This window comes from Reticulibacter mediterranei (assembly GCF_016587455.1).
On the sequence record NZ_BNJK01000001.1, the window covers coordinates 6857075 to 6914745 of the forward strand.

Sequence of the window (57671 nt, forward strand, 5' to 3'; positions counted from 1 at the left end):
TGCGCATTCGCATGAACATTAAAATTCCCCCCGGTTGTGGATTGGGGAGCAGCGCTACTGCCGTTGTAGGTGGATTGGTAGCGGCGAATGAGTGGCTGCGGGCGCAGGGCAAATCTGTGCCGAAAGAGGAGCTGTTGGATCTGGCGGTTGAAGCGGAGGCTGGCAACCATCCCGATAACGTCGCTCCTGCTCTGCTGGGTGGTCTGGTGGCGACAACCAACGTTGGCGGACGCATTCATGCCGTCAAAAATCATTTCCCTGATGCGCTCAAGGCGGTTGTGTTTACTCCTTCCTTCCCGATGGATACGGTCGCAGGAAGAAAGTTGTTACCAGCCAGCTATACCAAAGCTGACGTGACCTTTAATACTGGACGTGTCGCTCTCTTACTCAGTGCGCTCCAGACCGGGCGCTATGAGTTGATTGGCGACGCAATGCAGGATCGCTTGCATCAGCCTTATCGTCAGGTGCTCTTTCCTGCTATGCCGGATATTATCGATGCTGCTGTTGCAGCGGGGGCGCACGGAGCTAGTCTTTCTGGTGGTGGATCATCTCTTATCGCGCTTGCCAGTTCCCGCTTTCACGATGTCCTCCAGGCCATGCAAGAGACAGCACGTTCGGCCGGGATCACGGGAACCGGGATGATTTTACGTGCGGACCAGAACGGTGCGCGGGTTCTTGATACTCCGCGTAGCCGCATACGAAAGGATGTCAGCGCTCGCTATGGCGATCAATTCTGCTGGTCTCCAGCCAGGCCAGGGAGCAGATGAGGAAAACAAGCAGTTGAATACTCTTCCATCCGACGTGGTAGACGTGTTGTCTTCGGTCTCATTACGTTGTGTCAATTGCTCAGCCGTCTATCCAGCATTAGAGGCCGGGCCGTCTTCGTCCTTTGCTCCACGCTATCGTTGTGAGTGTGGCGGTGTACTCGATGTGGAAATGGCGTTTCGTCTGCCCAAAGAGCAATATTCATCGGCTCGCACTCAAAAAGATGACCCTGTTTTTTTTGATTTTGATGCCGGGCCTGAGGATGCTCCTTCGGCTGGCGCCTCCTGGCGACAGTTGTTTGATGAGCGTGCTTCCGCCCCTCCGATATGGCCCATTAGCACCGATAAGCAACTGCTCGATGCCAGCGGAGTCTGGCGTTACCGCGAATTGATTTTGCCAGCTCCTGAGCAGTATGTGGTCACACGGCCAGAGGGCAATACCGGCCTCTATCCCGTAGGGATCGAGAATTGCGGCCCCGGTCGAGCAGGCCATCGCCAGATCGGGCTATATGCCGGGTTGGAGCGCTTCTTCCTCAAGCATGAGGGCGAAAATCCGACCGGCAGCTTTAAAGATCGTGGTATGACCGTCGGGGTAACAATGGCCTTGATGATGGGTGCAAAGGCGGTCGCCTGCGCCTCCACTGGCAATACCTCGGCCTCGCTTGCTTCCTATGCTGCCCAGGCAGGTCTGCGCGGGATCGTCTTCCTGCCAGCTGGCAATGTCGCAGGGGGCAAACTGGCGCAAAGCCTGGCTTATGGCGCAACCACTGTGCAAATTCGTGGCGATTTTGACGATGCCATGCGCCTGGTTGAGCAGGTCTGTAATGAACTTGGGATCTATCTGCTCAATTCGCTCAACCCCTTCCGTGTTGAGGGTCAGAAGGCGATTGGCTTTGAGGTGTTGCAGCAGCTTGATTGGCAGGCTCCCGATTGGCTGGTGCTGCCAGCTGGCAATCTCGGCAATACCTCTGCGATTGGCAAAGCGTTCCGTCAGGCATATCAGCTGGGCCTGATCAGCAATATGCCTCGCATCGCTTCGATTCAGGCTGCTGGGGCCAATCCGTTCTATCGCAGCTTTACGCAAAACTTTGCCTCATACGAGCCGGTGCAGGCAGATACGGTTGCTACTGCCATCAAGATCGGCAATCCAGTGAGCTACACACGCGCGCGTCGCTCGATAGAGGAGAGCGATGGTATCGTTGAGCAGGTGAGCGACGACGAGATTCTGGCGGCCAAAGCGATTATTGACCGGGCTGGTATCGGCTGCGAACCTGCTTCGGCGGCCACGCTAGCTGGTGCTCGTAAGCTGGTGGCGCGAGGCGTGATTAAGCGCGATGAGCGCGTCGTTGGCATTTTGACCGGCAACTTGCTGAAAGATAGCAAGACAGGTATTCCCCAGGAAGTTGGCGGCACCGTAGTTGATGCTACATTTGATGCTGTCAGGAAGGTGCTTGCTGAATGAAGCTTGTCTTGCCAAAGAGACCTGCGGCACAGACGGGAGATGATAAGCCACCAGTCAGTGGTGGCTTGCATCTCCCGTCATGGTTTTTCGCCTGGGAAATGTATCTCATTGTGCTGCTTGCGGCAGGCTTGCGCCTCTATCACATCGATTTCACCGAGTTTGATGGCGATCAGGCTAATATCTTTCGCATGGCCTATGGCGCTTTGCATGAAGGAATGCTGGTCGCAACTGCCAATGGTGCCTCGATCCGTATTTTAAACCCCCCTGCCGTTATTTATTTGCTGATGATCCCCGCCGCACTCAGTCGCAATCCCCTGGGGGCCGCTATTTTTCAAGCCCTACTCTCCGTTGTCGCCGTCCTGCTTACCTATTTGTTCACCCGCCACTATTATGGTCGCCTCGCAGGGACAATTGCGGCCCTCTCTTTCGCTGCCTCGGCACGCTCGATCTTCTATGCTCGCTTTATCTGGAACCAGAGCTTTATTCCTTTTTTTCTGCTGCTATTCTTATTCGCGCTCTTCGCGGGGACTGTTGAGAGGCGCAAGGGCTGGCTCTTTCCGGCGCTCTTCCTGGTTGGTCTGATGGTGCAACTGCATGCGACCGGAGCGATGTTAGCCGCGCCATTGCTGGTGGCCCTTGTGCTGGCACTGGGGACGGTGCGCTGGCGTGATCTGGTTCTGGGCGTAGTCTCGCTGCTGGTGATCTATGCCCCGTATCTGCTCTGGGAGTTCACGTCGCATTTCTCCGATCTGCAAATCCTGCTGAATGGCTCCAAACTGCCCGTCCAGTGGGACACACAGGCTTTGACCTATTATCAGTGGTCCTTGAGCCCTTACGCAACCTTGATGGACAATGGTGAGCCTTTTACCAATACTCATTCCGTCCTTTTCCCGATTTATCGTCGCCTGCTCTGGTTGCAACCACTTTTAACCTGTTTGTTGCTTGGCGGTGCTGTCACTGCCCTGGTGCGAGTGCTGCGACCCGGCCATCTCTCGTCTCAAGAGAAGGTAGCTGACAATGTTTTGTTGCGATGCTGGTATGCTCTCCGCAACTGGTGGGCCGATCTACGAGCAACTCCTGCCAGATGTGGTCTGTTGATCCTGCTGGTCTGGCAAATCATTCCTTTGCTGGCCCTCTTTCGTCACACGCTGCCCGTCTATCCACACTACCTGATTATTTTTATGCCTGGACAATATATCCTGATCGGCTTCTTTCTCGCCGAAGCCATCAAATGGTGCCGCTCGTGGAGTCGATGGAGGGGCGGGCTACGTATCGCTCTCTGCTGTCTGACGGTACTGGCCCTCTGCGCGCAATCGCTGGGTGCGGCGGGAATGGTGCTGGACACGATTCGCGGCAACTATCAGGATACGAAACTTTCCTCTCCATACTACAACGATCTCGCCTCGCTGCAAAACGCCCTGCATCGAGCCGATCTCCTTGCACAACAACACCAATTGCACAGAGTCTATATCGCGGCTGACAAGGCGAATATGATGGCGCTGACATTTCTTGCTGGACAGATGCGGACCGCTACCACGCTCTTTAACGGTACACATTGCGCGCTCCTGCCTTCTGCTGAAAGTGGCCCTGCGATATTACTGGTGAGTCCACGCAGCCAGTTTGTTGACGCGCTTATCGGCCAGGGCAATAATGGGAATCTTCATGCAACGCTGATAGAGCGGCCTCACCGTCCTGGTGGCCCGCCTTTTGCGCTCTACATCGTCAGCACCATGAGTGCGTCATCTGTTGCGCATGGCACCTTTCAAGGGCAGCTGGAGGCGCTCGATACTCAGGCGTTCAGCTATCGTAACGCGCCCTGGAGCGTCACACGCTGGCAACTATTGCATACTGCGCAACCGGCTTCCCGCGTCACCTATGGGTATACAATGACGGCATCTTCCGGCACTGGGGAGAACAATAATCAATGCACTTTTTCCTCGCTGAATGCTGGCGATCAATTGCTAATGGCTTTTCCACAAACCGGGACAGTTGCCGAGCCGTTGACGGTACGTGGGCAATTTTATACGCTCTCTCCCTATAATTTCTCGTATGGCTCGTTGACTTTTGAAACGGATACCTTTCTTCCACCGCAAGCAAGCGCTTTGCACACATCTGATGGACGCGATAGCCTTTCGTTTGCGTTACCATAAAAAGGCATAGATTATGAAATGATCCCTTTAAAAGTGGCAATATATTTCGTAGTTTCCCGATTTATCGGGAGGAGCGCCACCCTCCCGATAAATCGGGAAACTACGAAATATACTACAGCTCATCATGTATTCTCCTCTGGTATCGAGGGGAATACGCTGCTACAATAGAGAGTAGCTAATCAGCATAGTAAACAGGTAAGGAAAGGCTGATGTGGGTAAGCATTTACGCTTTGTGCGAGAACTTATACCGCCCTGGGAGATGCCATCTGATCCCGTGAAAGCTGTACTCTGGTTTCTCCACTGGTTTTTGAAGGTGCTGGTGCATTTTTTCTGGTTGCCTATATTGATAATGGTGATATATATCACCTATGCGAATTGGAGCCTGGGAGGTGCATGGAATGGCATCATTAGCGGTGTGATAACGCTATTTGTGGGGATCGGCCTCTGGTCACTGCTCTATGGAGTTTTGCTGTTGGTGAACATCGCTAGCAGCATTTCGCGTACCATAACTGAGGTGACGCGCCTGCAACACGATCTCTCCTCGCAGCGTTCCTCCTACTTTTTCAAAGAGCCAGAACAAGAAGGGCAGGTGGTTGAAGGAACGATCACCGATCTGGAACAGGAACGTCGTAAGCGCAGGCGGGAATGAGAGCGCCGTTATGGTTGGGCGCTCTCAGGATTCGCAGCCTTCCAGCGTTGCCAGGCTGTATCTTCGGGCGTTGGCACATAAGAGCGCAGTAAGACCCCGCTGCCCTCGATGCGATACTTGCCAAGCGCAGCTGGTAGCACCATCGTCTGGCCTCGTTTCAACGACTCGCTATACTCCAGGGCGGGACCATAATAAACCTGTGCCTCGGCCCCTAACGAGGAGAGAATGACACAACTACTCTCTGTCTGGTCATGAATAACGCCGCCTGCTTTGAGGTGTAGCTCGCTGGTCAGAAAGTATCGACAGGCAACCAGACACCGCTCTTCATACTCTGTTCCTTCGACCAGCGAGACCGGATGCATTTTGATCTGGCGCGAGGCCGTGTAATGGGAGACATCCAGCGAGCGCTCGATATGCAGTTCGCGTGGCTTGCCAGATGCGGTGAGGCGGCCATAGTCGTACATGCGATAGGTGACATCGGAATATTCTTGCAGTTCGTATAGCAAGACACCTTGCCCAATAGCATGGACGGTTCCGGCGGGAACAAAGATGACATCGCCAGCCTGGACGGTCTCTTCGTGCATCAAACGATCCAGCGTAACCTCTTGAATCGCCTGCTCGACCTCCTCGCGTGTGGTTGTAGCTTTAAAGCCATGTACGATGGTTGCGCCGGGTTCGGCGGCGAGGATATACCAGAACTCCGTTTTGCCCAGTTTACCACCTTCATGTTGTGCCGCATACTCGTCGTTGGGGTGAACCTGTACGGAGAGTTGCGCGTTGGCATCGATGAACTTTGCGAGTAAGGGGAAACGTTCTTTGAAGATAGCCACCGCTTGCAATCCTAGAAATGCGGACCCTTCTATGGCGACCACTTCTCCCAGCGTCTTGCCCGCATGCGCACCATTCTGTACGATGGTACTGACTTCCGTCTCCCATGCTTCCCCGATGGCGACCTCTTCTTGAGGCAACTGTTTCCACCGGTCTCGCTCCAAACGGCGTCCTCCCCAGATGGTCTCATGTAAGGATGCCTCTAACCGCAGAGGATAAAAATAATGTACAGTCATTTCCTACCACATTCAACTGTTGTGTTGTCATGGAATTATGCTGAAAAAGCAGTGCTAGTCTGCCAGCAGAACACCCTCAATCTGGCGACGCAGTTTGTCGCGCATCATAATGCCTTTGATGCGATGCAACTCTTTGCCGCCCTTCAAAAAGAGCAGCGTGGGAATGCCTTCAATATTCCATTGGCGGGTCAACTCCGACTGATTTTCTACATTGACCCTGGCGAAAAGCGCGCGCCCCTCGAATATCTTGCTGACGGCTGTGAACTCCGGTTCGAGAATCTGACACGAGCCGCTCTGGTCTGCTGAAAAATTCACAATGACAAGCTCGGAAACCTGCAAAACTTTTTCAGTAAAATCTTCGTTTGTTACTTCAATATAGCTATCTGCCATACCACCCTCTTAATGTAAAAAAGATGACTTCGTCGCTTTCCAAGTTATCACTCCGGTAAAGCAGATGTCAAGGCAGCAACCGGCTACACACCGTTTGTCCTGCAATGCAAAGCAATCTCTTGTGATTATTTGGACCTTTAACACTGGCTTTCAGTCTTGACGCTAGGCGTTTAAGATCGCTTCGGCGTCCTCAATGAGATAGCGATAGCCCTGCTCTGTGAGGAAGAGTTGACGGTTCGCTGAAAACTCCTGGTCGCGTGTATCTCTCGTCACTACGGTATAGAAGTAGGCCAGCCCTCCGTCGCTTTTGGGTCTGAGAATGCGCCCCAAACGCTGAGCCTCTTCCTGGCGCGAGCCAAAGGTGCCTGAGACCTGAATGGCAACGTTGGCATCGGGCAGGTCAATTGCGAAATTGGCGACTTTGCTCACCACCAGTCGCTTGATTTCGCCCCGTCTGAACTGCTCATAGAGTTTTTCGCGTTGCGTATTCGAGGTGCGTCCTGTGAGCAGGGGAGCATCTAATTCTTCGGCCAGCGTTTTCAGTTGATCGAGATACTGACCGATAATCAACACCTGATCGTCGCGATGATGGTCAACAAGGTGGCGGGTGATGCTCTGCTTGGCGGGATTTTCGGCGGCGATACGATATTTCTCGCGCGTCTCTGCCATCGCATAGTTTAATTGATCGTCTTCGCTGAGTCCAACACGGATTTCATGGCACTCAGCCGTCGCGATCCAGCCCTGACGTTCCAGTTCGCGCCAGGGTACATCATATTTCTTGGGTCCGATCAGGCTAAAGACATCGGCCTCTCGCCCATCCTCGCGCACCAGCGTTGCCGTCAGGCCCAGTCGTCGTCGTGCCTGGATCTCCGCCGTAATGCGGAAGACGGGAGCTGGGAGCAGGTGGACTTCATCGTAAATGATGAGGCCCCAATCGTAGCTGGTGAAGAGCGAGAAATGCGGGAAGTATTCTGCCTGCTCTTCGCCGTTTTGTCCCTCAGCCGAGCGGCGATACGTGAGAATTTGATAGGTGCTGACAGTGATGGGGGCGATATCCTTGCGCTCACCCGTATACTCGCCGATCATCTCAGGCGGGATATCGGTTTTATCGCGCAACTCCTGAATCCATTGGCGGACGGCGATAGTATTTGGTGTGAGAATAAGCGTTGCGCGTTGAATATCGGCCATCGTGACCAGCCCGACAATAGTTTTGCCCGCGCCACAGGGCAGCACGACGACGCCACTTCCACCGCTAGGAGCACCTCCCGCGTAGAAGGCGGCGGAGGCAGCATATTGATAGGCGCGTGGTTCAAAAGATTTCTCCTGCGTGGTTGTGGTTTGCAACTTCATCGGCAGCGGAGAGCCATCGGTATATCCTGCAAGATCTTCAGCCGGAAAGCCGATATGAATAAGCGCCTGCTTGATATGCCCGCGACGGGATGCATCGACTTGCAGCGTGTGGCGGTCGATCTGGCGCAGGAGATAGGGCTGCGTGCGCTTATGGCGGGTTACTTCGGTTATAAGCGCGGCATCGTCGGAGGTCAGTAGCAGATTGTCGCCGTCGCGTATGAGCTTGATGCGACCATAGCGGTTGATATATTCGCGAATATCGACAGTGATGTTGGGAGGGATTGAATATTTGCTGTATTGTTCCAATAGCTCCAGCACGGATTGCGCGCTCATGCCTCCTGCGGCGGCATTCCACAGAGAGAGCGGAGAGAGGCGGTAGGTGTGGATATGTTCTGGCGATTTTTCTAATTCAGCGAACTGGGCCAGAGCATCGCGTGCTTCGGCGTGCAGTGGGTGATCCACTTCGAGTAAGATGGTCCGATCACTCTGGACAATGATGGGATTGCTCGGGTTCATAGGTACATTTATACTCCAGGCATGCTAGCCCATTTCTTTACATAGCTGGTAATAGCGGCAACCGCAGGCTCTTCAAATCCGCGCATGAGGTGTCGCGCTCCCGTAATAACCTTAATGCCCTTTGGACCGGGCAACTGTTCAACAAAAGGCTCTAATTTGTAGAGAGGGCAGATTTCATCGAATTCGCCAGTAAGAAATAGCTTTGGGCGATCAAAAGGCCGGGGAAAGCCGCTTGCTGCTCGGAAGAGGGGCAGGCTGACCGCTACAACGGTACGGACGCGTGGATCAAAGGGAGCATATAAGAGCGCGATATACGCGCCGAATGCATGCCCAATGACACATAGTTTGCCCGGATTTGCTCCGGGTTGCGCCATCGCCACTTCGAGTGCTCCGGCGAGATCTAATGGTTCCAGCCGACCATCGGTTTGTTGTCCCTGGCTTTTGCCTACTCCGCGAAAGTTAAAGCGGAGTACAATCATACCAGATGCAGCCAGACTCCTTGCCAGGGTGACGGTGAGTCCATCGTTCATATCGCTACTGGCTGGTTGTGGATGACATAGGACAATGACTGGCGCTACTTCCGTTTTAGCAAGCTTAGAAAGTTCAGGTTCATGCACAACCCCTTCCAGGAGTTGTGCTGGTTTCCCTTTACTGTAAAATGTAACAGGTCGCTCTTTCAATGCTGATGAGGTCATCTGTTGCCCCTCCGTCCGCTACCCTAGAGATTGCAATACAGATTTTATCTTATCTTAGCTAAGATGTCACGTCAACTTTTCTGACGAAAAACCGGTGCAAGATCTACTATCTGCCTTTTTTGCCCCCAAAAAGTACTGCCTTGTGACCGATTTCAGAAGAAATTTGACGAACTCTGTAAATTTTGCGAAACAAAACCTTTGCATGTGAGCCGAAGAATGTTATACTGAGTATGACATATGTGTACTTATTTTTAATCATGTTGGTATCGTATGTCAAATAAAGAACAAGAGTTATTTCGTTTGGCGTTCTTTATTTTTGTTTAGCTAACTGGTGATAAACCACTAACGAGTGGCGACGAGAGATTGAACAATGCGATTGCTTATATTTTGCCTATCACCTTCTGTCTCTCGGCGTCTTCTGACTGGATCATTCTTCTGGGGGGAGTGATCCCAGCGGGTTCATGCTTATCGTCCGTCGTGACACCATGATGCAGTGAGCCGCATCATCTTATTTTTCGCTGCACAACGACATAACGTACAAAAAAATAGGTTGCGCATTTCATGTTTAAGAGCATGTATTATTATTATGCATGACTTGCGTGATACAAGTGTACGGTGTACTGTTATATGTATGCGAGTAAGAGAAGCAATGGTTGGGGTGATCTCACGCGATGCAAAATTGCGCTTCTTACCTCCGTGCCAGGGGGTAATGGGATGGGGCTGCGTGAGGTCGGCTCAGTGTACATAGTGAAGTGTAGAGGTAGGAGAACGCATGTCCAGCATTTTAGTCGTCGAGGGTGAGGGAACGATCAGTGGCTTGCTCAAAGAGGCTCTAGGAGCCAAAGAATATCAGACTGTCATGGTCCTCAATGGCGAAGATGCTGTGCAGTTTGCCTTACGGGAAATACCGCATCTCATTGTGATCGATTTCATGCTCCCCGGTTTGAATGGGTACGATTTGATTCGACGTTTGCGCGAGCATCCGAAAAGTATGCACATTCCGATCATCGTTGTCAGTTCTGGTTGTTCGCCTGCTGAGAAGGTTCGGGCCTTTGAATTAGGGGTAGATAGCTATCTTACTTTTCCATTTGACCCGCTTGAATTGCTTGCCCATGTGCGCCGTCAACTTCGTCGCGCCCAACAAACGTTTCTTTCCCCTCTCACGCAACTTCCTGGTGGCTTACAGCTTGAACGAGCCATTCACTATACGCTAAGTTCGCTCGAACCCTGGAGCATCTTGTACGTCGATCTCGATAATTTCAAAGCCTTTAATGATGTCTACGGCTTTCATGCTGGCAATAATATGATTCTTCTGGTCAGCCGTATCTGTCAGAATGTCGTGTATGAATATGGGAATGCGGAGGATTTTGTCGGGCATATTGGCGGCGATGATTTTCTCATCGTTACCACTCCTGACCGAGCTACCACGCTCTATCGCCATATCCTTGAGCGCTACAAACGCGAAAGTGTTCCCTTCTATCACCCGGATGATTTAGCTCGTGGTTCCATTAACGGGGTTGATCGTAAAGGGAAGCCGTATCAATTTCCTCTGGTCTCTCTTTCAATTGGCGTTGTGAGCGATCAGATGTGTGATCCTCGCAGCATTGAAGAGATCGGCACGTTGACTGCTGAAGCCAAGCGACACGCCAAGCTCTCCTCTAATAATGTCTTTCACATCTCCTCTCATCGGAACAGGCCAGTTCATAGTAGCATTCGCGACTCCTATTCCCTCGCTCCTTTTGGGCGATTGAGCCAGGTTGGTCGTAGCCTGTTTCCTATGGTTGAGAAGGATGCGATGGCTGAGTTTAAATAGATGCTGGTGCGTTGACTTCGGCTTTCAAGCTTTGAGCGGTGATGTGATCGGTAATGAGCACGTTGGCCAACCCCGCTTTAAGAGCCGCTCGAATGGCCGGGATGCGAGATTTACTGGCACCTGCTACAAGAATGACTTTGGTGTGCTGGTGCATGATCCGCTCGGGTAAACGTGGGATCTCCAATCCCGTGAGATAATAGGGGGGGGATGTAACATATTGTTGAGCGAGCGCCCTTCTGCATCAAAGACCCAGTGATTGATGTCCGCTACCGGATGATACCCCTGTAACGTCTGGACCTGCTGTTCAGAAAGCACCCCTCTTTTCACCATGTCATGGTCAAGATCGGGAGTCCATAACCCCATCATGATAATATTAGCCTGCTCAATCATTTTGAAGACATCGCGCACCAGCGGCAAGTTGCGCGCCTGTTCCTGCTGTTCCTGCGTTTCCACAAGCGCGGGAATGGGGAGCCAGGCATGACCACCGCCATACAATTTGGCGATATCATAGGCAACGAGATTGGCGTCGCCGATGCTGGTGTGCCGTTCCACAAATCCGATCGTAGGCACTACCTGCAAATCCGAGATGCTTTTGCTCGGTTTGAGATGACGAACAACGTTTCTCATAATGCTTCTCCCACCCGTGACCGCTAGAATATCGTGGTGCGTAATCACCTGGTCCAGATAGTGAGCCGCGGCTTCAGTAATTTCTCCCAGCACATCCTCGTTGAGATCTGAGTCTGGTTTCGTGTCGTCAAAGCAGCGGCCAGGGACGAGAATCAGCTCTTCTAGCTCCAGATGAAAACGCAGGTCGCGGGCCAGGTTGGATAAATATCCGGCTCGTTCCTCGGGGATCACGGAAATACGCACGATACCTCGATCTTCCGCTTTTTGCAGCGCTTTGCTAATGGTCTGCCGCGAGCAATACATGAGGCTGGCAATGCTTTCCTGGGTCTTGCCCTCGATGTGGTAGAAGGTGGCGACTTTGCGCAAGAAGCGATCATCGGCCAGCAGACTGCCCTCAGACTGGTTGCATTGGGGCGTATTTGTCAACACGCGGTCCGTCCTTTCAATTTAATGTTACATAAGATGTCACACAAGAAATACCAGACTGATCAGCTAAATAACTTTCTTATTTCAAAGTATATCCAATAGATTACACAAAATGACAACAATGTGCAAGCATGAGTGAGAATTTTATCATACAAATATTGATCTTTCGTGTACATGGTGATAAGCTTATGTTAGACGCAGTAACCATCCTTTATTGGATGGAGGGATATACATGGTCACGGATCCCGGCATGAATGCCGAGGCTGGCAGGCACCCGGCATCGGGAGTGTGCCTGCCCGAACATGACCAGACCCAACCACCAGCGGCTGATGCGTGCATCCAGGCTGATGGGGCTACGTTCTCAGGAAGCGTTTGAGTTCCTACCAGTGGATGCGAGGCCAGTCTGCTGCTCTAGAACTGCTCGGTGAAACGGAGGGTGGGTATAACTCAGTGCCGAGCAGAAAGTACCGCCTGAGAACTTCGTCGAGGCCACCCTTACCTGGGAAACCAGTGGGGTTTGAGCGTTCCCATTCAAAACGCTCCCCTGCGAGGGGAAGCTTTCTTTCCTCCCCCCGGAGAGGAAAGGAATTTGTGTGAAGCTGGTACGCTGTTCAACAAACCGCTTATACACATTGTCGAGGTGAGCTTTACCTGGGAAACCAGAGGCCCTCATGGGCACAAATGATAGGAGTGAGGACTTCTCCACTCCTATCCCGCTTGGAAGGAAATAGACGTTCCTTCCCCGTCTTTGAGGCGAGGCACCCATTAGGAGGATAGTTGTGTGGATATTCAGTTTAAAGTAGAGAAGGGACGCGTCCTCGTTCCAGTTGGGATACCCTGTCCCTTCGGTTGCAAGTATTGTTACACCCGTAATGGCGAGGTTGGACCGGCACGTGTCAAGCCGGCCGAGATTCTGAACCATTTACAGGAATTTGCAGCAGTACATTCTTTCAACACCATTCAATTTGGCTATGATAGCGACCCCTTTGCTTTTCCTGAGCGTGGGATCGCGATGCTAGAGCGCCTGATTGAATTGGAAAAACACATCAATTTTAGTACGAAAGCCTGTATTGAGGGGACAGTGCTTGATGCTCTTGCCGCAGTGCGGCGTCGTCTTGGAGGCCATCTCACGCTCAGCGCGCTGGTGTCCTTGAGTTGCTGGGAGTCGGCACCCACTGTTGAGCCACATACTCCGACGCCTGAAGAGAGGATGCGTACCGTGAGCAATTTAAAACGGATCGGGATTCCGGCGTTTATTGCGGTGCGTCCTCTCTTGCCGCATATTGCGGATGCAGAGTATGAACATGTGATTGATGAGGCCTTACGTGCCGGTTGTGATGGATTTATTTTAGGTCCGCTCTATGCCGACGAGAAAGAACGCTTTGTCAGGTTTGTGCCAAAGGACGTCTTGAGAAAGACACCAGGACGCAAAGTGGTGGTGCCCTGGTCTGCTCATGCTCCTGTATGGACGCGTTATGAAGATGGAGTGCGGATGCAGCGTATTATGATGTTGGTAGAGGCAAAAGGAGGAAAAGTTTTCTGGTCATCAGCGGATGCTGTAGAGAGCGTTATTCATGCGGTTCTCTAATCTCAATCTTAATCTTTAAGAGAAGAGGCATTCCAAACGATAGCGTAGAGAGGGAGGCAGCTTTTCCACTGTCTCCCTCTGTTTGCTTGCTATAGCTGAGATATTAATACGTTTCAGTACGTTCAAAGCCAGAAAGATTCACTCCTAATTCCGGTATTTCGTCATTTAATGCATCTTCCGACACATGTATCTTTTGTTCATCTTCATTAAGAATCTCGACGTTAATGCTCAGGCTTTGCAGTTCCTTGACCAGCAATTTGAAGGCTTCTGGCACCCCTGGCTCAGGAATATGATCGCCTTTGACAATCGCCTCATACGCTTTCACGCGCCCGCTGGTATCGTCAGATTTGATGGTGAGCATCTCCTGCAATGTATGTGCGGCTCCATACGCTTTTAATGCCCAGACCTCCATTTCTCCAAAGCGCTGTCCCCCAAATTGGGCGCGGCCTCCCAATGGTTGCTGCGTAATCATGCTATAGGGGCCGGTGGAGCGAGCATGAACTTTGTCCTCCACCATATGGGCCAGTTTGAGCATATAGACATCACCAACAGTAATTGGTTGATCGAAGGCCTCTCCGGTGCGTCCATCAAACAGTTGTATCTTTCCCGTTTCTGGCAGACCGGCGCGGCGCAGCATCTCCTCTATATCCTCTTCTGTGGCCCCGTCAAACACCGGCGTTGCGACCTTCATACCGAGCAGGTTTGCCGCCCAGCCAAGATGAGTCTCCATGATTTGCCCGATGTTCATGCGGTGAGGCACTCCTAGCGGTGTCAGGATAATGTCAACCGGGGTGCCATCGGGTAAGAAGGGCATATCCTCCACAGGCAAGACTCGCGAAATGACGCCTTTATTGCCGTGGCGCCCCGCCATCTTATCGCCAACTCCGATTTTATGTTTGCGCGCGATGCTGACACGTACGGCCTGATTCACGCCTGTTGGTAGCTCATCGCCCCAGTCGCGCGAGAAGATCTTTACATCAATCACTTTGCCATGTTCGCCGTGCGGCATGCGTAGCGAGGAGTCCTTGACCTCGCGCGCTTTCTCACCAAAGATGGCGCGCAACAGCTTTTCTTCAGCCGTCAGTTCGGTCTCCCCTTTGGGCGTGATTTTGCCGACCAGGATATCATGTGATCCAACTTCGGCCCCGATATAGATGATGCCGCGCTGGTCCAGGTTGCGCAAGGCCTCTTCGCCAACATTGGGCAGATCGCGTGTGATCTCCTCTGGCCCCAGCTTGGTGTCGCGTACCTGTAGCTCATAGTCTTCGATATGGATTGAGGTAAACACATCTTCGCGCACGAGCCGCTCACTGATCAGGATGGCGTCTTCAAAGTTGCCACCTTCCCAGAGCATAAAGGCCACCAGCACGTTCTGGCCCAGCGCCAGCTCTCCTTTATCAGTGGAAGAACTGTCGGCAATGATCTGCCCGGCGTGGACGCGTTCGCCTTTGCGCACTATAGGTCGCTGATTCAGGCAGGTGCCAGCGTTGGAGCGAACAAATTTGCGCAGCGCGTAGGTGTGCAACTCGCCTTCTTCGTCGATAATGACGATACGCCTTCCGGTAGTGGAAACGACCTCCCCGTTGACCTCGCTCAGCACGACATGCCCCGAATCGATGGCGACCTGTCGCTCCATGCCAGTTCCACAAATTGGCGATTGCGGCCGCAGCAAGGGAACTGCCTGGCGCTGCATATTGGCCCCACCCTGGGCACGGCTGACATCATCATGTTCTAAAAAAGGTATGAGCGATGTGGCGATGCTGACCGTCTGATGGGGCGAGATATCAGCGTAATCGATGGACTCGGCACGATCCTCGATAATATCCCCTTGGTAGCGGATAGCAATGCGCTCATCTGGAAACTCATTTTTTTCATCTAGCTGAATATTGGCCTGTGCGATCTTGAAGCGTTCTTCGGTATCGGCGGTGAAGTATTCGATTTCATCTGTGATGAATGGCCTGATCCGTATTTCCGCCTGTCCCAATTCTTGTGAGATTTGTTGAAACAGCGCTTCATCAATCCGCCGATACAGCATATCTTTGCCCAGTAGATTGGATGCGGCACCCTTGCCTGGCACCCGTCCAATGATGCCGCGAAATTCGCGACCGATCAAACGGCGATCGTTGGCAGGCAACTGCTTGCACACTTTGCGATAGGGTGTTTCAATGAATCCATATTCGTTGATTTGTCCATACGTTGCCAGGTAGCCGATCAAGCCGATATTTGCACCGTCTGGCGTTTCAATCGGGCAGATACGGCCATAGTGCGATTGATGCACGTCGCGCACCTCGATACCTGCGCGGTCTCGTGAGAGTCCACCCGGACCCAGAGCGGAGAGGCGGCGCTTGAGGCCGATTTCGGAGAGTGCGTTGGTCTGCTCCATGAACTGCGAAAGCTGGCTGCCTCCAAAGAACTCACGCATGGCCGCGACGACCGGACGAATGTTGACCAGAGCGTTCGGCGTGGCCTGTTCTGGCTCGATGACGCTCATGCGCTCTTTTACCACTCGTTCCATACGCAGCAGGCCAACGCGAAATTTGTCCTGGAGCAGTTCTCCCACACAGCGAACGCGCCGGTTGCCCAGATGATCGATATCGTCCGCACGTCCCTGCCCATTGTTGAGCGCGATCAGGCGACGAAGCAAGGCGACCAGATCATCCAGTGTGAGCGTGTGCTGATGCTGTGGAACGGGCAGATCAAACTTGCGGTTCAGCTTGTAGCGTCCCACTTTGCCCAGATCATAGCGGCGGCCGTTGAAGAACATGTTTTTCAGCAACGAGCGCGCATTCTCCAGGGTTGCTGGATCGCCGGGACGCAATTTCTTATAGACTTCAAGCACAGCCTCCTGCTCTTTTTTGATTGGATCGCGTTCGAGCGTGCTTTCGATATAGCGGATAGAAGGGTGAGTATCGACGCTGGCAAAAGCTGCGATCATCCCTTCGTCAGTCGAGAGATCCAGTGTTTCGCTATGGAACTCTTCCTGGGCTAGCCCGCTAATCGCGCGCAAGAGCGTAGTGACTGGCAGTTTGCGCTTGCGGTCGATTTTGACCGAAAGAACATTTTTGGTACTTGTTTCAAACTCTAGCCATGCGCCGCGATTGGGGATCAGACGGCCACCAGCCAGGCGTTTGCCAGTAATTGGATCTTCGTCCAATGTAAAGTAGGCTCCAGGGGAGCGGACGAGCTGGCTGACAACGACGCGTTCGGTTCCATTGATGATGAAGGTGCCTTCCTTGGTCATGATCGGGAAATCACCCATAAAAAGGTCCTTCTCAATAATTTCGCCCGTTTCTTTATGGATGAGGCGAGCCTTCACAGTCAATGGCGCGGCATAGGTGGTATCTCGTTCGCGGCAGTGATGCTCGCTCAGCCGGGGCGTGCCGAATGGTTCCGGGGGGACGACCAGCTCCAGGCTCAAATTCTTGCCGGTAAAATCTTCAATTGGCGAGATATCCGTGAATATTTCGCGTATTCCCTCATTTTGAAACCATTCAAACGACTCTATCTGTAGCTGGATGAGGCCGGGCATCGGCTTAATATCAGGAATGCGTGCGAACGAGACTCGTTCTGGAAGAGAAATCGTTTTGCTGCTTCCGTTCATAGGATTACTTTCACCTCGCTTCTGGTTAGAGTGACGCAAGAGACGACAAACAGCCCCTCATGATCTTATGAGGAGCCTCTTTCATACAGTGATGTTATACAGATAACTCTAGTTGAACAGACAAAAAAGAAACCCGTGTACCCTTGCAGTGTGCATTACATGAAGTGTTACCCTGGTTTCTGCTTCAGAGTGAATAGAATGAGAAGATGAATGAGTGATACAAACGCATACACGTTCCCCATAGAGTGAGAACTTTGATAGCATACCCCGAAAAGCGCTTAAATACACCGGTCATTTGGACGTTGTATTTTTGGGGAGGGTATAGTATACTATAATCGGGGGAAAGAACTCCCTCCCGGGCATCTTACTGCCTGTGATACCCCCTCTCTAGCAGGCTATTGCCATTATGTTATCACATACCCTGTACTCTTCTCCACAAACAGTTCGATCTCTTTCATTCCAGTCAATACCTGCTCTTGCTGTACTCAAGTGTTGTGATGAGATTGTGATGTGAGCCGTTGGGCCTGTGCTTTATTTGTGATCTATTCCATCCTATAATAGAACCAACACACCGTGACCTTATATGCAAGGCGTATGAGCAGTGGGGCCAGAATAACGAAAAGAAAGATTACAAATATGCAAGCAACCTGGAAAAATAAGCATACCCCATACGAGGTAATCTCGGCCCTGACCGATTTTGCTCGCCTTTCACAGCAGGCCAGTGCCTTGCTTTCTTCTTCTCTGGAGACGCCCGACACGCTTGCTCTTACGATGTTGACACGCCTGCTGTCGCTCTGTCATGCCAGCCAGGGAACTTTTTTGTTATCGTTTCAACCATATGGAATTGGCAGACGACCATTATCCGCAGTGCTGCTTGCCGATCAACACCTGTTTCCTCTGATGATACGTTATAAGATGAGCGAGGAAGCCGTTGCATCGGCGCTGGCCCTTTTCTCTCCTGATGGCCCTGATATTCAGATTCCACCAGCCATGCCTCATGTGATCATCTGGCGGCGCTTGCTTGATAGGCCAGCGGAAGAGGGGGAATGGAGATCTACAGCGCAACACGCGCCTATGACCTGTGCTTTTTTCGTGCTTGTCTGGCCAGAGAAACGGCATACTAACGGTGAGAAAGATCTCTTGCCGCTGATAGCCGATGCGGTTGATGCTGTGATCGTCAATATGTTACTCGCTCTACGTGTCCATGATCTGGAAGAGATCGCGCAGCGCAAAGCTGAACAGGCGAACGAGTTACTCAAGGCTGAATTACTGGCGACGGTTAGCCACGAATTGCGCAGTCCTTTGGCCTCCATTAAGGGATACACCACCACGCTCTTGCGACACGAGAAGCGCATTTCGCCGGAAGAGCGCCATGAATTTCTGGTGGCGATCAGCAGTGCGAGCGCGCGCCTGGAGATTATCGTCAATCGTTTGTTGGAAGTATCGCAATTGGAGACACAGACCGTCCATTTCGAGCCGATACAGGTGAACTTAATCCATTTGGTACAGGAAGCATTGACGGCTGTGAGACATTTTGTAGTGGATGAGGCGACGCTCCAGGCTGAGGCCAATTCGCATCCAATGACGTATACTCTCCATATAGAGCAGGAGTATAACGCAAGACCTGATGATGGCTTAGTTGTGCAGGGGGATCGCCGCTTGCTCAGAAATCTTCTCGATCATTTGTTAGAGAACGCCACACAACATTCTCCGGCACACAGCAAAATCGAAGTTGGCCTGCGCTCAATTCAGCAGCCCCAGGCTCTGGCGGCGCTTGAGCTGCAGCTTCAGCAAGAGAAACCAACCCTGGCCGTCTTGCCAGCGAGTCGTCAGAAACACGATGTTCCGCTGGTGGAGATATGGGTGAAAGATACCGGGAGCGGTATTCCGCCGGAGCATTTGCAACATATCTTTGACCGCTTTTATCGTGTGGATATGAGCCTGGTACGAGATGTTAATGGGTTGGGGCTGGGATTATCGATTTGTAAAAGCATTGTGGAACTGCACAGGGGAACGATCTGGGTAGAGAGTGAACCCGGTAAGGGAAGCGCCTTTCATGTGCTTCTTCCCCAGAATGGGCATATATCACAGGCAATTGAAGAGACTGTTTGAAGGAGTACAAGCACATGCCAGCCAGAAAAACAACTATTGTGACGGCTGATGATGATCCCCAGCTCTTGCGTCTGGTGGCGCGGAATCTGGAGTTTGAGGGCTATGAGGTGTTGACAGCTAGCGATGGTCAGCAAGCATTGGAGCAGGTTGAGCGCAATTCACCCGATCTGGTGCTGCTCGATGTGATGATGCCCAGGATGGATGGTTTTACCGTTTGCCAGAAAGTGCGCGAGTTTTCTACCGTTCCGATCATCATTGTCACTGCTCGTGGACAGGATCAGGACAAGGTGAAAGGACTGGATCTGGGGGCAGATGATTATCTGACCAAGCCCTTTAGCGTGGATGAGTTGCTGGCGCGGGTCCGGGCGGTGTTGCGTCGAGCGCAATTCACATCGCAGGAGAACACTCAAGGGCTGCAAAAAGTAGCGATGATCGGCGATTTGACCATTGATTATACGCAACATTTGGTGACGATGGACGGCAAAGAGCTGGCACTTTCGCCCACTGAATATCGCATTCTGTCTTACCTGGCTCGCAATGCCGGGCGTATTGTGACGCAGGATCTTTTGCTGGAACACGTTTGGGGTGCAGAATATGTTGGCGAGAGTCATATGCTCCAGGTCAATATCAATCGTCTGCGCCGCAAGATCGAGGAAGAGCCGACCCGTCCGCGCTACATCAAAACCAAAGTTGGCATCGGCTATGTGTTAACAACACCTAATGAGGCCGCTAGCAATCATCACAAAGGTGCATAATAGGTTCACTCCTGAAATGAGATGATGGGGGCGAATATGGCAGGGGCGAGGGCGAGGACAAGCCGTCGCCCCTGCCATATTCGCCCTACTTCTTCGTGATTCTGTCAGCTTCCAGGACCGTTTTCTACCTGTGCCATCTTACAAGCATTGTTTGTTTAAATCGGGGCCGCTGGTTGTGAGAAGCGATCACAACCAGCGGCCCCGCTTTGTCCTGCACTAATGATGCCTATTGAACGATAATCGTCAGATTCATTCCTGGATGAACGGTGCAGTAGAGTTTAAAGGTTCCAGCTGTATTGAACGGCCCAACCGTTTGTTTCTGATTCACCGTCGAAAATTGGAGAGCGTTGACAGCAGGCGCGCCGCTTTCGGCTTCAGATTTTGCGGCTCCATTATCCCATGTGCCGTTCTGAATTATGTGGACCATTGCCGTGCCGTTAATCAGATTGATGCTGCCGCCCTTTGCAATAGTGACGGAGGCCGGAGAAAATGTGGTACTATCCAGTGATACGTCAGCGCTGTTGCCCGTTGTACTGGCACTATTCGTTGTGGTATTGGCTGCGTTGTTCGCGGTAGTGGTTGGGGCACCTGATCGACTACAGGCGGCAACCAGCACAAGTAGAAAACTTAAAATGATAAAAATGCCGATCTTTTTTTGCATGTTGTTTAGCTCCTCATATGTGTGATCTTGTTTATCTCTTGGCTTGTGATACTTGCTCTCTGGAAACAACCAGCAGAACAATCATTGTCAGTAAGATAGCAAACGATCTTCACAGATCGGTCACAACGCCGCGCTAATTACTCACAAACTCCTCACACCGCAGTGCATCTTTCTCGGCCTTCTTCAAGAAAAGTCTTGAGTGTATATATATGGCTTCACAAGATTTTGGGACTGTGATCTCCTCGTGACGGGAAAAAACTCTTCTGAGACGCTAGTGTGAGATCAGCCGGTTACTCTTAGTCACAACAAAGCAATTGTTGCAGTGCTAATCAAGCACGTAAATATCTGCGCAATCACACACAAGTAACAGGAGAACAATACCGATGGCGATTGATGAGCAGGAGAAGGCGACAATAGAATCGCCTGAGCTAACAGCCACCAACCAGCAAAAAGTGAGAGTTGTTGTTGGTCCATATAAAGTTGCGGCTGGCCCCTGGTGGCGGGGCATCCGTTCACCGTTAATTATTACAATCATTTCGGTGGTAGTCATGGTTGCTCTGGTCAGCTTCAGCATCGGTTCGACCGTGACCAGCTCGTCCGGCGGCAGTTCCAGTACGACCGCAAGCAGTGCCGGCAGTTCATCTACAGATTCGAGCAGCAGCGGTTCAATGTCGATGGGGAGCAGTAGTAGCGGTTCAATGTCAATGGGCAGTAGTTCTTCTACGCAAACCACTGCCAACGTTCCCAATGCAACACAGAACTTTGGCAATCAGCCTGCAAAATATGTTGTAGATAAAGATGGTGCCAAACATTTTACGCTCACTGCTCAGCAGGTCATGTGGGAGCCGGTGAAGGGAAAAAAGATGCTGGCCTGGACGCTTGATGGGACGGTGCCCGGTCCCGTGATTCGAGTGACGGCTGGCGACCACGTACGCATTACATTGGTCAACCATTTGCCACAGGATACGACGATGCACTGGCATGGCCTGGAAATTCCTGATGGTATGGACGGCGTGCCGGGCGTTGGTCAGAAGCCAGTCGCCCCAGGAAAGAGCTTTACCTACGATTTCACATTGCACGATGAGGATGCCGGTACGCACTGGTATCACAGCCATGACAACGACATTACTCAGGTGATGGGTGGCTTCTACGGTGCCTTTATCGTCGATCCTCGTCCTGGTAGCGCTCAGGCAAAGGTTGAGCCAAAGGCAGATGTTGAGTATATCGAGATGATTAGCGAACTGGGTGCCTACTATGTCATCAACGGCAAGAGCTATCCCGATACGCAGCCGATCAAGCTCAAACATGGTCAGACCGTGCGCCTGCGTATCATTGGTGCGAGCGAGATGATGCACCCGATGCACCTGCACGGCCACTACTTTAACATCGTTGCTGAGGATGGTCATACATTGCAGACGCCAATCCAGAAGGATACCGTTCAGGTCGCTCCTGGCGAGACCTACGATCTGACCTTCCAGGGCTGGGCACCTCCGGGTAGCATCTACCCCTTCCACTGCCATATTCTATCCCACCTGATGAACCCCGGACAGTCGGCAGATCAAATGGGTGGCCTTGTCTCCCTGATCGAGTACGACAAATAGACAGTCTGAATAATGGGGAGATGGCGGAAGAGGAAGCTGGCTAAGACAAGCGCCCCGGCTATCTTATATGGGGATGAGATAGCCGGGGCGCTTCTTTGTCATCTCAACAAGGACCGATATGGTATTGTATTTATTTAGAGGAAAGTAATGAAGGTGAATATTTATGACGAAGATAAAAGAGCATATTCCATCTGAAGAACTCCTTTTGCCGCCTGGAGCGAACGCTGTCAGAGGGACCGTCGCGGAGTTTGTCGCTCGCTATCAACTGGAGCCGGGACGCTCACATCCGTTGGGTGCTGTCCCTGATGAGGATGGTGTGAATTTCTGCATCTTTACTGAGCGAGCAACCGCGGTTACGCTGCTATTATTTGATCGATCCCATCTTGCTGAGCCTCTTTATACTATCGAACTTGATCCCATAAGGAATAAAACCTTTCATTTCTGGCATATCTATATTCGAGGCCTCAAACCCGGCATTCATTACGGTTATCGCGTCGATGGACCGAAAGATCTGACTCATTACGGAGACCGCTATAATCCCAACAAAGTATTGATCGATCCTTATGCGAGGGGCAATGACGATGCGCTCTGGAGGCGGGAAGATGCCTGTGGCGAGAAGGATAATCTTGCCACCTCGATGCGTAGCGTGGTGATTGATACCCGGGGCTATGATTGGGAAGGGGATCAGCCCTTGAAGCGACCGATGAGTGAGACGATCATCTATGAAATGCATGTGCGTGGCTTCACACAATCGTCTTCTTCCGGCTGTCGTCATCCCGGGACGTTTGCTGGAGTGATCGAGAAGATCCCGTATTTGCAAGAACTGGGCATTACAGCAGTGGAATTGATGCCGGTTTTCGACTTTGATGAGACCGAGATTAAGCAATACGCTCCTGATGGTAGGCCATTGATCAACTATTGGGGCTATGATCCGATCAGCTTCTTTTCCCCGCAAAGCTGCTATTGCCTCTCGCCTGAAGAGGGCAGACATATCACGGAGTTTCGCGATATGGTCAAGGCGCTGCATCAGGCTGGCATTGAGGTTATTTTGGACGTGGTGTTCAATCATACTGGCGAGGGCAATGATACCGGTCCTACGATCAATCTCAAAGGGCTGGCAAATAGCAGCTATTATCTGCTTTCTCCGCAGGATAAGCGATCCTATCTCAATTATTCGGGGTGTGGCAATACCATTAATGGCAACCATCCTATTACGGAAAAGCTGATTGTCGATGCGCTGGAATATTGGGTGATGGAAATGCATGTTGATGGTTTTCGTTTCGACGAGGCAGTGATTCTCTGCCGTGATGTCAACGGCGTGCCTATGGTTTATCCGCCAGTGATCTGGCAAATCGAGCTATCCGAAGTGCTGGCTGATACCAAGATTATCGCCGAAGCCTGGGATGCCGCTGGTCTCTATGCCGTTGGATATTTCCCAGGCTATCGTTGGAGCGAATGGAACGGGCGCTATCGCGACATCGTTCGGCGCTTTGTCAGAGGCGATCAGGGCTATATTGATGATGGTCGAACGATTGTTGGGAAAGTTGCCAGCGTGATAGCTGGGAGCGCGGATATTTTTCAGGCCGGTGGTGAACTACCCATCAATAGCGTCAACTTTGTCACCGCGCATGATGGTTTTACGCTGAACGATCTCGTTTCTTATAACGAGAAGCATAATGAGGCCAACGGAGAAGGCAATCGGGATGGCAACGATAATAATTTGAGCTGGAATTGCGGCGTCGAAGGAGATACCGATGATCCAGCGATTGAGGCGTTACGCACACGGCAGATCAAGAACTTTGCCGCGATTCTGCTGCTCTCTCTGGGCGTGCCTATGTTTGTGGCAGGCGATGAGGTGCGGCGGACGCAATATGGCAACAATAATGCGTATTGCCAGGACAACGAGGTGAGCTGGTTTGATTGGCGGCTGGTGCAGCAGTATCAGGGGATGCAGCGTTTTTTTCGTCAGATGATTGCCTTTCGCAAGAGCCATGCCAGCCTGCGCCGGAAAAGTTTCTTTGATGGCAAGTGGGTTAACGAGCGAGGATTTCCTGATATCATCTGGCACGGTTGCCTGTTGCATCATCCTGGTTGGTTTGACCCCAACTCGCACGTGCTGGCTTTTACCATTGGCGGCTTTGTGCTTGAAGATATGCAGGATGATACCGATATACACGTTATGCTGAATATGGATGGACAGGCGCTCGACTTTGAAATCCCGCGTCTAACGAGCAGGAGATGGTATCGAGTTGTGGATACTGCGCTACCATCTCCTGCTGATATTGCTGAAGACCCCGCCAACCCGGGAGAGGAAGCAAGCGTGGCTGGCAATGTGTATCATGTGATGAGCCATAGCGTTGTGGTGCTGATATCGCGTTGATGTTATTGTGTGCTTCACAGATCGAAGTAGCGGAATTTATTTGCTGTTTGCAGGTAAAATTCTTCCTGAGCTTCTATCATAAGTTTGTGAAGGACAACAACATCGGCGCGAGGAAGGCGCTCAACTGGTTGTAAACAAAGTCCCATGATGATGCGACCATTTTCTCTCACCTGTACATACCCGTTGCTGCGTGGCACCCGATACACACGCGAGGGGGCCAATGTGCTGGGAATGTCAACATAGCCGCGCCAGAACAATTGCCGCATTTCCTGCGGACTGAAAATCTCTCTCATGAGATGGGCAGCACGTCTTTCCGCTTGTGAGGTACTCCAGATATAGCGGGTAGTGATCCATGCTGCCAGAATGCAGGCCAGGACAACCAGGGTCCAACCCAGGAGTGTTGCGAGTGGCTGCACGTTTATCCTCCCACTACGCGAGGCACGATGAGAATCTGTTGTGCGGTAGGATCAAATTGATCGATGCGTTGAGTCGGTTTTCCTGGCTCAACACGGAACGCCGTCGCTCCTCTGGCCCGCGTCTCCGCGAAAATTCTTTCCGCTTCTCGAACAGCGGCGGTGGCTTCAGGATCATTCATTTGAAATTTTTGCTCGTCCCAAGTAAGACGGTCGTCACCCCGTTTGGACAGTACTCGTAATACGCCCATAACTGTTCTCCTTCGTCATTGTGCTGACGCCTGGGCCGTATCTGGCTGGCTGAGGTACTCTTTGGTCAGATAGCGGCTGTAAAGTCGAAAGAAGTAAGATTTCTATTAGCCTCTATTAAAGGACACGTTTTACCCGCATCAATGGTGACTCGTTGCTGAAAGCATAGAGCGCATTCAAGACAGGTTCTCTGCTGCTACGAGCAAGTTTTTCTCCAACACCACATCGATTGAGAGCGTTTTGTAGCCTACATCATCGAACAACACGAGGCCTGGACGAAGCTGGTCATAGCCAAATAATTGTTGTGCGACCGCCTGTATATGTGGTTTTCGTTTGCGTGGCTGCCTCATACTAGCTGGTATACCTTTGCCTTTTTACTAATGCTTGGTCTTCCCGCTGAGAGACTGGTTCGTGAGAAGGAGCATGCAATTATGGCACGGCCTGAGAGAGCCAAAGGTGACAGCCTGACGATCCCGGTTTCTGTTCACACCTGCCGCTTACGGGACGTGTCAATAGTAATAAATACTGAGAAACTGGATAGTGTAGAGATAGGAGCAAGTTATGAGCAAAACGCGGATGACTCCTGCAATGCTGGTTGGGGCTGGACTTGGCCTGGGATTGGTCGCCAATGCGTATCTGAAGCGACGCAATGCACTTTCTTTACAGGGACGAATCGTGCTGATTACGGGTGGTTCAAGTGGCCTTGGCCTTGCGCTGGGAAGGGAGTTCGCTCGTCAGGGAGCCTCGCTAGTTATTTGTGCTCGCGAAAGTGAGCCGCTGGAGATTGCTCGTCAACAACTGAGCGAAATGGGAGCCGAAGTGCTGGCGATTCCCTGTGATATTACTGAGCGACAACAGATACAGCGTATGATCGATCAAGTGGTAGAGCGTTTTGGGCATGTAGATGTGCTGGTCAATAATGCCGGGATTATCACTGTTGGGCCGATGGAGACCGTGACGGTGCAAGACTACGAGGAGACGATGCAGATCCACTTCTGGGGTATGGTCTATACTACGTTGGCCGTTTTGCCCCATATGCTGCCCCGTAAAAGTGGACGTATCGTTAATATTACCTCGATTGGCGGTAAAGTAAGCGTTCCTCATCTCCTGCCCTATAGTGCCAGCAAATTTGCGGCCGTTGGTTTCTCCGAGGGGTTGCACGCTGAACTGGCAAAAGAGGGTATTATTGTCTCTACCATTGTTCCTGGCCTGATGCGCACCGGCTCTCATGTGAATGCGTATATGAAGGGGCAGAAGGTAGAAGAGTATACGCTGTTCGGCATGCTGGCAACGCTGCCTATTACCTCCACCAGCGCCGAACATGCCGCGCGCCGCATCGTGCAGGCAACGCGATTGGGTGAGAGCGAGGTGATACTCACCGTTCAGGCGCAATTGCTGGCGCGTTTTCATGGTCTCTTCCCCGGGCTGACCAGTGCTGTCTTGAGTACAATCAATCGTACGTTGCCCTCAGCGGAAGGCACGGATATCGAACGTAGTATGGGGCGCGAAGAAAAAACTCCTCTCTCCAACTTTTTAACCTCGATGGGAGAGGCGGCCGCCAATCGCTATAACCAGTATGTGCGCCAGCTTTAATGTCCTGTGCACGTCCAAAATGCATCCACATCTCCCTCGTGCATGAGGGAGATGTGGATGATAGGGAGGAAGGATGGAAGGATTCTGGCCTCGTTGTATGCTTTCAACCTGGGTTAGATATTTGCGGATAAAATTACACAATCACCTGCCCACCGGTCAATTTTGTGAGATCAAGATGCAGCCAGAGTTCTCCATGCTTTCTTGTGAAGGCATGAATCGCCGGATTTTCGCGTGTGTCCAGAAAGATCACGTGTTTAGCGAACTGAGCGGACCATTCATAGCCTACGATGACTTCATTGCTGGCATCGCACGCATTCTTTATGCGCGTCAGATCAACATGGTTGCAGGTCTGGTCAAGCCCTATCGCAATCTCATGGATGTGGCGGTCGCTGCCGACATACACGATCTGTCGCGTCGAATCGGTCTCCCATGCATATGTTGCCAGGGCTGATCCATCGGTGAGTGGGGCGCTGCATAGACGTAGTACGCCTGCATATCTCCATTGATTGTCGTTTCCAGCCACCAGTTCGAAAAGATTGCCCCTATTATTGGTGTAAACGATTTGTCTGGTTTTGCCCTTTTCCCAGGCACAGGCCGCCAGCGCTCTACCGTCCGCGATGGGAGCATTTGTCAGTGCTGTAATATCCGAATGTTGCCACGCTTTTCCAACTTCTCTCATTAACTCGTGAATATGCCCGTCGCCGCTCATATAGACGATGTGCTGTGTGCCTCGTCCCTCCCAGATAAAACCGGCCAGGTGTGGACTTTCAGCGTTAGGTGCCCCTGTTTGCTCGGTCACGTTGGTATGGTGCCACACGCTGACAACCCCCGCCGCCAGTTCATGGATATGTCCATCGCGGCTTATATAGATAACATGTTTACTCCGACCGGCCTTCCATGCAAGACCAACGAGGGCGCGTCCATCAGCCGGGGGAGCGTCTGTCGCCTGCGTTATGTCGGCATAGTTCCAGACGTTGCCCTCTCGTTGTACTAATTCGTGAATATGACCGTTGCTGTCCATCGGGCTAACATAGGTAATTTGTCTGGTTTGTCCATCTGGCCATGCATAGCCTGCCAATATTGCTGATTCCAGCCGAGGACCACCTGCCAGAGCAGTAATGTCAGCATCGTGCCACATGCCATTTTCCCCCACCGTCATTTCGTGAATATGTCTATCGCCCGTTTGATATGCAACATGGGCCGTTCCTGCAAGCGTCCATTCGTAACCAACAATATTACTAGGCATACCGTTTTCTCCCTTATTTTTGCTCAGTTATTCTGCCGTCGTGTTCTCTCTTTTGCCATATCCACTACACGACAAACAATCTCTCGATGTTACATGTTGAAATACGGCAGGGAAGTCTTTGCCATGATGTTATCGTGATGGATGCGCGCGGTGGAGGATGGGTTCAGGCTGTGGCGCGTGTTTGGCAATAGAGCCGTTGCGCCTGGAATGGTGTTGTAGAACACCGGGAAACTTTTTCTAAAAATGGACGTGTACTATCAAGAGACAAAATGAAAGAGTAGGTCTGTAGTAGTGAAAGGTTAGAAATAACGCATAACTTTTCAGAAGAGATGCTATGAAGCATGAGGAGAAAATACTATGCAGCAAAATGAAGCAACTATGACCCCCAGGAGCATGCAGAACATATTGCCCATATGCTTTTGGAAGCTCAACAAGAATGCCGGGCCGACATAGCGCGCGTCAATGATCCGAAAGCGCAGGCTTTGTTCGAGACAGTGGCCGAAGTTCTGGGCGGGACGACGAAGGCGCTTACCGATTATAGCCAGCAAAGCGAACATATCTGGGAGCGGGCAGGTTATACGACTCGCCAGGCAACAAAGCCTCCAACTGTGAGCGATCTGGCTGTGGATGTTGATGCCTCTGAACCCCCGCCGCCAATTGAGAAGGTTTGATGCGTTTTCTGAAAGAAAACGCAGCGATACCTGTTGCGCCTGATACCTGCCAGGGCGTATCATAGAGGGCATATTCTTGCAAGCAGGAGAAGATTGTGACGGAACACTATCCAACAGATCGCGCCTCGCTGGAACGCGATAGCGACGTAGAGTTTTTTATTGCCAGCGGTCCTGGTGGACAACATCGCAACAAAGTAGAGACGGGCGTACGTCTGATGCACCGTCCAAGTGGAATAACGGTCACAGCAACCGAGCGGCGTTCTCAATATGCGAACCGCGAAAGAGCTTTTGAGCGCCTGGCCGAGCGCCTTCAGAAATTGCAGTATCGTAGAACTCCTCGCATTGCGACGCGCCCCGGCACAGCCAGCCGCGAACGCCGTTTACAGGCCAAACGTCGTAACAGCCTGCTCAAACAGTCGCGCACTACATCGGTCAATTCCCATGAGTAGTCTTTCTCGCCATGGAAAAGAGATAAAAAATAAGCCCCCTTGTAGAGAGAGATGGCAAGAGGGCTTTTCATGTTGCTGGTGGGGCTATCAGGCAGCAGTACTTGTCAGCAGCTTATCCAGCGTTTCTTTTTTGATCCTGTAGGCCTGTCTCTTGTTGACATGTGGCAGCACAACGGCCTCCAATGCGCCTATTTTCACCCAGCGACGTACCGTTGTTTCATCAACGCGAAGAATCTGGGCCACTTCTGAGACGGTTAAAAGATCATTCATCGCTTACCTCCTATATATGTATGTGGTGTCCTGCACAAACACCCCTGGTTTGCTTCCTCCCCAAATATTCTCTCCAGTATGAGGATATCTCTTCTAATACGTCTAAAAGGAGAAAAACGTTGCACGGTGTAATTACAATGAGATAGACATAGCAAGCTTATAACAGAAAGAATTTGTTCGTAGTTTATTAACCTGTTCTCTCTCTTCTGGTGGGTGGATGCGCCCTCTGACGTAGCTTGAGTCAGGCGCTATCACACATAAAAAAGAGAACAGTGGATGTAGCAGGCAACGGTACATCCACTGTTCTCTTTTTCGCCTGAGTGCTGACTCAAGCGCGTTCTTCATTCGCTTTCTAGCCCGAAAAAGTTTTTGCGCCAGATTCGTGCATAGGCTCTGGGGCATCCTACTGTTTGTGCCAGTTGCTCAACAGTTAGTAGCGTATTTTCGCGTAACAGTTCGTGTATCCGCTGTTTCGCGGTGCGCTTTTTCATTAATCGACGCTGATAAGCCTGTTGGGGCCATCTTGGTCTCTTCATATCTCACCACCCGTTTGTACAAGATCATTGTGAATAACGCTTCACCTTTATCTGGAGTAACTTTACAGCCCTCAATGGAGAAATGCAACTGTTTTGTTGAGTACAACTTGCAGTATCTATCCACTTCCTACAGTACAGATAATGTACAGATTATCTGTTGCTCGAATATATAGCGTGCAGGGTGCTGGATCTCTCCTTCCGGCCAAGCCGTTAGCGTTGATATCACTGGATTCATGCAAGAGTATAGCAGAAATTTTTTGCGCTGCCATTAGCAATATTAAGAGGTACTGGTTGGATCATCTTAAATGATCTGTCCATCACGCATATGAATGATGCGATTCGTGCGTTCTCCTATTTCTAATGCATGGGTTACGATGACAAATGTTTGCCCATGTTCGCTGTTGAAGCGGCAAAGCATGTCCATGATCTCCTTTGCCGTTTCGCTATCAAGGTTTCCCGTTGGCTCGTCGGCCCAGATGATAGCGGGATCGTTTGTTAAAGCGCGAGCGATGGTGACGCGCTGGCGTTGTCCTCCTGAAAGCTCTGCCGGACGGTGCCGTGAGCGGTCCGCCAGCCCGACCATATCCAGCATTTCCAGCGCACGCTTGCGCGCCTTGCGGCCTGGTACTCTGGAGATCAACATGGGAAGCTCGACGTTTTCAACGGCGGTGAGTGTGGGTAAGAGGTTGAAATCCTGAAAAATGAAGCCCATGTGTCGAGCGCGATAGGCCGTTCGTTTTTGATCGCCCAGATTGCGCAGGCTGTCCCCCTGGATCAAAACATCGCCATCATCAATAGTATCGAGTCCGGCGAGGCAGTTGAGTAGGGTTGTTTTGCCACAGCCGCTCGGACCCATAATTGCGACCATTTCCCCGGCTGTCACCGTTAGATCGACCCCCCGGAGCGCTTCCACACGTAATTGACCGCTGCGATAGAGTTTCTGGACGTTACGCGCTTCAATGATAAAAGGCTTTTGCATTGCTACGTTTTCCTGCTTTTTTAATAATGGAGCGCTTCGGTTGGCGTAATACGTCCCGCCTGCCATGCTGGAAGGAGTGCGGCCAGCAGTGAGGCGACAAGCGCAAAGCCAATGATTGTGCCGAGTTGTTCCCAGGGGACGCTGAATACCAGGCTGGTATTGAATTGCTCAAAGAAATCGACGGCAAAGATGTTGCGCGCCAGGATCAAACCCAGCCCGAGACCAAGCAGGCTGCCAATGCAGCCAACCAGAAAAGCCTCGCAGAGAAACGCGCTCTGGATCAGGCGGCGACCACTCCCCAGCGCCCGCAGCATGCCGATCTGCTGACGACGCTCTATCACCGCACGTGTCCCGATAATGGCCAGCGCCGCCACGCCAAGCAGTAGTACCATGCCTACCATGCCCAACAGTACATCGCTGATGAGGATGCGCGGTCCACGCTGTTGCCAGACGGCATCTTCGAGAACAGTTGTTTCTAAGCCGTGATCGAGAAATGCTGATCCCAGCGCGAGTGCCAATGCACGTTTATCCTGTCCCGGAGCCACTTTGAAATAGTATGCCTGCGTGTCTGGATGCTCAGGATCGACCGTTACGTTGCCATAGAGCGCATGATTCACATAGAGACCAAAGTGATTGCTATCACTATTATCAACGACGCCGATGATTGTTAGTTTCAGCGCTCGCTTCTGTTCGTCAGTGACCCAGACCGTTTGGGGAGAGAAGCTGGTGTCGCCCTGGTAGATGCCGTTCATGCTGAATGCATAATAGGAATCCAGCCCTGGAGGATCTTTGGGTGAGCCTGCCGCGTCGGGTGGTGGAGCGGTAGGATCGTAGACGGGTGGCAGATAGTTGGGAGGATAAGGGAGTGCGTCGTCATCGATCAGGGCGTAGTTTGGATGCGATTGGAGCGCCTGCCAGACAGCTTTGTCGCTGCTAAATCCCTTTGCTCTGCCAACAAGGTTCAGGCCATACCCCTGTAAAAAGCCGCCATCAACAACCTGTGTGGGGTAGATGCGCCATGCAGGAGCAGGAGCGTTAGGTTGGATGGCACCCGTGACCGTCGTTGTGCGCACACCAATGGCAGCAAATTTTTTAGGATCGATGCCACGACTGGCCAGTTCCGCGCGAATATCGGTGATTGGCTTAAAATAGCCGATAGCTTGAATATCGTAGCCGCCGGTTTGCACGTCAATGTTGGTATAGGTGTTTTGCATGGCGTTGGTGATAACGGACATGACAGTCATTGCAAAAATAACCAGGCTGAACATCAGCAAGGTCAGGCCAGTGCGAAAACGATGATGGAGCGGATACGACGAGGCTAGCCGTGCCGTTAAGTGCAGTCTGGGAAACCAGGAGCAGAGCTTGAGCAGTGGCACCACGATCAGTTCGGCGTTGGCAACCATAGCCCAGACTGCGCCGATGACCATCATACTGCCAGCAATGAAAAACACCTCAATGCCGCCTTCGAAACGGGGTAGGCCAAACTGAGCGAGCGTATCAAAGGGCAGTCCCCAGTAAGCCAGGATGCTCAGCCCCACCACAGCTGCGAAGATGCGATAGAGCAGTCGCTTTTTATCGATGCCAAATCGCAGCAGAATGCGCTCTACACCAGTCTTGAGGAGCAGCCCGCCGCCGAGCAGCAGCAGCGAGATGCCGAGCGAGAACGGCAGAATCTCTGTGTTCTGTAACCCGTACTGAACCAGCCAGTAGCCAGCCACTAGCGGCAATACTCCCACCATCACCAGGGTACGGATCAGCTCAAACAGCATCTCCGGCAACTGTTGCGCAACTATGCTGATGCGCTGAGTTGCCTTGATTGGTTGCCGCCAGCGCTTTGCAAGTCGTATAGTTATATCTGTTAATGTGGTGTGTGCTCGTTCGCTTTCTGGCAGATTGCGCAGGGCATCGACGATGGTCATGCGACTGACGAGCCAGGAAGAGATCGCCACCGAACCGAAAGTAAAGATAACGCCCAGGCAGTAGGCGATGACGAGACTGCGCGGCTGAAATGTCAACGTCAGTGGGAAGCCTATCTGTGATAGAACTGGTCCTAGATAGTAAATGAGCAGTGCCCCTACTGATATACCAACTGTTAGACCAATAAACGAAGCGATCAGATCGTAGATTGTTCCCTCGAAGAGAAACATCAGCACAAGATGGCCTCGCTGTACCCCTATCGCGCGTGCCATGCCCATTTCGGCCCGTCGTTCAGCTGCCAGCAGCACGAAAATGAGGAAGATCAACAGAAGGCCGATGGAGAGGGCAAAAAGGCAAAAGAGGGCAAAGATACGTGCGAAAATGTCCTGCGCCTGCTGCGAAGCCTGGACACTATCAGCTTTGGCTTGACGAACAAGCAAGCCTCCTGGCAGCCCCTCTTCAATCGCCTCAGTTACGCGATCCGAGAGGCCCACGCCTTTGATGCCGCCACCACCGCGATTGGCAATATAGACCTGGGTGATATCGTCGTGACGATGTTCTATAGCGCGAAACGTGCTGGCAGGCGTCAGGATAGACGGTTTGGTGCCAGCCAGCCCTCCATTTGCCACGATACCCTGCACATGGAGCGTGTAGCGTTGTCCTCGCCAGCGCTGAGCATAGAGATAAAGTGTATCACCAGTACGAGCGTTCAGCAATTGAGCAAGCATGCTATTGAGGTAGACCTCGTTCTGTTCGAGGCTGGCAATGCGCAGGCGTTGTGTGCCATTGACCTGTTGCATGCCGCCAAAGCCGGTCTCGCTATTGGGGATTATCCCCAGCCCCGTTACTTTCGAGCGCACCTGACGCGAGGTAACATCAGCGATCAGCAGATCGTTTTCGACCATTGCTGCACCTACCGCCGCGATATCAGGATTCCGCTTCGCGTGATTGGCTAATCGATAGTAGACAAAATCATCGAAGAACGGGCTGCGACTCCCCTCCACTATCTCATCCACATCTCCCAGATTGTCAACCGTCACGCTCTGCACTGTTCCATTGACCACATCGCCTGTCGCAAGCGTACTTGAAAGGAGCGTCGTTGAAAGCATGAGCGCGAAGACGATCAGCACCATTTGCAGGCGACGGCGGGGGATATTGCGCACCCCGATGGTAAAAAATATGCGCTGGGTGCAGGCCATAACCGCTACGCTCACAATAATGATCACTGTGGCGACTGCAAGTATGACGCTGAGCGTATCCAGTGGAATGCCGAAGAGTTGTTGCATAGCTCCTTGCTCAGTTGATATATTTTGCTGTCTGTAACGCTTCGTAGAAGATCAGGGCCAACTGTTCGTAACCCAATCTTGTTGGATGCAAACCATCATCACTAATATATTCGGGATGATGTTGCAGATCGTAGCGCTCTTGTGAAAGATCGATCAGGATAGTGTGGTGTTGCCTGGCTGCGGCCGCGATGACTGTATTGTAGGCAAGTATGCTTTGCTGTAGCGCCTGCGGATCTGCGGCTGCCTGTTTTGCGAAATGGGGTAGCAGCGTCAGATCTGGCACGTTCGCTATAGCAATGTGTACCTGTGGATTGTTTGCTTGTAGACGCTGTAATAGCATATCCAGATCACGAGCATAGCTTTGTACCGGCACATTGTCGGCCAGATCGTTGACGGCGAGCCAGATTGTGACCAGATCGGGATGCGCATCCAGCGCCACCGGGAGTTCACTGGTGAGTGCATCATGCAGGTGCATCGATGGGATGCCTAAATTGATGAGATGGTAGCGCGGACCGAGTTTTCCAGCCAGATCGGTAGCCCAGTTCTGGTTATATGGATCGCTGCTGCCGAAGCCGAACGTATCAGAAGCACCTATCGCCACATAGGTAAGTTGGTGTCGGGTTTGCGGTGTTGCATCTCGCTTGTTAGTGGTCTGCGCTGGCAGCAGGCCACAGCCGCTCAAGAAGCATAGCAATAGCGTTAAAAGTAGCACTCCGTAGCGCATAGGGCGATGGTATTGCGAATATTCTACTTTTCCTTGCCTGCGCACCGCCATGATCTCGTCGCATTTCTAGTGGCTATCAATGGTTGTCACTGTATGTCATAATCGCTGAAATTATATCATAAGATATCGGGGCTATGGAATACGTTTGCGCGTGTGCAGCGGGAGAGCATAGCCTGAATGGTCTCCCGCATTGGGAGTATCATAGCGGTCGCAGGCTGAGAGTGATAAAACCGAAGTGTTTGTTAAAAGCGCAACAGCATATTCACCGAGTTACTTCCTACCCGATTTGTAACGGCATCTGTTGTGCGAAAGCCCACGCGTTCATAGAGATAGCGAGCGGGATTATTTGTACGCACGCTGAGCACGATGGCGGGATAGACCTGCCTGGCCTCCGCAATCAGACGGGTGAGCAACTGGGTGCCTATGCCCAGGCTGGTATAATCGGGGAGTAGCGCTATGGCCAGCTCCGGCGTCTGATCGTCGATATAGCTGATCGTCTTCTTCTCGCCGATGAGTAAACGTAACCAGGCTGCGCCTATTGGCTGGTGATGTTCTGAATGAAGGGCTAGCAGACCCATATCGGTTGGGAGTCCCCATGCTTCGACATATTTGTTCAGATCGGGATTGGTCTTTGCAGGTTCGGGAGAGGTCGCGCCGTCTTCCTGCATACGCGCGGCATAATAGAGCATCTGCCAGAGAAATGGCTCGTCATCTTTTACCAGTGGGCGGGTGATTACGTTCATTGTGCCTCCATGAGCGGTTGTTGTTGTGTCATAGTGCTAATAGTAGCATGATTGTTGGGGGCGGACAAACCTCTTCGTGCCGCGTTGTGCAAGGGGAGAGTGTATCGTTTGTCGATGGTGAAACGTGTCCCGTGATGGAAAACAGAACGCATGTCCTGTCGTAACTTATGTTTTACGTTACATGTTAGAAGGTGAACTATTATGGCAAATCAGCAGCAGGTAGAGTTATTGAAGCAGGGGATTGCGAACTGGAACACGTGGAGGAAGGAACATCCTGAAACCGAGCCTGATCTCAACGAGGCCGATCTCACTGGAGTTATTCTCAATGGAGCTGACTTTGTGCGTGCCAACTTGAGCGGTGCGAAGTTGAGCGCGGTAGATCTGACAGGAGCGGATTTGAGCGGCTCCAATCTGGTTGGGGCTAATTTTGATAACGCCATCTTGCACGCTGCCAATCTGACGAGAGCGGATTTAAGCGGTGCCAGCCTGCAAAAAACTGATCTGACGGAAGCAGTATTGAAAGATGCGATGCTTCTTGATGCCAACCTGCAAGACGCGGATCTGGCTGGTGCGAACCTGGGGGATGCCGATGTGACCAATGCATTGTTCAAAGTTGCTAATTTGAAGGGAACGCTGATCACGGCGGAGCAGTTGAAAAAGACGAGACCTCCCGAAGATATCCCCTATTTTCAGGGAGTATCCTGGGAGGGTGTTATTGATAAGCCATAGATATGTGTCTATGAATCGTTGTACTTTTTTCTGAAGGCACGGATAGAGAAGAAGATCAGGACGCCGCTCACGAGAAAGAGGACGCCGTCAAACAGGTAGGCGATGGCCTCGACGTTGAGATAGGCGTCCGAAAATATACGAACCAGCCCGATTACGAAGAAGATGCAAGCCAATACTACGAGGGACAGACAAATAATGTGCGGCAATGATGACGTTCGGCTGGTCATTAAAAGCCTCCTTCTGGCGAAAAGTGTTCTACTATTGAGACGCAGGAGACGGGACGCAAATAAAGTTTGCCAACCATACTGTGATCATACTAACTATAGTGGATGAGTGGTAGTGCTGCATGCAGATGAGGAAGCCACAAGTTCTGCTTGATTTTGCGTGGCTTCTATGTTACTCTTATTTGAAAGAATTACCAGGAGGTACAATACATGGCAATCAGTATCTTTTCCTCTGTTTTGAGCAATAGCAAGGCATTGCTCATCTGAGTGTATCCTGGGGTTCAACTGAATAACTGGCTCTTCCTGTCATATTTTCGGCACATTTTGCCGGTGATATATGACTGTAATGTATCGTTTCCGCGATATGTGATATCCCCTCATCCAATCCTTCAGTTTCTTTAACTACAGGGCGCTCAGTCTCGTGACTTCATTGTAATGTTTTCGTCGTGAGGAACGTTGCCCTATGGCTTGCCGATATTCTCTTCAGCAGCTATGAGTATATGTCCTCATGGCTGCTGTTTGTTGTTGTGGAGTATATCCCCTTTAGAGGCAAGATCTCTTCTCACAAACAGTGTGTTCACAAGCAAGGTGGAACTGCATGGCATTTTCAGAAAAACAAGATTTGCAGGCCAATGAACATTTAGAAGGAGTATATGCTGTGAACGATACTATTGACTACGATCTCGATGACGAACAAGAGTCTTTTGTAAAGATAAAAACGAAACGTCATGCCTCATCCGGTACAAAGCCGACGAAGAAAGCCAGCTATGAAAGTAACGCTGATGTTCAGCGCTGGTTAAAGTCTCAGACAAGCGAAGATAGTGAGGTGAAACCCGCCTTTCATCCAACATTTCTTGCCTCTCAGCGCGATGCCTCCTGGGTTCTCTCTTCACTTTCTCAGTTCTATGAAGAGGATCTTATCACGGATGTTGTACACATGGTTAAGAGCGGTAAGGAAGCCTCTGTGTACTGTTGCACTGCTCACCCTTCCACCGGGAAAGAGTATCTGGCAGCAAAAGTCTATCGACCTCGTATGTTCCGTAGTTTGCGGAATGATGCTATCTACCGTGAAAGCAGGATACAGCACGGTGGCGAGGGACAGACTATTCGTGGTAATCGAGGGCGACGTGGGCTGATGCGTAAAAATGAGCAGGGGCGTGCGTTGCAGATTTCATCCTGGATTGAGTATGAATTTGAAACACAACGCCAGCTCTACCAGCGTGGCGCTCGTGTGCCGGAACCGATCTCTCAGATTGGTAATGCCGTGTTGATGGAGTATATTGGAGCCGTCAACGAGCCTGCGCCGCTCTTGCGTGAGGTTGTTCTGGACAAAGAGGAGGCTCCGTTACTCTTTGAGAGCATTATGCATGACATAGAGGTGTGTCTTGCCTGCGACCGCATACACGGTGATCTCTCGGCATATAATATACTCTACTGGCAGGGTTCCGTGACGCTCATTGACTTTGCCCAGGCTGTTGATCCAGGTCACAACTCGGAGGCGGCTTTTGCGCTCTTCCTGCGCGATATCGAGCGTGTCTGCTACTACTTTGCTCGTTATGGCGTTGCAGCTAATCCTGTGGTGCTAGCGACGGAGATATGGACGCGCTATATGGGACCGATTGAAGCGTATTCGTAGTGTTTGTGGTGATGGGGCAATGGAAAAACTATAATCTTCTTTGTCCCATCTACAACCAAATTGTAGAGAACGAGGGAAGATGATACAATCGTGCAGTGCATAAAAGATAAACTCTCAAGGAGGAGTACTGCCAATGGAGACATCGGAGCCTTCAAACCATCCTCTTGTGCTGTTTAATCCCACCGCGAATCGGGGCAATATGGCTGCTCATCGTGCCGTTATGCAGAGTCGCCTGGCTCAGGAGCAGGTAGAATATGTTGAAACAAGCGTTGCTGGGGAGGCTAGAGAACGTGCGATGCAGGCGGCCAGCGCTGGGCGAGCGATCATTGTTGTTGGTGGAGATGGCACCGTGAATGAGGTCGTGAACGGAATTTTAACAGCAGCAGCCGCTGCTGAGAGGCGTGTTCCTCTGGGGATTGTCCCGGCGGGTTCTGGTAATGATTTTGCCTGTAATACGCTTGGCCTTTCGCGCGATCCTCTTGTGGCATTGGAACGCGCTCTACATGGCGATATAATAGAGATCGATGTTGGGACAGTCAATGGCCTGTATTTCGTGAATTCATTCAGTGTTGGCCTGGATGCCGATATTGCTGCGACCGCGAATCGGCTGAAAAAGATTCCCTTTATGAGTGGGGCCAGGCTTTATTATGGCTCCTCATTGTCTCGATTGCTCTTTGGCTATCACCGTTGCCCCTGGCTGACCTTTCATCTGGATGGTGCTGATGTCTACAAACAGACTGAGCCTCACCACTATGTCCTGCTGGCAGTAACGAACGGACCGGCATATGGGGCTGGTTTTCGTATCAATCCCGCTGCAAATCCCAGCGACGGCCTGCTCGATGTGTGCGCTATCTCATATGCACCCCTGTTGCGGGCACTCAAGTTATTGCCCGTCGTGCAGAGAGGCGAGCATGGGGAGGAACCAGAAGTTGCGTTTTATCGCGCAAAAACCGTCTATATTGAGAGTCGGCGACCGGTGATGATGGGTGTGGATGGCGAAACCTCCAGCGCGAGCCGCTTTGATGTACAGCTCTTGCCGGGAGCGTTATCTGTGAGAATATAACACTCCATAAGCGCCTATCTATGATGTATTGCTATGCTCCCCCTTATTTGTTTTTCGCAATAAATGCTGATGGGCAAAGTGGAACCAGCGTGCAGCGTTCGCATTGCGGGTTACGGGCATAGCAGACTGCTCGACCGTGAAAGATGAGGAGATGTGAGAGGTCGAGCCAGTCCTGTTGAGGGATGATACGCATCAGGTCTTTCTCGACTTTTACGGGATCTTCGTTGCTGGTCCAGCCAAAGCGCCGGGAAAGGCGTCCGATATGTGTATCGACCACAAATCCCTCCACGATCCCAAAGGCATTGCCTAGAACCACATTTGCGGTTTTGCGCGCTACCCCGGCCAGGCTGACTAATCCCTCCATTGTGCGTGGTACTTCTCCGCCGTACTCTGTAATGATGCGCTGGCAGGCGGTCCGAATATTTTTGGCCTTGTTGCGGTAGAAGCCGATTGAGCGGATATCTTGCTCCAACTCCTCCTGTTTCGCCGTTGCATAGTCTTCGACCGTACGATATTTCTTGAAGAGCTGTTGTGTCACAATATTCACGCGCTCGTCGGTGCATTGGGCCGAGAGCTGTGTTGCTACGAGGAGTTCCAGGGGATTCAAGTAGTTGAGCGAGCATTTTGCATCAGGATAGAGACGACGTAGCTCACTAATAATAGCATGTACTTGCTCTGGCGATCCCGTCTCTGGCCCCGTATAAACTGTTGATACTGTACCTTCCATAAGCTTTTGTGTCGTCTCACTTCCAGATTCTTAATGAAGTTAATTTAAAGATGCTGAATAGCGTATTGCTCGCTATGTCCTTTCGCTTGCCTTGACAGAATCTTGGCAATCAACTCGTCCTTTTTGATTCTCCCAGTATACGATACATGTAGTTCGGTCGCAATCTTTTTCAGTTGTGGCACAGTCTTGCTTTGTAAATCTTCCGCCGTGATGCTGTTAGAGACCGGGGTTGGCTCTGGAGACGATATGGATAGTGCTGGCAACTGGACGGTTTCGGGCAACTGGCCCAGTTGTTTGCACTCGACGTTGGGCATACGACGTAGGACCAGGACCACGTTTGCAAGCAGATCAGCCAGCTCATGTGTTTTCATTTGTTCCAATTGTGCTACTGTGAAACGTGTATTCATGCTTCTCTTCTCCTTCTACCTTTAGCTGCGTTTCAGTGAACGAATATGATGAATGCGGCTGATAAACTCTCCTGCCAGAGCCTTAAATTGGTCCTGCAATTTAATCTCTGATCCTTTGGGGAGAGAGATTGCGCTGATCGGTAGACGATTATCGGCGGCGTTTGCCACCAGGATGCTATCGCTGATCGTGTGTTTGAAGACGTGGCCGGGATAGTCGCTGCGCACCTGCTCGCAATATGCTGCATGGAGCAGGACATTGGCTCTTATGCGCGTAAGGATGATCCCTCCCAGCACAGGGCCAGACATCGCATGATGGGACGTGGTTGGTGCAAATAATTTATTGATTGAGCGCTGAAGCAGGCCGATGCCATAGGTCGAGAGAAAATCTGGCACCGTTGGAACCACGTATGCGTCGCTTGCCCATAAGCTATTTTTTGTGACTGGATTGAAATTAGAGGGGCAGTCGCAGATGATGTAATCATACTGATCGCGCACCTGTTCAAGAGCGTCGCGTAGAATGGCATGGCCGATAAAATCGGTCAGTCGTAGATCTACATCTACCAGTTCAGGACTCGAAGGGAGTAGATCAAAGCCAAAGACAGCAGCTTTCGTCTGGAGTACGTCGCGGACGATTGCGTCCTGAATTGGGAAGCCTTTGCCTCGCTGCTCAAAAAGATCATATGTTGTCCCTTTGCTCTCTTTCCAGAGCTTCCAGTTTTCCTGTTCCATAACGAAGAAGGTTGAACTGGCCTGGGGATCAAGATCGATCAACAGCGTGCGACGGCCATAGTGTCGAGCCAGAGCTGTTGCGATCTCAATCGAGCAAGAGGTTTTGCCGACCTGCGCAAATTTCCAGCTTTTTCGATCCATCTCCTCTCATTGCAGTGCTGCGAAGCATTATGATGAAAAGATAGGTTTTGGCAACAGAAAAGGATGGACGGTGCCGTTTATCAGATCGTTGTATCGGCAGGAAATCATTTACCTGCTGATAGAGTTTGCAGGTAACGAGCCTTTTTAAAGGGAAGTTAGAAGCTAACTTGTAAAGGCGAGCTATCGAATGTACTACCGTTATTCAGAAAAATATAGTCTCGATTTCCAGAACTAAAGTGGACAGTGATAACCATATCAGGTTTACCGTCGTTGTTTGTATCACGGAAGGTGAGGGTAGCAGGTGTTGTATCTTCATTCATAGGGATAGCTGTTGAATAAATCACGATCTTCCGGGCGTCTCCTCCTTCAAGTTCACAGACAACAATCTGCCGGCGATAATTCGTAACAATGAAATGGCTGGGACGGTTACTCTGCTCGTTATGACCTACCCAGGCATCAGTCTGAAATGTACGAGGCGTTCCATACCGAAGGTCATTATACCGATCTATCCCCCATGCTAAGGTAAAAGAGCCAATCACCCACACTATCATAGTGGCAAACATGCCTGCACCTAAGAAAATTAGCCATGTCTGTGATGTAGTGCGGCTTCTTTTTGCCTGCCGTCTCACTCTGGGTGAAGGAGCATTGCTATCTGATTCTGAGGAGGCAATCGAATGCTCAGAATCAGATCGAGGAGGCAAAATGGTATCAGAGGGTGGAAGAGATCGATGGGATACGGAAGCTCGCACACGACTGGAAGACGAAGACACTTGTGGCTGTCTCGTTAGGTCAGGGGATGTGGGAAACCGCGGTTGGATACGTATGGTATGCTTAGGAAATTGTGGCGCATGAAGCGGTTTGTGACGGGAACCACTTTTTACTCCCTCCAGGAGCTTCTCTTTTGCTTCCTGTTCATCGCATCCAATCAGGTTAATGTCAACGAGAGATCCCAATAAACCTTCTGGTTCACAGGTATGTACACGTACTGGAATAAGTAGCTCCTGGACTCCGTTGGGATCATTTCTAAAGGTTGCAGCCCATTCTGCCTGACTAAAAGACGCATTGGAAGAGTTGGAAGAAAGAACCAGGATTGTACGTTTTGCTTCTTGGGATGCCTTCTGGACCTGTAAGACAAAATTCGAGCCAGGCCGAAAATCCCAGTCTCGCATGATTACATGATATCCAGCATCTTCTAAGTGCCAAGCGATCCACTCAGCCCATTCCCGGTCAACGTGATTATAGCTGATAAAAAAATCTTTGGAGCTGTTACGAGCCATAGACACTGTTCTCCCTCTACTAAGATTAACGCTCCAAACGCTATAATTTAAAAATATACAGATAAAATCTATCATATATTAGTCACAGCTACATGCCAGATTACTGCCATTGCTGGAAATAAATAATAGAGAAGCGCTTGACTTTGGGAAGAAGGCATCCTGAGAGAAATTTTGATATTCTCTCGTAGAGAGGTTTTGGTAAATCCTTGATTAATTTGAATGAGTTCTTCTCGGCTTCAGCAGTGTTGAGAAGCCTTCTGGGAGAAAGATAGGTGGCCTCCTGTTACCAGAGAGGGAATAGACCGCTAAGATGAAAGCATTCATATACCCATGAACCAGAGAGTAGTCTTTGATGCATTCTATGAAAAGAAATCCAGACTTTTTTGAAAAGCGCCTGACACCACGTCTGTTTGATTAGAGACGCTTCTTTGCTGTTCACCCTCTGAAGAACACAATGAGAACGCGCTGCCAGTTGAGAGTGCAGAAGGATGTCCTTCTCTCTGCCTGTTTTTGATGACAACGCCTTTCTTTCGATGTATACTCTCAACGTGTATAGAGAAGATCCAGGAGGAATGCCATGTCGTTTGAAGTCTTTATCTCCTATTCCCATAAAGACAAAAAGCAGCGCGAGAAGCTGGCAACCCATTTAAGTAATTTGAGGAATCAAAAAATTATTGCGGACTGGTATGATGGAGACATCGTCCCAGGCACGCCGTGGGAAGAGCAGATCGTTACTCACCTCGATTCAGCTCAAATTATCCTTTTACTCATTAGCGCTGATTTTATGGCCTCTTCGTTTTGCTATAGTGTAGAGCTGCAACGTGCGCTCAAACGCCATGAGCGTCATGAAGCGCGGGTGATCCCGATCATTCTGCGTCCTACTGATTGGGAGGGAGCGCCCTTTGCGAAGGTGCAAGTGCTGCCTGATGAAGCCAAACCGGTGAGCCGGTGGCCTTCCTCCGATGAGGCGTACAGGAATGTGGTGAAAGGGATTCGCCGAGCGATAAACGATTTACAAGCCAGGAATGCAGCAAACCCTTAATGCCCCCATCAACCTCTTCAGACACCACCTTGATGGGGGAACAGCAGGTGTCACACTGGCAGGTGCCTTTCGAGCGCAACCCTTATTTTACGGGCCGTGAGACGCTGCTGCTGCACGTACACGATCTCTTGAACGCGCAAAAGCCCACGACTGCTCATCGGCCAGTGGTGTTAAGTGGACTGGGAGGTATTGGCAAGACGCAATTGGCTCTGGAGTATGCCTATCGCTATCGGGAGGAATACTCCTCGGTGTTCTGGTTGCAAGCCGATACTCATGAGCTATTGGTGACTAATCTAGTCACGCTGGCCCAGTTCTTGGATTTGCCTACAAAAGATGATGTCGATCAGACGATGACGCTCGCAGCCGTCAAGCGCTGGATGCAGACACACACCCATTGGTTTTGCATCCTGGATAATGTGCAAGATCTGGAAAAGACGCGCCTACTGCTGCCGTCAGGCATCCAGGGTCACGTCCTCTTCACCGCTCGCTCGATGATGAGCAATAATCTGTTGCTCAAAGTGGAGCCTGGCACTCTGGAGCCAGAAGAGGCGGTTCAGCTCTTGTTACGCCGGGGTGGGCAACTTGCTGAGGGGGTTGCTCTCGATGTGCTTGATGAACGAACCCGTCAACTGGCAACAAGGATTGCCAACGAGTTGCTTGGGAAACTGCCTCTAGCCCTTGATCAAGCAGGTGCGTATATAGAGAGAACGCAGTGTGGTCTGGAGGGCTATATCGAGCGGTATCAACAGAGACGCACGCGCTTGTTACAAGAACGGGGCAGTGTGAGTCCTGAGCATCCTGATTCGGTGGCCGCCACCTGGTCTCTCTCCTTTATCGAGGTCGAGCAGACCAATGCCGCCGCAGCCGATCTTCTGCGCTTGTGTGCCTTTTTGCATCCCGATGCGATCCTAGAGAAACTCATCACTGAGGGCGTAGAAGAACTCACGCCTGCCTTGCAGCCGCTTGCCGAGAATCTCTTTGCTCGTGATGAAGCGATGGAGGTGTTGTTTACCTATTCTCTTCTTTACCGCAATGCTGTCGAGAAAACGCTCAGTATCCATCGACTAGTGCAAGTAGTCCTCAAAGAGAGCCTGGAAGAATCTGTCCAACGAGAGTGGGCAGAGCGCACGGTGTGCCTCGTCAATCGCGTTTTTCCTGAGAGTTCCTCTCAGACTTGGCAGCGCTGCCAACAACTGCTGGCTCATGCCCAAGTGTGTGCCGAGTCAATCGAGTACTACCGCATGGTGACACCAGAAGCTCTTCGGTTATTGGATGTCACGGGCCACTACCTTCATGATCGAGGACATTATCACGATGCAGAGGTCATGTTGCAGCAGTTACTTGCAATACAGGAGCAGTTGGGCGAAAAAGATCAGCTTGCTGTTGCCCATACGCTCAATACATTGGGAGAGCTTGCTCGGCTGCAAGGCAAATATCAGGAAGCACAATCGCTCTATGAGCGTGCATTGATCCTTCGTGAAAAGATGTTGGGGTCACACCATCCTGATGTGGCAACCAGCCTGAATCATTTGGCACGTTCCTATCATCACTTTGCTCGGTATGCGCAAGCCGAGACATTGTATCAGCACGCGCTAACAATACGTGGACAAGTCTTAGGAGTGGCACACCCGGATGTGGCTCATAGTTTGAATGATTTGGCAGAACTTTATCGTGAGCAAGGGAAGTATCAGGAGGCGCGGCCGCTTTATGAGCGTGCGCTGATGATACGTGAGCAAGTGTTGGGACCAGAGCATCCCGACACGGCAACGAGTCTAGGCAACCTGGCAGGTCTCTGTAGGGAGCAAGGCCGGTACGAGGAGGCGTTGCCGCTCTGTGAGCGTGCCCAGGCGATCTATGAGCAAGTATTGGGTGCAGAGCATCCCGACACGGCAATGGGTCTAAACAACCTAGCGGAACTCTATGCAGAGCAAGGTAAGCACGAGGAGGCGTTGCCGCTCTTTCAGCGCTCACTGACAATATGCGAGGAGGCGTTGGGACCAGAGCATCCCAGCACGGCAATGAGTCTAAACAATCTGGCAGGTCTCTATGAAGCGCAAGGGAAAAGGGATCAGGCGATCAGGCTATATAAACGAAGTCTGGCAATTGGCGAAAAAGTGTTGGGAGCGAAACATCCGGATATTGTCTTTAGCCTCAATAATCTTGCCTTAGCCTATAGCAATCAAAGTAATTTTAAATATGCTGAACCCCTCTTTCAAAGAGCTTTACGCATCATCATTGAGGCGCTAGGGCCAGAACATCCAACGACTGTAAAGATTTTACTAAACTATGCACTCATGTTGAGAAAAGCCAAACGGAACAGAAAAGCCGATGAAATGGAGGCACGAGCTAAAGCCATTCAAGACCTACAAGAAGATCAGAGGCATCTCAGAGAGGGGGAAGAGACGGCGTGAGACGGGGAAAGGGTTCATGAACACGAGACAACTTTTGTACATCGATCGCTTCGACGACGAGTATAGTATCTGCTTCTTTAATATAGGCAGACAAAACATGTTTCTACGATCTGCCCTCTTGATGGATGAAGTTGTTTCTGGTGACTTCTAAGCGCAGGTCGGTTTGCCAACGCCTCCCTTGAAGTTGATAATGGTAACAACCTGTGCCATATACTCTGCCGCCTGCGGAAAGATAATAAGCAAATTTATTCCTAATGAGAGAATATTATGGCGAAAGCGGAGAAAAATGTCAAGTCGAGAGGAAGATAGTATAAGAAGTTTATGTGTAGGTAGGGAGCAAAAGACTCTGCTTCCTACCTGTCTATTATTGTACGCTTATGAAGCATTTTCCTACAAGGAATAACCTCATTTAACGACGTTCGCGTTGTGCTTGTAACAAAGTTCGCAATGCATCCGCTTGACCACGATTCCAGGCGGCAGAGCGTACCTCTGGACCAACGATGGGTAAGGAGCTTTTTTCTCGGATCTGAGCTGCTCGTTCGCGCTGCATGATTTCATGCACAAGTTGTCGATCCGTCGTTTTCCAACCACGCAACCTGGCCTGTTTAGCAAACCACATGATACGCGAAAAACCGGCATGGTAGTCCCGCTCTGCTGTGTTATTTCGTGGCGTGTTTCCCATTTCAGATGCCTCTCGTCCATGATACTAAGTGGAAAGAAACTCATACGTAGCTTCTTTGAGTATGTCAGAAATTGAGGGTGGCGTCAAGTATAAATATAAATAAATATCGTTTTTGCTGGAAAGCAATCTATAAATCTGTTTTATGTTTAAAAATACAATAAAACTATAAAAATAATAAGATTGTGAGGATATTTTCCCATATAGGCTTGCTGTTTGCTGCGGAATATCATTGGATTAGCTTGAACGTGGCAAAAAATACATCAAACTTCCCGGCTCAACCGTAATTACTATGTGTTGTTTTGTCGCCCATTTCGTCATTGCTACGTACATACAATGAGAAGAGGGAGACGGATAGTTTGCTCTTACTCGCAAACATGGCTATAATTCAAAGTAGATGTGTAGTGAGTTTTCGCTGGAGACGAGACTTACTGTACCAGGGAAGGACAGAGAGCGTGGCTAATAACAAACGCAAGTATTCAGATGAAGATGAAGAAGAGCAGGAACGATTAAAGAGAGAAGCGCTTGCCAGCCTCTTACGTAAAACGGATCGTCCGATGACACTGCGTGAGATAGGGGCGAGTGCAGTCAAGAATTTGCCTGCGAATATTGGTATGGTGCAGGGTTTGATGAACGCTGTCAATTGGCGTCAGGCTCAGCAAGAGGTGCTTCAGGGGTTGAATAATACTGTTGTGGTTGTTGGGCAGCCAAACACGGGAAAGAGTACTCTCTTTAACAAAATTAAGGGACAAAATCTCTCTCCTGTTTCTCCACAGGTAGGCACGACCCGCACGCTTGTACGCACCGATTTCGGTCCTTTCACGCTGGTTGATACCCCTGGACATCTGCCTGATGTCATGGAAAGCGGCATGGACCAGGCCAGCGTGATCGTGTTTCTCATTGATGCGTCACGAGGGTTACAGGAGGAAGATCGTGCGCTGTATGGCCTCATTAAGAGCATGAAGAAGCCGGTCATCATAGCGGTGAACAAGGTTGATGCTCTCAAAGGCGGCGAGAGCGGCGATCAGTTCGCAACAGAGGTAGCGGTACTACTAGAGGCTCCTGGCGTCATCCCCATCTCGGCCAAAACCGGCGAGAATGTTGCTGAAGAGCTGATTCCTGCCATTATCCATGCCAGCCCGGAAGCTGCTCTCGCTATTGGACGCGAGCTGCCGACGTATCGCCGTGAAGCTGCTCAACGTATTATTCGGAACTCAACACTGGTTAATCTTGCCGCCGGTATGGAGCCGATTCCTTTCATTGATATTCCGATTGTGCTCGGTACTCAGGTTCGTCTGGTGCTGCGCCTAGCCGCTCTCTATGGAGAACCTTTGGATACTGCCGATGCGATGAAGCATGCACGCGAATTGATTGCAACGATGTTGAGTGGATTGGGCCTGCGCTTTCTGGCGCAACAGGCCGCAAAAGCCGTTCCGTTTGGAGGCGATTTTATCGCGGGTGCAATTGCAGGGGCCGCTACATGGTCGATCGGCGAGGTCGCGCTGGAATATTATGAGGGCGGCAGGCGTATTAACCCTGCTCGTCTCAAACTGCTTTACCATGAATTTTATCAGCGTTTCCGCAGAGGGAACGGGTTGAAAGAGTTGCGTGATGCGTCCTCAACGTCGTTTAATGGGAAAAATGGAGCGGCTTTGTTGGATGGACCTCAACAAGAGAAACTAGAAGAAGGGACGGCATAAACTCATCAATGCTCTTCCCATATGAACATTATGAGACATTGGCTGAGCCTCTCACCGTCTATTATCCGGCTGGTGAGGAGGCTCGCGCTCGTTGGGCGTATCAGACTATTGAGAAGGCCGGACAAGCCCTGACGCAATTGTTGGGCCAACCTATGCCTGAGCTAGAGATAGTGCTGGTTGCTCCTGCTGATTGGTCCCTGGCCCCTCATGATGAGGAGGCCGATCAGGATGAATATCCCCATCCTTACTGGACGGAGGCGACCACTCCTCCCAGCATTGTGATCCCTGCTGAAGTTGATCTTATCTTTGGTGAGATGACGCAAGAGAAGCTGGCTTATATGTTGTACCACGAGTTGACACTGGCCTTTGTGGAGGCTGATTTGCGTCCCTGGCCGGAAGAATATCCCCTGTGGGCCGACGAGTGGCAGCTCAAATTTGCCGCTTTATGGCTCTCTCAATGCCTCGATCATGTGCAGGGCGTGGTGAATAAGGATCTCCACGAGCAGTATGCTGAAATCTTTGAGCCAGAGCCGGACGGGAAAACCCCCGATACCGTACGTGGATTTGATTGGTATGAGGATACCTCTCCCGAAGCGTATCTGTGCTACGAACTCCTTCTGGAACAGTTCGCGGCTGATCTCCTCGCGACCTATAGCCCTGATATCCTGCCTCGTTTCCTCTCCCTCTATCGTCGGGAGCAAGCAACGTTATTGAGCGAAGATGTAACCGTTATGCTCGCTTCGGTGCTTGGTCCTGATGGAGCAGCGTGGCTGGAAGACCGCGTCTATTTCTAAATAAAAGGACTCGCCATCAAGACAGCAAATGGTGAGTCCTTGCCTCCTGTCGCCTTTATTTATCGCTATGTGCTTGCCTGATGATAGCAGAAATTTCTCGCTTATTGAAAGAAGGTTTTATCGGCGTTATAATTCCTGCATCTTATTTACGCGCTCTCATAATGTGTATCGCCAATTTATGATGTAAAGATAAGGTGATGTCTATGTTTCATCGTGTGACTATTGTTGGTCTTGGGCTGATTGGAGGCTCTATAGGGCTGGCTCTTCACGCCAGGAAAGCTGCTGAGCAAGTCGCTGGATATGATCTGGGCAAGGGAGTTTGTGATCGCGCCCGTAAGATCGGGGCGATTGATCAGTCCTACAGTTCGCTAGCAGATGCCGTTCGTGGCGCTGAACTGGTAATTCTCGCGACTCCTGTTGGGGCAATGCGGGTGTTATTGCAGGATATTGCTCCCTCCCTGACTCCTGGTGCTGTGGTGACGGATGTTGCCAGCACAAAGGCTCAAGTCATCACCTGGGCAGAGGAGTTTTTACCCTCTTCTGTTTCGTTTGTTGGTGGACATCCCATGACCGGGAAGGAGTTGAGCGGAGTTGAGGCGGCGGATGCTCGACTTTTCCACAATCGGATCTATTGTTTAACGCCCACCGCGCGGACACGTCCCGGCGCTGTCAGTAAAGTCTGCGAACTGGTAGAGGTGCTTGGAGCGCGTGTCCGTTTTCTTGAGCCGGTTGAGCATGATGGTCAGGTTGCCAGCGTGAGCCATCTGCCCTTTCTGGCTTCAATTGCCCTGGTTGATGCGGCGTCGCATGGCCCGGCGTGGAGCGACGCCTCCCTTCTGGCAGCAGGTGGCTTCCGCGATGCGTCTCGTCTGGCAGCTGGCAACCCTGAAATGTATCGCGATATCTGTTTGACAAATAGCGAGTCGATTACGCACTGGCTGGACGAGTATATCACCTCATTGCAGACGTTGCGCAAACGTGTGGCTGCTCATGATCGTAGCTTGGGTGATACGTTTGCGGATGCTCAACAAACACGCCAGCGCTGGCAGGCTACCTATGATGAGATGAGTGAGTAACAATGTGGTTCTGTTTCTCAGGAAGTGTTAGCAAGGTGGCTGAATTGGCGGTCAGATAATTAAGAGGGTCGCCTGCTTATTGTTTTTCAGAAGCAGTAGTCCCTCTTGACAGCCTCGTGAAAATATGCGAGAATGCGTCTCGCCCGGGAAAGGATCGCCTTCAAGTAAAAGCTTGAAGCTGGGACCAGTGGATTTGTTCTTGACAAAATTGCTGGCCGGTGAGATACTATCCAGGCTGTTTACAAAAGACAATCATCTTGTGAGATGCTCCTGTCTTTGTAGCTTGTACCACGATAATGTGGTTCCTCAAGGGACATTTCTTTTTCCCCTTTGTTTATTCACACGGCCTCTGGCTCTGTGTGGCTTTTTGTGCTTATTATAAATGCAATCAAGCCAGCAATTTCAGCGGTTTTGTGGGCGATAAAGCAAGGGAACAGAAATTTTCGGAGATAAAAAATCTCCTGAAAAAACCCTTGACAAAGAACCAGAGTTATGTGATAATACTGCTACAGTAAACGAACGAGCGAAATGCTCGATGGTGGTGAGTAATCAGAACAAAGAACTGATTTGCTCGTAAGGTCTTTAACAACTGAAGAGTGGAAAACCATACAGTAACTAGTGTCGAGATGTGATGTCACATGCACATAGTTCCTGTCAAACAAGAGTTTCTGCGAACAACAGCCAAGTAATTGTAACTTGAGCTGGATCGCAACTTGACATGCCTTTGCCCATCGTCCGAGCGATGATGGTCATGATAAAGAAATTGGATGGCGAGTTTGATCCTGGCTCAGGATAAACGCTGGCGGCGTGCCTAACACATGCAAGTCGAACGCCCTTAGCAATAAGGGAGTGGCGGACGGGTGAGGAACACGTGGGTTATCTACCTCCGGGTGAGGAATACCGGCGAGAAATCGCCGACAATACCGCATATCCTTCGCACGAAGGAAAGCTCCTTCGGGGGCGCCGGGAGATGAGCCTGCGGCTGATTAGCTAGCTGGTGGGGTAAAGGCCTACCAGGGCGACGATCAGTAGCTGGTCTGAGAGGACGATCAGCCACACTGGGATTGAGAACGGCCCAGACTCCTACGGGGGGCAGCAGTGAGGAATTTTCGGCAATGGGGGCAACCCTGACCGAGCAACGCCGCGTGCAGGATGACGGCCTTCGGGTTGTAAACTGCTTTTCTTTGGGACGAGTAAGGACGGTACCAGAGGAACAAGCCCCGGCTAACTACGTGCCAGCAGCCGCGGTAATACGTAGGGGGCAAGCGTTGTCCGGAGTTACTGGGCGTAAAGCGCACGCAGGCGGTCTCTTAAGTTTGGAGTGACAGTTGGTGGCTTAACTGCCAAAGTGCTTTGAAAACTGAGAGACTTGAGGGCTTCAGAGGGACACGGAATTCCGGGTGGAGTGGTGAAATGCGTAGAGATCCGGAGGAACACCGAAGGCGAAGGCAGTGTCCTGGGGAGTACCTGACGCTCAGGTGCGAAAGCCAGGGGAGCGAACGGGATTAGATACCCCGGTAGTCCTGGCCGTAAACGATGACCACTAGATGTGTGGGGTATCGACCCCCTACGTGTCGTAAGCAAACGCGATAAGTGGTCCGCCTGGGGAGTACGGTCGCAAGATTAAAACTCAAAGGAATTGACGGGGACCCGCACAAGCAGCGGAGCGTGTGGTTTAATTCGATGCAACGCGAAGAACCTTACCAGGATTTGACATGCTTGCGCACCGCCCGTAACGGGGCGTGCCCGCAAGGGACGCAAGCACAGGTGCTGCATGGCTGTCGTCAGCTCGTGTCGTGAGATGTTGGGTTAAGTCCCGCAACGAGCGCAACCCCTGTCGTTAGTTGGATTTCTCTAGCGAAACTGCCACTCTCAAAGTGGAGGAAGGTGGGGATGACGTCAAGTCAGCACGGCCCTTACATCCTGGGCGACACACACGCTACAATGGCCGGGACAACGAGTCGCCAACCCGCGAGGGGGAGCCAATCTCAGCAAACCCGGTCTCAGTTCAGATTGTAGGCTGCAACCCGCCTACATGAAGTTGGAGTTGCTAGTAACCGTGAGTCAGCACATCACGGTGAATACGTTCCCGGGTCTTGTACACACCGCCCGTCACACCACGAAAGTCGGCAACACCTGAAGCCGCCAGGCTAACCCATCCGGGAGGCAGGCGTCGAGGGTGGGGTCGGTGATTGGGGTGAAGTCGTAACAAGGTAGCCGTACCGGAAGGTGCGGCTGGATCACCTCCTTTCTAGGGAGCATTGATGAGGCGAGCTTCTTCAAGAAGTTCATCCAGTCCTCATCGACTTCCAGGTCGGTCAGGAACGAGCATGAACAGGCACACACCTGGCATGGCAGACTGTAGGGTTTCCACTCTCCAGGGGTTGGGGATCATATTCCCACCTGATGTACTTGAACAACTGCATAACGATATTGCTTCAATTTTGCTGAGGACTTCAGCAAGAGAAGAAACCGAGAACCATTCCATCAACAGAGGAAAAGACAAGAACAACGAACAAGCTACACAGAGGACAGGGTGGATGCCTTGGCGCTTTGGACCGAAGAAGGACGCGGAGACCGGCGAAACGTTCCGGGGGAGCTGCATGCAAGCGTTGATCCCGGAGAGTCCGAATGGGGCAACCCCTCCAGAGTGATGTCTGGAGACCCACATCTGAATCCATAGGATGTGAGGAGGTCAGTGGGCGAACTGAAACATCTCAGTAGCCCGAGGAAGAGAAATCAACCGAGATGCCCGGAGTAGTGGCGAGCGAAACGGGAGCAGCCCAAACCGTTCCTTCGCAAGAAGGGGCGGGGTTGTAGGACCGACAACAAGCAAGTTTGGTGTACTTGAACAGGCTGGAACGCCTGACCAGAGCGGGTGAGAGTCCCGTAGAGCAAGCACCGAGCAAGCGGGTCGGGATCCTGAGTACCACGAGACACGTGCAATCTTGTGGGAAGCTGGGGGGACCACCCTCCAAGGCTACCTATCCAAAGCGACCGATAGTGAACCAGTACCGTGAGGGAAAGGTGAAAAGCACCCCGAGAGGGGGATGAAAGAGTCCCTGAAACCCTGTCCTTACCAGCAGTCAGAGGTCACTGTATCGTTGCGATACCAAGGACTGATGGCGTGCCTTTTGTAGAATGATCCGGCGAGTGCATCGGCGTCGCCTGGTTAACCTTCGCTAAAGAAGGGGAGCCATAGGGCAACCGAGTGTGAAGAGCGCGTTTGTGGCGTCGATGCGACCCGAAACCGTGTGAGCTACCCATGAGCAGAGTGAAGCGAAGGTGAAACTTCGTCGAGGCTCGCACCCACCAGTGTTGCAAAACTGGGGGAGGACTTGTGGGTAGGGGTGAAATGCCAATCGAACACGGAGATAGCTGGTTCTCCCCGAAATGTATTGAGGTACAGCCACCAGAGAGCATCTGTTGGAGGTAGAGCACTGTTTGGGCTAGGGGCTAAGTGCTAGTTACCAACCCCAGGCAAACTGCGAATGCCAACAGTATAGACTGGTGAGTGAGACGGCGGGGGCTAAGCTTCGTCGTCAAAAGGGAAACAGCCCGGACCACCGGCTAAGGTCTCCAACTCAATGCTCAGTGTCAAAGGCAGTCTCTGCGCAATAACAGCCAGGATGTTGGCTTAGAAGCAGCCACCATTGAAAGAGTGCGTAATAGCTCACTGGTCGAGTGCAGAGGCACCGACAACGTAGCGAGGCTCAAGCATTGGACCGACGCCGTGGATTATCACCTTCGTGGTGATAATGGTAGGGGAGCGTTCTGCGTGCCGAGAAGCCAGATCGTGAGGACTGGTGGAGCGCGCAGAAGTGAGAATGCCGGAATGAGTAGCGTAATGTCTGTGTGAATCAGACACACCGAAAGCCTGAGGGTTCCTGGGCACCGTTGGTCGTCCCAGGGTCAGTCGGGTCCTAAGCCGAGGACGTCAAAGTCGTAGGCGATGGCAAGCAGGTAGGATATTCCTGCACCGGAGACGGTCGTTATGAGAGAAGGGGGGACGCGGTAGGGAAGGTGATCCCAGCAAGTGGACAGGCTGGGTGCCTTGTCTGAAGCGCGTGATCGAGGCAAATCCCGATCACACATCGCGTGACAGCAGGGCCGAGTCCGCGCAAGCGGGCGGTAGTCATCGGTCCCCAGGCCGCCAAGAAAAGCCTCTATCCAGAACGTTCTCCGCCCGTACCGCATACCGACACAGGTAGGCAAAGAGGAATCTCTTCAGGTGAACGAGCGACCCTCTGTTAAGGAACTCGGCAATTTGACCCCGTACCTTTGGAAGAAGGGGGGCCTTAGTAACTTCCTCTCATAGAGAGGGGGTGAGGAGGCGGCACAGAATAGGCCCAACCGACTGTTTACCAAAAACACAGGTCTCTGCCAACACGAAAGTGGATGTATAGGGGCTGACTCCTGCCCAGTGCCGGAAGGTTACGAGGAGCGGTGTGCGTAGCTGCGAATCTAAGCCCCGGTGAACGGCGGCCGTAACTATAACGGTCCTAAGGTAGCGAAATTCCTTGTCGGGTAAGTTCCGACCCGCACGAAAGGAGTAACGAGTTGGGCGCTGTCTCAACAGAGGACTCGGCGAAATTGAAGTACCCGTGAAGATACGGGTTTCCCACGACAGGACAAAAAGACCCCGTGGAGCTTTACTACAGTTTGGCCTGGATACGAGATATGGCGTGCGTAGGATAGGTGGGAGCCGGAGAGACCAGCCTTGTGGGGTTGGAGGAGGCAACAGTGAAATACCACTCTCGTGATGTGTTGTATCTCATCTTTACCCATGATCTGGGAAGGAGACAGGGCCAGATGGGTAGTTTGACTGGGGCGGTCGCCTCCCAAAGAGTAACGGAGGCGCTCAAAGGTTCTCTCAGGGTGGATGGACATCACCCGGACAGAGTGCAAAGGCACAAGAGAGCTTGACTGCAAGACGGACAGGTCGAGCAGGGACGAAAGTCGGACTTAGTGATCCCACTAACCCGCGTGGAAGGTTGGTGGCTCAACGGATAAAAGCTACCCCGGGGATAACAGGCTGATCTTGCCCAAGAGTTCACATCGACGGCAAGGTTTGGCACCTCGATGTCGGCTCGTCGCATCCTGGGGCTGGAGTCGGTCCCAAGGGTTGGGCTGTTCGCCCATGAAAGCGGCACGCGAGCTGGGTTCAGAACGTCGCGAGACAGTTCGGTCTCTATCCGTCGTGGGCGTAGGAAGAGTGAGGGCAGTCATCTTCAGTACGAGAGGACCGAGATGGCTTGACCGCTGGTGTGCCAGTTGGGGGGCCTCCCCCACCGCTGGATAGCTATGTCAAGAAGGGATAAGCGCTGAAGGCATCTAAGCGCGAAGCCGCATCCAAGACGACTCTTCCCATCTCTTCGTGAGATCAAGATCCCAGAAAGAACATCTGGTCGATAGGCTGTCTGTGGACACCTGGTAACAGGCGCAGCCAAGCAGCACTAATGATCGTACGGCTTGTTGTCACCCGTTTGTTGCTCCTCGTTGATGGGCACGGCTCGGCTTCTCTCTTGCCGTCGTCAGCAAAATTGAGGCAATATCGTTTTTACAGTTATGAAGAATACATTTCCTGGAAAAGCCATTGTGTTAAGCAATGGTTTTTTTGTTGCTATCAAGTACTATGCTAAGAAGCAGGCTTTGCGTCGGTACTGTCAAGGTCCACACACACAATATTTACAGCAAACTGGGCGTGGGCAACCATGCGCAGGCGCTCGCGCAAGCGGCCAGATTCAAGCTACTATAGCTTGGCTTACCTTTGTTTCTACCTAACATAATACCCTCACCTGCAAGAGCGGATTACCACTTTGGAGATCACACTACCATCGCTTATAGCTTATGCTTATAACGTCATCAATGAGGGATTATTCCGAAGAGGAGAACACATTCATGGATAAAATGCATATCGACGAAGTGGACACCGATAGTTCTCTCGTGGCCCGGTTGCTCGCGGCCCAGTTCCCTCAGTGGGCGGACCTTCCCATCAAGCCGATCCTCTCCGCTGGGACCAACCATGCGATCTATCGGCTCGGCTCCGACATGGCTGTGCGGCTCCCACTCATCGAAGAGGCTATTGAGCAAATGGACAAAGAGTCTCGGTGGTTGCCGAGACTTGCTCCGCACCTGCCGCTTGCTATCCCTGTTCCACTCGCTTTGGGGGCACCAGGAGAGGGCTATCCCTTGCGTTGGTCCGTCTACCGGTGGCTCGAAGGCGAAAACGCGGAAAGCCAGCGCATTGTCGAGGAAGGCCAGGCTGCGCTCGATTTAGCGCACTTCATTACAGCTCTGCAACAGATCGACGCTGTGAACTGTCCGCCTCCTGGACCACCCATCTCCTCTCGCGGCGTGCCACTTTCCACGCGAGATGCTCCTGTTCGCGCAGCTATTGCCGAGCTTTCTGGCGTGCTCGATACCGATGCCGTGACCGCGGTGTGGGATGCAGCCCTCCAGATACCTGAGTGGCATGGTCTGCCTGTCTGGACTCACGGAGATCTGTTACCAGGGAATCTGCTGGTTCAACAGGGCCGGATCAGTGCCGTCATCGATTTCGGGGTATTGGGTGTGGGCGATCCTGCATGCGATTTGATCGTTGCTTGGAGTCTTCTTTCTACCCATACCCGATCTATCTTCCGAACAGCTTTATCAGTCGATAACGCAACATGGGAACGAGGGCGAGGCTGGGCGCTGTCCATCGGACTGATCGCTCTTCCCTATTACCAGAGTACCAATCCGGTGTTCGCAGCTACCGCCCGCCATATGATCGATGAGGTTCTCGCCGATTGACTTTAGGTAGAAGCTGCTTACCGAAACAATAGGCCAGGGTGAAATAGGAACCACTATAGGGGCGCTTGAAATAGCTCAGGCCTTCTCTCCTTGCAAATATTTCTATTCTACAATAAAGGAGCATTACCTATGCAATTTGCCATTGATATTCCCCTCTTCGGGCCTTTCTGCAATGCTCATCTGGTTGCTGAACTGGCGCATGAGGCGGAGGATGCGGGTTGGAATGGATTCTTTGTCTGGGATCATCTCAACTTCAGGGATGATAGCTCGCCAGAACCCCTGGCGATTGCCGATCCCTGGATACTGCTGACCGCCATTGCATTATGCACGAAATCCATCAAGCTTGGCCCGATGGTGACGCCTGTGGCACGCCGCCGTCCCTGGAAATTGGCACGCGAAACCGTTACGCTTGATCATCTCTCAGGAGGGCGTCTGATCCTGGGGATTGGCCTGGGCACCGACTTCTATGGGGAGTATCACGACTTTGGCGAGATCACCAATACCAGAGTTCAGGGTGAGATGCTCGATGAGGGGCTTGCGATCCTGACGGGCCTCTGGAGT

The 57671-nt window shown here is 51.5% G+C and carries 48 protein-coding genes and 2 rRNA genes (2 of these 50 running past the window's edge); 26 read left to right on the plus strand and 24 right to left on the minus strand.

Annotation, left to right across the window (positions count from 1 at the left end; all coding sequences use genetic code 11):
- From thrB to K3T83_RS29685, 4 genes are all read left to right on the plus strand, one after another.
- Positions 1–767: the 3' portion of a homoserine kinase gene (thrB, locus tag K3T83_RS29670; protein WP_220206533.1), read on the plus strand. It extends 259 nt beyond the left edge of the window; 767 of the gene's 1026 nt are visible here — the last part of the coding sequence; its start codon lies beyond the left edge, outside the window; the stop codon is at positions 765–767.
- A complete protein-coding gene (gene thrC / locus K3T83_RS29675; protein ID WP_220206534.1) occupies positions 721–2226 on the plus strand; it encodes a threonine synthase in 1506 nt (501 codons plus the stop codon). The genes thrB and thrC overlap by 47 nt, the downstream gene beginning before the upstream one ends.
- The gene (locus tag K3T83_RS29680; protein WP_220206535.1) at positions 2223–4376 is read left to right on the plus strand and encodes an ArnT family glycosyltransferase; all 2154 of its coding nucleotides are present in this window, start codon (positions 2223–2225) and stop codon (positions 4374–4376) included. The genes thrC and K3T83_RS29680 overlap by 4 nt, the downstream gene beginning before the upstream one ends.
- 211 nt (positions 4377–4587) lie before the next feature.
- Positions 4588–5025: a hypothetical protein gene (locus K3T83_RS29685; RefSeq protein ID WP_220206536.1), complete on the plus strand. Its 438-nt coding sequence runs from the start codon at positions 4588–4590 to the stop codon at positions 5023–5025.
- Between the two features lie 8 nt (positions 5026–5033).
- Here the strand turns inward: K3T83_RS29685 and K3T83_RS29690 are convergent, their stop codons facing one another.
- The 4 genes from K3T83_RS29690 to K3T83_RS29705 all read right to left on the minus strand — a co-directional run bounded on the left by K3T83_RS29690 (position 5034) and on the right by K3T83_RS29705 (position 9040).
- A complete protein-coding gene (locus K3T83_RS29690) occupies positions 5034–6089 on the minus strand; it encodes a type I phosphomannose isomerase catalytic subunit (protein WP_220206537.1) in 1056 nt (351 codons plus the stop codon).
- Positions 6090–6143: 54 nt separating this feature from the next.
- Positions 6144–6479 carry a thioredoxin family protein gene (locus tag K3T83_RS29695; RefSeq protein ID WP_220206538.1) on the minus strand — a complete coding sequence of 112 codons (336 nt, stop codon included), beginning with the start codon at positions 6477–6479 and terminating at the stop codon, positions 6144–6146.
- A gap of 162 nt (positions 6480–6641) precedes the next feature.
- A complete protein-coding gene (locus K3T83_RS29700; protein ID WP_220206539.1) occupies positions 6642–8345 on the minus strand; it encodes a DNA repair helicase XPB in 1704 nt (567 codons plus the stop codon).
- An 8-nt stretch (positions 8346–8353) separates the two neighbouring features.
- The gene (locus K3T83_RS29705) at positions 8354–9040 is read right to left on the minus strand and encodes an alpha/beta hydrolase (protein WP_220206540.1); all 687 of its coding nucleotides are present in this window, start codon (positions 9038–9040) and stop codon (positions 8354–8356) included.
- Positions 9041–9812: 772 nt separating this feature from the next.
- Here K3T83_RS29705 and K3T83_RS29710 point away from each other — a divergent pair.
- Positions 9813–10853, plus strand: coding sequence for a GGDEF domain-containing response regulator (locus K3T83_RS29710; protein WP_220206541.1), 1041 nt, complete (start codon positions 9813–9815; stop codon positions 10851–10853).
- On the opposite strand, the gene K3T83_RS57345 is transcribed toward K3T83_RS29710, so the two are convergent.
- Together K3T83_RS57345 and K3T83_RS29715 are read right to left on the minus strand one after the other, a co-directional pair.
- The gene (locus tag K3T83_RS57345) at positions 10846–11007 is read right to left on the minus strand and encodes a sugar-binding domain-containing protein (RefSeq protein WP_268963485.1); all 162 of its coding nucleotides are present in this window, start codon (positions 11005–11007) and stop codon (positions 10846–10848) included. The two genes, K3T83_RS29710 and K3T83_RS57345, sit on opposite strands and share 8 nt — an antisense overlap.
- Complete coding sequence (locus tag K3T83_RS29715) at positions 10977–11909, minus strand: sugar-binding transcriptional regulator (RefSeq protein WP_268963486.1); 933 nt, start codon at positions 11907–11909, stop codon at positions 10977–10979. The genes K3T83_RS57345 and K3T83_RS29715 overlap by 31 nt, the downstream gene beginning before the upstream one ends.
- Before the next feature lie 229 nt (positions 11910–12138).
- Here K3T83_RS29715 and K3T83_RS29720 point away from each other — a divergent pair, with 229 nt between their 5' ends.
- Both K3T83_RS29720 and K3T83_RS29725 read left to right on the plus strand, forming a co-directional pair.
- Complete coding sequence (locus tag K3T83_RS29720; protein ID WP_220206542.1) at positions 12139–12282, plus strand: hypothetical protein; 144 nt, start codon at positions 12139–12141, stop codon at positions 12280–12282.
- A gap of 405 nt (positions 12283–12687) precedes the next feature.
- A complete protein-coding gene (locus K3T83_RS29725) occupies positions 12688–13494 on the plus strand; it encodes a radical SAM protein (protein ID WP_220206543.1) in 807 nt (268 codons plus the stop codon).
- Between the two features lie 103 nt (positions 13495–13597).
- Here the strand turns inward: K3T83_RS29725 and rpoB are convergent, their stop codons facing one another.
- Positions 13598–17095 carry a DNA-directed RNA polymerase subunit beta gene (gene rpoB / locus K3T83_RS29730; RefSeq protein ID WP_220206544.1) on the minus strand — a complete coding sequence of 1166 codons (3498 nt, stop codon included), beginning with the start codon at positions 17093–17095 and terminating at the stop codon, positions 13598–13600.
- A gap of 636 nt (positions 17096–17731) precedes the next feature.
- Here rpoB and K3T83_RS29735 point away from each other — a divergent pair.
- Both K3T83_RS29735 and K3T83_RS29740 read left to right on the plus strand, forming a co-directional pair.
- Positions 17732–19207 (plus strand): sensor histidine kinase, encoded by a 1476-nt coding sequence (locus K3T83_RS29735; protein WP_220206545.1) that lies wholly within the window; start codon positions 17732–17734, stop codon positions 19205–19207.
- A gap of 14 nt (positions 19208–19221) precedes the next feature.
- On the plus strand, positions 19222–19962 hold the full coding sequence (locus K3T83_RS29740) for a response regulator transcription factor (RefSeq protein WP_220206546.1): 741 nt from the start codon (positions 19222–19224) through the stop codon (positions 19960–19962).
- Positions 19963–20188: 226 nt separating this feature from the next.
- On the opposite strand, the gene K3T83_RS29745 is transcribed toward K3T83_RS29740, so the two are convergent.
- Positions 20189–20623 carry a cupredoxin domain-containing protein gene (locus tag K3T83_RS29745; RefSeq protein WP_220206547.1) on the minus strand — a complete coding sequence of 145 codons (435 nt, stop codon included), beginning with the start codon at positions 20621–20623 and terminating at the stop codon, positions 20189–20191.
- 383 nt (positions 20624–21006) lie between these two features.
- On the opposite strand from K3T83_RS29745, the gene K3T83_RS29750 reads away from it, so the two are divergent.
- Together K3T83_RS29750 and glgX are read left to right on the plus strand one after the other, a co-directional pair.
- Positions 21007–22224, plus strand: a complete 1218-nt coding sequence (locus K3T83_RS29750) for a multicopper oxidase family protein (protein WP_220206548.1) — start codon at positions 21007–21009, stop codon at positions 22222–22224.
- Positions 22225–22387: 163 nt separating this feature from the next.
- Positions 22388–24604: a glycogen debranching protein GlgX gene (gene glgX / locus K3T83_RS29755; RefSeq protein WP_220206549.1), complete on the plus strand. Its 2217-nt coding sequence runs from the start codon at positions 22388–22390 to the stop codon at positions 24602–24604.
- A gap of 14 nt (positions 24605–24618) precedes the next feature.
- On the opposite strand, the gene K3T83_RS29760 is transcribed toward glgX, so the two are convergent.
- From K3T83_RS29760 to K3T83_RS29770, 3 genes are all read right to left on the minus strand, one after another.
- A complete protein-coding gene (locus K3T83_RS29760; protein WP_220206550.1) occupies positions 24619–25020 on the minus strand; it encodes a hypothetical protein in 402 nt (133 codons plus the stop codon).
- Positions 25021–25022: 2 nt separating this feature from the next.
- The gene (locus tag K3T83_RS29765) at positions 25023–25268 is read right to left on the minus strand and encodes a hypothetical protein (protein WP_220206551.1); all 246 of its coding nucleotides are present in this window, start codon (positions 25266–25268) and stop codon (positions 25023–25025) included.
- Positions 25269–25442: 174 nt separating this feature from the next.
- On the minus strand, positions 25443–25616 hold the full coding sequence (locus tag K3T83_RS29770; RefSeq protein ID WP_220206552.1) for a hypothetical protein: 174 nt from the start codon (positions 25614–25616) through the stop codon (positions 25443–25445).
- A 211-nt stretch (positions 25617–25827) separates the two neighbouring features.
- Here K3T83_RS29770 and K3T83_RS29775 point away from each other — a divergent pair, with 211 nt between their 5' ends.
- Positions 25828–26859 carry an SDR family NAD(P)-dependent oxidoreductase gene (locus K3T83_RS29775; protein ID WP_220206553.1) on the plus strand — a complete coding sequence of 344 codons (1032 nt, stop codon included), beginning with the start codon at positions 25828–25830 and terminating at the stop codon, positions 26857–26859.
- Between the two features lie 133 nt (positions 26860–26992).
- Here the strand turns inward: K3T83_RS29775 and K3T83_RS29780 are convergent, their stop codons facing one another.
- Complete coding sequence (locus K3T83_RS29780) at positions 26993–28105, minus strand: hypothetical protein (RefSeq protein WP_220206554.1); 1113 nt, start codon at positions 28103–28105, stop codon at positions 26993–26995.
- 413 nt (positions 28106–28518) lie between these two features.
- Between K3T83_RS29780 and K3T83_RS29785 the strand changes: the two genes are divergently transcribed.
- Both K3T83_RS29785 and K3T83_RS29790 read left to right on the plus strand, forming a co-directional pair.
- Positions 28519–28776, plus strand: coding sequence for a hypothetical protein (locus K3T83_RS29785; RefSeq protein ID WP_220206555.1), 258 nt, complete (start codon positions 28519–28521; stop codon positions 28774–28776).
- Positions 28777–28871: 95 nt separating this feature from the next.
- Positions 28872–29225 carry a peptide chain release factor family protein gene (locus tag K3T83_RS29790; RefSeq protein ID WP_236065020.1) on the plus strand — a complete coding sequence of 118 codons (354 nt, stop codon included), beginning with the start codon at positions 28872–28874 and terminating at the stop codon, positions 29223–29225.
- An 87-nt stretch (positions 29226–29312) separates the two neighbouring features.
- Here the strand turns inward: K3T83_RS29790 and K3T83_RS29795 are convergent, their stop codons facing one another.
- The 6 genes from K3T83_RS29795 to K3T83_RS29820 all read right to left on the minus strand — a co-directional run bounded on the left by K3T83_RS29795 (position 29313) and on the right by K3T83_RS29820 (position 35680).
- The gene (locus K3T83_RS29795; protein ID WP_220206556.1) at positions 29313–29495 is read right to left on the minus strand and encodes a helix-turn-helix domain-containing protein; all 183 of its coding nucleotides are present in this window, start codon (positions 29493–29495) and stop codon (positions 29313–29315) included.
- A gap of 341 nt (positions 29496–29836) precedes the next feature.
- Positions 29837–30031, minus strand: a complete 195-nt coding sequence (locus K3T83_RS29800; RefSeq protein ID WP_220206557.1) for a hypothetical protein — start codon at positions 30029–30031, stop codon at positions 29837–29839.
- Positions 30032–30332: 301 nt separating this feature from the next.
- Positions 30333–31010: an ABC transporter ATP-binding protein gene (locus K3T83_RS29805; protein ID WP_220206558.1), complete on the minus strand. Its 678-nt coding sequence runs from the start codon at positions 31008–31010 to the stop codon at positions 30333–30335.
- 20 nt (positions 31011–31030) lie between these two features.
- Positions 31031–34213: an ABC transporter permease gene (locus tag K3T83_RS29810; RefSeq protein WP_220206559.1), complete on the minus strand. Its 3183-nt coding sequence runs from the start codon at positions 34211–34213 to the stop codon at positions 31031–31033.
- 10 nt (positions 34214–34223) lie between these two features.
- On the minus strand, positions 34224–34982 hold the full coding sequence (locus tag K3T83_RS29815; RefSeq protein ID WP_220206560.1) for an SGNH/GDSL hydrolase family protein: 759 nt from the start codon (positions 34980–34982) through the stop codon (positions 34224–34226).
- 197 nt (positions 34983–35179) lie between these two features.
- Positions 35180–35680, minus strand: a complete 501-nt coding sequence (locus K3T83_RS29820) for a GNAT family N-acetyltransferase (protein WP_220206561.1) — start codon at positions 35678–35680, stop codon at positions 35180–35182.
- A 201-nt stretch (positions 35681–35881) separates the two neighbouring features.
- Between K3T83_RS29820 and K3T83_RS29825 the strand changes: the two genes are divergently transcribed.
- A complete protein-coding gene (locus tag K3T83_RS29825; RefSeq protein WP_220206562.1) occupies positions 35882–36409 on the plus strand; it encodes a pentapeptide repeat-containing protein in 528 nt (175 codons plus the stop codon).
- An 8-nt stretch (positions 36410–36417) separates the two neighbouring features.
- Here the strand turns inward: K3T83_RS29825 and K3T83_RS29830 are convergent, their stop codons facing one another.
- Positions 36418–36636, minus strand: a complete 219-nt coding sequence (locus tag K3T83_RS29830; RefSeq protein WP_220206563.1) for a hypothetical protein — start codon at positions 36634–36636, stop codon at positions 36418–36420.
- Between the two features lie 595 nt (positions 36637–37231).
- Here K3T83_RS29830 and K3T83_RS29835 point away from each other — a divergent pair.
- Both K3T83_RS29835 and K3T83_RS29840 read left to right on the plus strand, forming a co-directional pair.
- On the plus strand, positions 37232–38269 hold the full coding sequence (locus K3T83_RS29835) for an RIO1 family regulatory kinase/ATPase domain-containing protein (RefSeq protein WP_220206564.1): 1038 nt from the start codon (positions 37232–37234) through the stop codon (positions 38267–38269).
- Positions 38270–38402: 133 nt separating this feature from the next.
- Positions 38403–39332 carry a diacylglycerol/lipid kinase family protein gene (locus K3T83_RS29840; protein ID WP_220206565.1) on the plus strand — a complete coding sequence of 310 codons (930 nt, stop codon included), beginning with the start codon at positions 38403–38405 and terminating at the stop codon, positions 39330–39332.
- A gap of 43 nt (positions 39333–39375) precedes the next feature.
- Here K3T83_RS29840 and nth read toward each other — a convergent pair whose 3' ends face one another.
- The 4 genes from nth to K3T83_RS29860 all read right to left on the minus strand — a co-directional run bounded on the left by nth (position 39376) and on the right by K3T83_RS29860 (position 42613).
- Complete coding sequence (gene nth / locus K3T83_RS29845; RefSeq protein WP_220206566.1) at positions 39376–40059, minus strand: endonuclease III; 684 nt, start codon at positions 40057–40059, stop codon at positions 39376–39378.
- Positions 40060–40103: 44 nt separating this feature from the next.
- Positions 40104–40466: a Rho termination factor N-terminal domain-containing protein gene (locus K3T83_RS29850; RefSeq protein ID WP_220206567.1), complete on the minus strand. Its 363-nt coding sequence runs from the start codon at positions 40464–40466 to the stop codon at positions 40104–40106.
- A gap of 21 nt (positions 40467–40487) precedes the next feature.
- Positions 40488–41336, minus strand: a complete 849-nt coding sequence (locus tag K3T83_RS29855) for a ParA family protein (protein ID WP_220206568.1) — start codon at positions 41334–41336, stop codon at positions 40488–40490.
- Positions 41337–41491: 155 nt separating this feature from the next.
- A complete protein-coding gene (locus K3T83_RS29860) occupies positions 41492–42613 on the minus strand; it encodes a toll/interleukin-1 receptor domain-containing protein (protein ID WP_220206569.1) in 1122 nt (373 codons plus the stop codon).
- 577 nt (positions 42614–43190) lie between these two features.
- On the opposite strand from K3T83_RS29860, the gene K3T83_RS29865 reads away from it, so the two are divergent.
- Together K3T83_RS29865 and K3T83_RS29870 are read left to right on the plus strand one after the other, a co-directional pair.
- Complete coding sequence (locus K3T83_RS29865) at positions 43191–43655, plus strand: toll/interleukin-1 receptor domain-containing protein (protein WP_220206570.1); 465 nt, start codon at positions 43191–43193, stop codon at positions 43653–43655.
- On the plus strand, positions 43655–46066 hold the full coding sequence (locus tag K3T83_RS29870; protein ID WP_220206571.1) for a tetratricopeptide repeat protein: 2412 nt from the start codon (positions 43655–43657) through the stop codon (positions 46064–46066). The genes K3T83_RS29865 and K3T83_RS29870 overlap by 1 nt, the downstream gene beginning before the upstream one ends.
- Positions 46067–46475: 409 nt before the next feature.
- Here K3T83_RS29870 and K3T83_RS29875 read toward each other — a convergent pair whose 3' ends face one another.
- Complete coding sequence (locus tag K3T83_RS29875) at positions 46476–46748, minus strand: hypothetical protein (protein WP_220206572.1); 273 nt, start codon at positions 46746–46748, stop codon at positions 46476–46478.
- A gap of 452 nt (positions 46749–47200) precedes the next feature.
- On the opposite strand from K3T83_RS29875, the gene K3T83_RS29880 reads away from it, so the two are divergent.
- The 7 genes from K3T83_RS29880 to K3T83_RS29910 form a co-directional block, all read left to right on the plus strand.
- Positions 47201–48445, plus strand: a complete 1245-nt coding sequence (locus K3T83_RS29880; RefSeq protein ID WP_220206573.1) for a GTP-binding protein — start codon at positions 47201–47203, stop codon at positions 48443–48445.
- An 8-nt stretch (positions 48446–48453) separates the two neighbouring features.
- Complete coding sequence (locus K3T83_RS29885; protein ID WP_220206574.1) at positions 48454–49239, plus strand: hypothetical protein; 786 nt, start codon at positions 48454–48456, stop codon at positions 49237–49239.
- Between the two features lie 203 nt (positions 49240–49442).
- Positions 49443–50315 carry a prephenate dehydrogenase gene (locus K3T83_RS29890; RefSeq protein WP_220206575.1) on the plus strand — a complete coding sequence of 291 codons (873 nt, stop codon included), beginning with the start codon at positions 49443–49445 and terminating at the stop codon, positions 50313–50315.
- A gap of 764 nt (positions 50316–51079) precedes the next feature.
- A 16S ribosomal RNA gene (locus K3T83_RS29895) occupies positions 51080–52566 on the plus strand.
- A 262-nt stretch (positions 52567–52828) separates the two neighbouring features.
- Positions 52829–55795, plus strand: a 23S ribosomal RNA gene (locus tag K3T83_RS29900).
- Together the 16S and 23S rRNA genes form the textbook arrangement of a ribosomal RNA operon.
- A 421-nt stretch (positions 55796–56216) precedes the next feature.
- Complete coding sequence (locus K3T83_RS29905) at positions 56217–57110, plus strand: aminoglycoside phosphotransferase family protein (RefSeq protein WP_220206576.1); 894 nt, start codon at positions 56217–56219, stop codon at positions 57108–57110.
- A gap of 129 nt (positions 57111–57239) precedes the next feature.
- Positions 57240–57671, plus strand: the 5' portion of a protein-coding gene (locus K3T83_RS29910) for an LLM class flavin-dependent oxidoreductase (RefSeq protein WP_220206577.1). 414 nt of this gene lie beyond the right edge of the window; only the first 432 of its 846 coding nucleotides appear in the window; its start codon is at positions 57240–57242; its stop codon lies beyond the right edge, outside the window.

Coding starts and splice junctions, on each gene's coding strand:
- thrC (WP_220206534.1), top strand. CDS start 721: ATGGCGATCAATTCTGCTGGTCTCCAGCCAGGCCAGGGAGCAGATGAG.
- K3T83_RS29680 (WP_220206535.1), top strand. CDS start 2,223: ATGAAGCTTGTCTTGCCAAAGAGACCTGCGGCACAGACGGGAGATGAT.
- K3T83_RS29690 (WP_220206537.1), bottom strand. CDS start 6,089: ATGACTGTACATTATTTTTATCCTCTGCGGTTAGAGGCATCCTTACAT.
- K3T83_RS29695 (WP_220206538.1), bottom strand. CDS start 6,479: ATGGCAGATAGCTATATTGAAGTAACAAACGAAGATTTTACTGAAAAA.
- K3T83_RS29700 (WP_220206539.1), bottom strand. CDS start 8,345: ATGAACCCGAGCAATCCCATCATTGTCCAGAGTGATCGGACCATCTTA.
- K3T83_RS29705 (WP_220206540.1), bottom strand. CDS start 9,040: ATGACCTCATCAGCATTGAAAGAGCGACCTGTTACATTTTACAGTAAA.
- K3T83_RS29710 (WP_220206541.1), top strand. CDS start 9,813: ATGTCCAGCATTTTAGTCGTCGAGGGTGAGGGAACGATCAGTGGCTTG.
- K3T83_RS57345 (WP_268963485.1), bottom strand. CDS start 11,007: ATGCACCAGCACACCAAAGTCATTCTTGTAGCAGGTGCCAGTAAATCT.
- K3T83_RS29720 (WP_220206542.1), top strand. CDS start 12,139: ATGGTCACGGATCCCGGCATGAATGCCGAGGCTGGCAGGCACCCGGCA.
- rpoB (WP_220206544.1), bottom strand. CDS start 17,095: ATGAACGGAAGCAGCAAAACGATTTCTCTTCCAGAACGAGTCTCGTTC.
- K3T83_RS29735 (WP_220206545.1), top strand. CDS start 17,732: ATGCAAGCAACCTGGAAAAATAAGCATACCCCATACGAGGTAATCTCG.
- K3T83_RS29740 (WP_220206546.1), top strand. CDS start 19,222: ATGCCAGCCAGAAAAACAACTATTGTGACGGCTGATGATGATCCCCAG.
- K3T83_RS29745 (WP_220206547.1), bottom strand. CDS start 20,623: ATGCAAAAAAAGATCGGCATTTTTATCATTTTAAGTTTTCTACTTGTG.
- K3T83_RS29750 (WP_220206548.1), top strand. CDS start 21,007: ATGGCGATTGATGAGCAGGAGAAGGCGACAATAGAATCGCCTGAGCTA.
- glgX (WP_220206549.1), top strand. CDS start 22,388: ATGACGAAGATAAAAGAGCATATTCCATCTGAAGAACTCCTTTTGCCG.
- K3T83_RS29765 (WP_220206551.1), bottom strand. CDS start 25,268: ATGGGCGTATTACGAGTACTGTCCAAACGGGGTGACGACCGTCTTACT.
- K3T83_RS29770 (WP_220206552.1), bottom strand. CDS start 25,616: ATGAGGCAGCCACGCAAACGAAAACCACATATACAGGCGGTCGCACAA.
- K3T83_RS29775 (WP_220206553.1), top strand. CDS start 25,828: ATGAGCAAAACGCGGATGACTCCTGCAATGCTGGTTGGGGCTGGACTT.
- K3T83_RS29780 (WP_220206554.1), bottom strand. CDS start 28,105: ATGCCTAGTAATATTGTTGGTTACGAATGGACGCTTGCAGGAACGGCC.
- K3T83_RS29785 (WP_220206555.1), top strand. CDS start 28,519: ATGCTTTTGGAAGCTCAACAAGAATGCCGGGCCGACATAGCGCGCGTC.
- K3T83_RS29795 (WP_220206556.1), bottom strand. CDS start 29,495: ATGAATGATCTTTTAACCGTCTCAGAAGTGGCCCAGATTCTTCGCGTT.
- K3T83_RS29800 (WP_220206557.1), bottom strand. CDS start 30,031: ATGAAGAGACCAAGATGGCCCCAACAGGCTTATCAGCGTCGATTAATG.
- K3T83_RS29805 (WP_220206558.1), bottom strand. CDS start 31,010: ATGCAAAAGCCTTTTATCATTGAAGCGCGTAACGTCCAGAAACTCTAT.
- K3T83_RS29810 (WP_220206559.1), bottom strand. CDS start 34,213: ATGCAACAACTCTTCGGCATTCCACTGGATACGCTCAGCGTCATACTT.
- K3T83_RS29820 (WP_220206561.1), bottom strand. CDS start 35,680: ATGAACGTAATCACCCGCCCACTGGTAAAAGATGACGAGCCATTTCTC.
- K3T83_RS29825 (WP_220206562.1), top strand. CDS start 35,882: ATGGCAAATCAGCAGCAGGTAGAGTTATTGAAGCAGGGGATTGCGAAC.
- K3T83_RS29830 (WP_220206563.1), bottom strand. CDS start 36,636: ATGACCAGCCGAACGTCATCATTGCCGCACATTATTTGTCTGTCCCTC.
- K3T83_RS29835 (WP_220206564.1), top strand. CDS start 37,232: ATGGCATTTTCAGAAAAACAAGATTTGCAGGCCAATGAACATTTAGAA.
- K3T83_RS29840 (WP_220206565.1), top strand. CDS start 38,403: ATGGAGACATCGGAGCCTTCAAACCATCCTCTTGTGCTGTTTAATCCC.
- nth (WP_220206566.1), bottom strand. CDS start 40,059: ATGGAAGGTACAGTATCAACAGTTTATACGGGGCCAGAGACGGGATCG.
- K3T83_RS29850 (WP_220206567.1), bottom strand. CDS start 40,466: ATGAATACACGTTTCACAGTAGCACAATTGGAACAAATGAAAACACAT.
- K3T83_RS29855 (WP_220206568.1), bottom strand. CDS start 41,336: ATGGATCGAAAAAGCTGGAAATTTGCGCAGGTCGGCAAAACCTCTTGC.
- K3T83_RS29860 (WP_220206569.1), bottom strand. CDS start 42,613: ATGGCTCGTAACAGCTCCAAAGATTTTTTTATCAGCTATAATCACGTT.
- K3T83_RS29865 (WP_220206570.1), top strand. CDS start 43,191: ATGTCGTTTGAAGTCTTTATCTCCTATTCCCATAAAGACAAAAAGCAG.
- K3T83_RS29870 (WP_220206571.1), top strand. CDS start 43,655: ATGCCCCCATCAACCTCTTCAGACACCACCTTGATGGGGGAACAGCAG.
- K3T83_RS29875 (WP_220206572.1), bottom strand. CDS start 46,748: ATGGGAAACACGCCACGAAATAACACAGCAGAGCGGGACTACCATGCC.
- K3T83_RS29885 (WP_220206574.1), top strand. CDS start 48,454: ATGCTCTTCCCATATGAACATTATGAGACATTGGCTGAGCCTCTCACC.
- K3T83_RS29890 (WP_220206575.1), top strand. CDS start 49,443: ATGTTTCATCGTGTGACTATTGTTGGTCTTGGGCTGATTGGAGGCTCT.
- K3T83_RS29905 (WP_220206576.1), top strand. CDS start 56,217: ATGGATAAAATGCATATCGACGAAGTGGACACCGATAGTTCTCTCGTG.